At 69.6% G+C, this 55,822-nt stretch carries 56 protein-coding genes and 1 riboswitch (1 of these 57 cut by a window edge); of the genes, 28 read left to right on the top strand and 28 right to left on the bottom strand.

Annotated features, from left to right (window positions below; genetic code table 11):
* The 7 genes from AC5P1C_RS31140 to AC5P1C_RS31110 all read right to left on the bottom strand — a co-directional run.
* Nucleotides 1–87: the start of a GntR family transcriptional regulator gene (locus AC5P1C_RS31140; protein WP_493869284.1), read on the bottom strand. 273 nt of this gene lie to the left of the window's left edge; the window shows 87 of its 360 coding nt (coding positions 1–87); its start codon is at nt 85–87; its stop codon lies beyond the left edge, outside the window.
* A gap of 4 nt (nt 88–91) precedes the next feature.
* Nucleotides 92–1,162: an SdpI family protein gene (locus tag AC5P1C_RS31135; RefSeq protein ID WP_493869283.1), complete on the bottom strand. Its 1,071-nt coding sequence runs from the start codon at nt 1,160–1,162 to the stop codon at nt 92–94.
* Nucleotides 1,163–1,235: 73 nt separating this feature from the next.
* Nucleotides 1,236–1,514, bottom strand: coding sequence for a hypothetical protein (locus AC5P1C_RS31130; protein WP_493869282.1), 279 nt, complete (start codon nt 1,512–1,514; stop codon nt 1,236–1,238).
* Nucleotides 1,515–1,625: 111 nt separating this feature from the next.
* Entirely contained in the window at nt 1,626–2,438 is an 813-nt protein-coding gene (locus tag AC5P1C_RS31125; RefSeq protein ID WP_493869281.1) for an ANTAR domain-containing protein, read from the bottom strand.
* Between the two features lie 64 nt (nt 2,439–2,502).
* Complete coding sequence (locus AC5P1C_RS31120; protein ID WP_493869280.1) at nt 2,503–3,123, bottom strand: GNAT family N-acetyltransferase; 621 nt, start codon at nt 3,121–3,123, stop codon at nt 2,503–2,505.
* Between the two features lie 174 nt (nt 3,124–3,297).
* Complete coding sequence (locus tag AC5P1C_RS31115; RefSeq protein WP_493869337.1) at nt 3,298–4,392, bottom strand: family 2 encapsulin nanocompartment cargo protein polyprenyl transferase; 1,095 nt, start codon at nt 4,390–4,392, stop codon at nt 3,298–3,300.
* A gap of 117 nt (nt 4,393–4,509) precedes the next feature.
* Nucleotides 4,510–5,916: a family 2B encapsulin nanocompartment shell protein gene (locus AC5P1C_RS31110; RefSeq protein ID WP_493869279.1), complete on the bottom strand. Its 1,407-nt coding sequence runs from the start codon at nt 5,914–5,916 to the stop codon at nt 4,510–4,512.
* A 243-nt stretch (nt 5,917–6,159) separates the two neighbouring features.
* Here AC5P1C_RS31110 and AC5P1C_RS31105 point away from each other — a divergent pair, with 243 nt between their 5' ends.
* From AC5P1C_RS31105 to AC5P1C_RS31095, 3 genes are all read left to right on the top strand, one after another.
* Nucleotides 6,160–6,408, top strand: coding sequence for a hypothetical protein (locus AC5P1C_RS31105; protein WP_493869278.1), 249 nt, complete (start codon nt 6,160–6,162; stop codon nt 6,406–6,408).
* 136 nt (nt 6,409–6,544) lie between these two features.
* Complete coding sequence (locus tag AC5P1C_RS31100; RefSeq protein WP_493869277.1) at nt 6,545–7,135, top strand: N-acetylmuramoyl-L-alanine amidase; 591 nt, start codon at nt 6,545–6,547, stop codon at nt 7,133–7,135.
* Nucleotides 7,136–7,215: 80 nt separating this feature from the next.
* Entirely contained in the window at nt 7,216–8,154 is a 939-nt protein-coding gene (locus AC5P1C_RS31095) for a 1-aminocyclopropane-1-carboxylate deaminase/D-cysteine desulfhydrase (RefSeq protein ID WP_493869276.1), read from the top strand.
* Here the strand turns inward: AC5P1C_RS31095 and AC5P1C_RS31090 are convergent.
* A complete protein-coding gene (locus tag AC5P1C_RS31090) occupies nt 8,133–9,731 on the bottom strand; it encodes a Na+/H+ antiporter (protein WP_493869275.1) in 1,599 nt (532 codons plus the stop codon). The genes AC5P1C_RS31095 and AC5P1C_RS31090 overlap by 22 nt on opposite strands.
* A 46-nt stretch (nt 9,732–9,777) precedes the next feature.
* Here AC5P1C_RS31090 and AC5P1C_RS31085 point away from each other — a divergent pair, with 46 nt between their 5' ends.
* From AC5P1C_RS31085 to AC5P1C_RS31075, 3 genes are all read left to right on the top strand, one after another.
* A complete protein-coding gene (locus AC5P1C_RS31085; protein ID WP_493869274.1) occupies nt 9,778–10,038 on the top strand; it encodes a UBP-type zinc finger domain-containing protein in 261 nt (86 codons plus the stop codon).
* Nucleotides 10,039–10,285: 247 nt separating this feature from the next.
* Nucleotides 10,286–10,699 (top strand): ATP-binding protein, encoded by a 414-nt coding sequence (locus AC5P1C_RS31080; protein WP_363308118.1) that lies wholly within the window; start codon nt 10,286–10,288, stop codon nt 10,697–10,699.
* Complete coding sequence (locus AC5P1C_RS31075; protein ID WP_493869273.1) at nt 10,696–11,769, top strand: RNA polymerase sigma factor SigF; 1,074 nt, start codon at nt 10,696–10,698, stop codon at nt 11,767–11,769. Before AC5P1C_RS31080 ends, AC5P1C_RS31075 begins: the two co-directional genes overlap by 4 nt.
* Before the next feature lie 60 nt (nt 11,770–11,829).
* Here AC5P1C_RS31075 and AC5P1C_RS31070 read toward each other — a convergent pair whose 3' ends face one another.
* A complete protein-coding gene (locus AC5P1C_RS31070) occupies nt 11,830–12,282 on the bottom strand; it encodes a hypothetical protein (protein ID WP_493869272.1) in 453 nt (150 codons plus the stop codon).
* A gap of 92 nt (nt 12,283–12,374) precedes the next feature.
* On the opposite strand from AC5P1C_RS31070, the gene AC5P1C_RS31065 reads away from it, so the two are divergent.
* Both AC5P1C_RS31065 and AC5P1C_RS31060 read left to right on the top strand, forming a co-directional pair.
* Nucleotides 12,375–13,343 (top strand): diacylglycerol/lipid kinase family protein, encoded by a 969-nt coding sequence (locus AC5P1C_RS31065; RefSeq protein ID WP_493869271.1) that lies wholly within the window; start codon nt 12,375–12,377, stop codon nt 13,341–13,343.
* A 318-nt stretch (nt 13,344–13,661) separates the two neighbouring features.
* A complete protein-coding gene (locus AC5P1C_RS31060) occupies nt 13,662–13,919 on the top strand; it encodes a WhiB family transcriptional regulator (RefSeq protein WP_016639615.1) in 258 nt (85 codons plus the stop codon).
* A 197-nt stretch (nt 13,920–14,116) separates the two neighbouring features.
* Here AC5P1C_RS31060 and AC5P1C_RS31055 read toward each other — a convergent pair whose 3' ends face one another.
* Together AC5P1C_RS31055 and AC5P1C_RS31050 are read right to left on the bottom strand one after the other, a co-directional pair.
* Entirely contained in the window at nt 14,117–15,583 is a 1,467-nt protein-coding gene (locus AC5P1C_RS31055; RefSeq protein WP_493869336.1) for a sensor histidine kinase, read from the bottom strand.
* A 327-nt stretch (nt 15,584–15,910) separates the two neighbouring features.
* A complete protein-coding gene (locus AC5P1C_RS31050; protein ID WP_493869270.1) occupies nt 15,911–16,507 on the bottom strand; it encodes a TetR/AcrR family transcriptional regulator in 597 nt (198 codons plus the stop codon).
* 93 nt (nt 16,508–16,600) lie between these two features.
* On the opposite strand from AC5P1C_RS31050, the gene AC5P1C_RS31045 reads away from it, so the two are divergent.
* Together AC5P1C_RS31045 and nagB are read left to right on the top strand one after the other, a co-directional pair.
* On the top strand, nt 16,601–17,371 hold the full coding sequence (locus AC5P1C_RS31045; protein ID WP_493869269.1) for an SDR family oxidoreductase: 771 nt from the start codon (nt 16,601–16,603) through the stop codon (nt 17,369–17,371).
* A gap of 223 nt (nt 17,372–17,594) precedes the next feature.
* Nucleotides 17,595–18,380: a glucosamine-6-phosphate deaminase gene (gene nagB, locus AC5P1C_RS31040; RefSeq protein ID WP_493869268.1), complete on the top strand. Its 786-nt coding sequence runs from the start codon at nt 17,595–17,597 to the stop codon at nt 18,378–18,380.
* A 157-nt stretch (nt 18,381–18,537) separates the two neighbouring features.
* On the opposite strand, the gene AC5P1C_RS31035 is transcribed toward nagB, so the two are convergent.
* The 4 genes from AC5P1C_RS31035 to AC5P1C_RS31020 all read right to left on the bottom strand — a co-directional run bounded on the left by AC5P1C_RS31035 (nt 18,538) and on the right by AC5P1C_RS31020 (nt 23,241).
* Nucleotides 18,538–20,031 (bottom strand): glycoside hydrolase family 3 protein, encoded by a 1,494-nt coding sequence (locus AC5P1C_RS31035; RefSeq protein ID WP_493869267.1) that lies wholly within the window; start codon nt 20,029–20,031, stop codon nt 18,538–18,540.
* 8 nt (nt 20,032–20,039) lie between these two features.
* On the bottom strand, nt 20,040–20,846 hold the full coding sequence (locus tag AC5P1C_RS31030; RefSeq protein WP_493869335.1) for a carbohydrate ABC transporter permease: 807 nt from the start codon (nt 20,844–20,846) through the stop codon (nt 20,040–20,042).
* A 32-nt stretch (nt 20,847–20,878) separates the two neighbouring features.
* Nucleotides 20,879–21,859 (bottom strand): carbohydrate ABC transporter permease, encoded by a 981-nt coding sequence (locus AC5P1C_RS31025; RefSeq protein ID WP_493869266.1) that lies wholly within the window; start codon nt 21,857–21,859, stop codon nt 20,879–20,881.
* Between the two features lie 107 nt (nt 21,860–21,966).
* On the bottom strand, nt 21,967–23,241 hold the full coding sequence (locus AC5P1C_RS31020) for an extracellular solute-binding protein (protein ID WP_493869265.1): 1,275 nt from the start codon (nt 23,239–23,241) through the stop codon (nt 21,967–21,969).
* 286 nt (nt 23,242–23,527) lie between these two features.
* On the opposite strand from AC5P1C_RS31020, the gene AC5P1C_RS31015 reads away from it, so the two are divergent.
* The 5 genes from AC5P1C_RS31015 to mctP all read left to right on the top strand — a co-directional run bounded on the left by AC5P1C_RS31015 (nt 23,528) and on the right by mctP (nt 28,852).
* Entirely contained in the window at nt 23,528–24,325 is a 798-nt protein-coding gene (locus AC5P1C_RS31015) for a GntR family transcriptional regulator (protein WP_493869334.1), read from the top strand.
* Nucleotides 24,326–24,427: 102 nt separating this feature from the next.
* Nucleotides 24,428–26,590 (top strand): carbon starvation CstA family protein, encoded by a 2,163-nt coding sequence (locus tag AC5P1C_RS31010; RefSeq protein WP_493869264.1) that lies wholly within the window; start codon nt 24,428–24,430, stop codon nt 26,588–26,590.
* Nucleotides 26,587–26,784: a YbdD/YjiX family protein gene (locus AC5P1C_RS31005; protein ID WP_493869263.1), complete on the top strand. Its 198-nt coding sequence runs from the start codon at nt 26,587–26,589 to the stop codon at nt 26,782–26,784. The genes AC5P1C_RS31010 and AC5P1C_RS31005 overlap by 4 nt, the downstream gene beginning before the upstream one ends.
* Nucleotides 26,785–26,936: 152 nt before the next feature.
* Nucleotides 26,937–27,206: a DUF3311 domain-containing protein gene (locus AC5P1C_RS31000; RefSeq protein WP_493869262.1), complete on the top strand. Its 270-nt coding sequence runs from the start codon at nt 26,937–26,939 to the stop codon at nt 27,204–27,206.
* On the top strand, nt 27,203–28,852 hold the full coding sequence (gene mctP, locus AC5P1C_RS30995) for a monocarboxylate uptake permease MctP (protein ID WP_493869261.1): 1,650 nt from the start codon (nt 27,203–27,205) through the stop codon (nt 28,850–28,852). The genes AC5P1C_RS31000 and mctP overlap by 4 nt, the downstream gene beginning before the upstream one ends.
* A gap of 68 nt (nt 28,853–28,920) precedes the next feature.
* On the opposite strand, the gene AC5P1C_RS30990 is transcribed toward mctP, so the two are convergent.
* A complete protein-coding gene (locus tag AC5P1C_RS30990) occupies nt 28,921–29,652 on the bottom strand; it encodes a hypothetical protein (protein WP_493869260.1) in 732 nt (243 codons plus the stop codon).
* A gap of 100 nt (nt 29,653–29,752) precedes the next feature.
* A riboswitch (cobalamin riboswitch) is annotated at nt 29,753–29,876 on the top strand.
* A 137-nt stretch (nt 29,877–30,013) separates the two neighbouring features.
* On the opposite strand from AC5P1C_RS30990, the gene AC5P1C_RS30985 reads away from it, so the two are divergent.
* The 3 genes from AC5P1C_RS30985 to AC5P1C_RS30975 all read left to right on the top strand — a co-directional run bounded on the left by AC5P1C_RS30985 (nt 30,014) and on the right by AC5P1C_RS30975 (nt 34,727).
* Nucleotides 30,014–32,458, top strand: a complete 2,445-nt coding sequence (locus AC5P1C_RS30985) for a ribonucleoside-diphosphate reductase subunit alpha (protein ID WP_493869259.1) — start codon at nt 30,014–30,016, stop codon at nt 32,456–32,458.
* Nucleotides 32,458–33,480 carry a ribonucleotide-diphosphate reductase subunit beta gene (locus AC5P1C_RS30980; RefSeq protein WP_493869258.1) on the top strand — a complete coding sequence of 341 codons (1,023 nt, stop codon included), beginning with the start codon at nt 32,458–32,460 and terminating at the stop codon, nt 33,478–33,480. Before AC5P1C_RS30985 ends, AC5P1C_RS30980 begins: the two co-directional genes overlap by 1 nt.
* 245 nt (nt 33,481–33,725) lie before the next feature.
* On the top strand, nt 33,726–34,727 hold the full coding sequence (locus AC5P1C_RS30975; RefSeq protein ID WP_493869257.1) for a helix-turn-helix domain-containing protein: 1,002 nt from the start codon (nt 33,726–33,728) through the stop codon (nt 34,725–34,727).
* Here the strand turns inward: AC5P1C_RS30975 and AC5P1C_RS30970 are convergent.
* The 10 genes from AC5P1C_RS30970 to AC5P1C_RS30925 all read right to left on the bottom strand — a co-directional run bounded on the left by AC5P1C_RS30970 (nt 34,681) and on the right by AC5P1C_RS30925 (nt 44,807).
* The gene (locus tag AC5P1C_RS30970) at nt 34,681–36,027 is read right to left on the bottom strand and encodes a bifunctional albaflavenone monooxygenase/terpene synthase (RefSeq protein WP_493869256.1); all 1,347 of its coding nucleotides are present in this window, start codon (nt 36,025–36,027) and stop codon (nt 34,681–34,683) included. The two genes, AC5P1C_RS30975 and AC5P1C_RS30970, sit on opposite strands and share 47 nt — an antisense overlap.
* A complete protein-coding gene (cyc1, locus tag AC5P1C_RS30965; RefSeq protein WP_493869255.1) occupies nt 36,024–37,145 on the bottom strand; it encodes an epi-isozizaene synthase in 1,122 nt (373 codons plus the stop codon). Before cyc1 ends, AC5P1C_RS30970 begins: the two co-directional genes overlap by 4 nt.
* 327 nt (nt 37,146–37,472) lie before the next feature.
* Nucleotides 37,473–38,123, bottom strand: coding sequence for a peptide deformylase (gene def, locus AC5P1C_RS30960; RefSeq protein WP_493869254.1), 651 nt, complete (start codon nt 38,121–38,123; stop codon nt 37,473–37,475).
* Between the two features lie 64 nt (nt 38,124–38,187).
* A complete protein-coding gene (locus AC5P1C_RS30955) occupies nt 38,188–39,168 on the bottom strand; it encodes a tetratricopeptide repeat protein (protein ID WP_493869253.1) in 981 nt (326 codons plus the stop codon).
* Between the two features lie 103 nt (nt 39,169–39,271).
* Nucleotides 39,272–40,537: an HD-GYP domain-containing protein gene (locus AC5P1C_RS30950; RefSeq protein WP_493869333.1), complete on the bottom strand. Its 1,266-nt coding sequence runs from the start codon at nt 40,535–40,537 to the stop codon at nt 39,272–39,274.
* Nucleotides 40,538–40,542: 5 nt separating this feature from the next.
* Nucleotides 40,543–41,898 (bottom strand): HD-GYP domain-containing protein, encoded by a 1,356-nt coding sequence (locus AC5P1C_RS30945; protein WP_493869252.1) that lies wholly within the window; start codon nt 41,896–41,898, stop codon nt 40,543–40,545.
* Nucleotides 41,899–42,081: 183 nt separating this feature from the next.
* Complete coding sequence (gene rsrA / locus AC5P1C_RS30940; protein ID WP_493869251.1) at nt 42,082–42,426, bottom strand: mycothiol system anti-sigma-R factor; 345 nt, start codon at nt 42,424–42,426, stop codon at nt 42,082–42,084.
* Nucleotides 42,423–43,103, bottom strand: a complete 681-nt coding sequence (locus tag AC5P1C_RS30935) for a sigma-70 family RNA polymerase sigma factor (RefSeq protein ID WP_453531782.1) — start codon at nt 43,101–43,103, stop codon at nt 42,423–42,425. Before AC5P1C_RS30935 ends, rsrA begins: the two co-directional genes overlap by 4 nt.
* Nucleotides 43,104–43,324: 221 nt before the next feature.
* Nucleotides 43,325–43,990, bottom strand: a complete 666-nt coding sequence (locus tag AC5P1C_RS30930; protein ID WP_493869250.1) for an alpha/beta hydrolase family protein — start codon at nt 43,988–43,990, stop codon at nt 43,325–43,327.
* Nucleotide 43,991: 1 nt separating this feature from the next.
* Nucleotides 43,992–44,807 (bottom strand): SOS response-associated peptidase, encoded by an 816-nt coding sequence (locus AC5P1C_RS30925; protein ID WP_493869249.1) that lies wholly within the window; start codon nt 44,805–44,807, stop codon nt 43,992–43,994.
* A 61-nt stretch (nt 44,808–44,868) separates the two neighbouring features.
* On the opposite strand from AC5P1C_RS30925, the gene AC5P1C_RS30920 reads away from it, so the two are divergent.
* The 4 genes from AC5P1C_RS30920 (at nt 44,869) to AC5P1C_RS30905 (ending at nt 48,409) form a co-directional block, all read left to right on the top strand.
* Nucleotides 44,869–45,591 carry a M50 family metallopeptidase gene (locus AC5P1C_RS30920; protein WP_493869332.1) on the top strand — a complete coding sequence of 241 codons (723 nt, stop codon included), beginning with the start codon at nt 44,869–44,871 and terminating at the stop codon, nt 45,589–45,591.
* 41 nt (nt 45,592–45,632) lie between these two features.
* Nucleotides 45,633–46,949: a 3-phosphoshikimate 1-carboxyvinyltransferase gene (gene aroA, locus AC5P1C_RS30915; protein ID WP_493869248.1), complete on the top strand. Its 1,317-nt coding sequence runs from the start codon at nt 45,633–45,635 to the stop codon at nt 46,947–46,949.
* 16 nt (nt 46,950–46,965) lie between these two features.
* Complete coding sequence (gene rsgA / locus AC5P1C_RS30910; RefSeq protein WP_493869247.1) at nt 46,966–47,976, top strand: ribosome small subunit-dependent GTPase A; 1,011 nt, start codon at nt 46,966–46,968, stop codon at nt 47,974–47,976.
* 109 nt (nt 47,977–48,085) lie between these two features.
* Nucleotides 48,086–48,409, top strand: a complete 324-nt coding sequence (locus AC5P1C_RS30905; RefSeq protein WP_493869246.1) for a DMT family transporter — start codon at nt 48,086–48,088, stop codon at nt 48,407–48,409.
* 13 nt (nt 48,410–48,422) lie between these two features.
* Here the strand turns inward: AC5P1C_RS30905 and AC5P1C_RS30900 are convergent, their stop codons facing one another.
* Nucleotides 48,423–49,028: a TetR/AcrR family transcriptional regulator gene (locus AC5P1C_RS30900; protein WP_493869245.1), complete on the bottom strand. Its 606-nt coding sequence runs from the start codon at nt 49,026–49,028 to the stop codon at nt 48,423–48,425.
* A 162-nt stretch (nt 49,029–49,190) separates the two neighbouring features.
* On the opposite strand from AC5P1C_RS30900, the gene hisN reads away from it, so the two are divergent.
* Together hisN and AC5P1C_RS30890 are read left to right on the top strand one after the other, a co-directional pair.
* Nucleotides 49,191–49,991, top strand: coding sequence for a histidinol-phosphatase (gene hisN, locus AC5P1C_RS30895; protein ID WP_493869244.1), 801 nt, complete (start codon nt 49,191–49,193; stop codon nt 49,989–49,991).
* A gap of 146 nt (nt 49,992–50,137) precedes the next feature.
* On the top strand, nt 50,138–50,539 hold the full coding sequence (locus AC5P1C_RS30890; RefSeq protein WP_493869243.1) for a CBS domain-containing protein: 402 nt from the start codon (nt 50,138–50,140) through the stop codon (nt 50,537–50,539).
* Between the two features lie 81 nt (nt 50,540–50,620).
* Here the strand turns inward: AC5P1C_RS30890 and AC5P1C_RS30885 are convergent, their stop codons facing one another.
* Nucleotides 50,621–52,090, bottom strand: a complete 1,470-nt coding sequence (locus AC5P1C_RS30885; RefSeq protein ID WP_493869331.1) for a catalase — start codon at nt 52,088–52,090, stop codon at nt 50,621–50,623.
* Between the two features lie 125 nt (nt 52,091–52,215).
* Between AC5P1C_RS30885 and AC5P1C_RS30880 the strand changes: the two genes are divergently transcribed.
* From AC5P1C_RS30880 to AC5P1C_RS30865, 4 genes are all read left to right on the top strand, one after another.
* Nucleotides 52,216–52,632: a Fur family transcriptional regulator gene (locus AC5P1C_RS30880; RefSeq protein WP_493869242.1), complete on the top strand. Its 417-nt coding sequence runs from the start codon at nt 52,216–52,218 to the stop codon at nt 52,630–52,632.
* Nucleotides 52,633–52,847: 215 nt separating this feature from the next.
* Nucleotides 52,848–53,633 carry an ABC transporter ATP-binding protein gene (locus AC5P1C_RS30875; protein WP_493869241.1) on the top strand — a complete coding sequence of 262 codons (786 nt, stop codon included), beginning with the start codon at nt 52,848–52,850 and terminating at the stop codon, nt 53,631–53,633.
* Nucleotides 53,630–54,508 carry an ABC transporter permease gene (locus tag AC5P1C_RS30870; protein WP_493869240.1) on the top strand — a complete coding sequence of 293 codons (879 nt, stop codon included), beginning with the start codon at nt 53,630–53,632 and terminating at the stop codon, nt 54,506–54,508. Before AC5P1C_RS30875 ends, AC5P1C_RS30870 begins: the two co-directional genes overlap by 4 nt.
* Before the next feature lie 26 nt (nt 54,509–54,534).
* Entirely contained in the window at nt 54,535–55,689 is a 1,155-nt protein-coding gene (locus tag AC5P1C_RS30865) for an ABC transporter substrate-binding protein (RefSeq protein WP_493869330.1), read from the top strand.
* Nucleotides 55,690–55,822 lie beyond the last annotated feature (133 nt).

Genomic DNA, 55,822 nt, shown 5'->3' with positions numbered 1-55,822 from the left:
CGAGCCGTCGGCGACGGCGCGGCGCGCGCAGCCGGCGATCTGGTCGGCGAGCGGTACCGACGAAGTCGTGTCGATCCGGAACAGCATGCTGTCAGCGCCGCCCGTCCTGAGGAGCGATACCGCCTGCTTCGCCTGCCTGGTCCAGCCGCTCCACCAGCGTGTTCAGGAGCGCGGCGGCCGTCGCGGAGTCCTCCACGGTGACGGCGAAGTCCTTGCCGTTCGTCCGCCGGACGACCAGCGCATCGCCCGACCGCATGATGACGCCGGAACGTCCGGGCACGATGCGGTAGCCCCAACCCCCGTAGTCCGCGAAGGCGTTGACCCGGCGGCTGTCCGCCCGCTCTATGCGGTCCAGCGGCAACCGGATACGCGGCCAGGACACAAGGCCCGGCGACACCGTGAGCCCACGCCGGTCCACGGTGACGCAGGCCCGCGCGAGCGCGGCGATCAGCACTCCGGGCACGAACAGGGACAGGGGCGTGAGCCAGCTGCCGTCCGTCAGCCCCATGGTGACGACGCCCGCGACCGCAAGGGCGACGCCCATCCCGCTCAGCACCCGGGAGCCTGTCCGCCGCACCCAGCCGGCGACCTCGTCCCGCCCCAAGTCGAGCCTTTCCGCGCCCACTTGACCGCCCGGACCCAGCGGCGGACGCGTGTCGGGCAGCGGTACGAACCGCGCGAGCCCCGCCCCCATGCCCGCCGCGAGCCCGGCGACCCCGACCGCGACAGCGAGCTGCCACAGGGGGAACACCGCCGCCGTACCGTCCGCGGTGCCGCGGTTGGCGACCAGGCTCGCGCCCATCACCCAGGCCAGGAGCCCGGACGTCGCGTACGCACCGGCGAGCAGCCCGCGGAGTCCGCGCCGGTAGGTGGCGAAGTCACTCCTCAGCGCAAGGAAGGCGCTGACCGCGCCGAGCACGACGAACACCGCGACCAGCATCGCGAGGAACCCGCCGTGCCCCACATAGCCGTCCGCCTCCCCATCGCCACCGAAGTGCCGGGCAAGCCGGCCGGGCAGTTGATCACGGACCGTCGCGTACACCGCCAGGTCGGCGGCGAGTCCGAGTACGAAGGGGAGCGCGCCGAGCAGCGCGACGCGAGCGTCACCGAAATGACGGGCGTCACGGGTGTCACGACGGGATGAGCCAGCAACCGATGCCATGAAAACCTCCATTGTTAGCATCCTAGTAGAACAATGGAGACACACGGAAGGGCGAAGGGTCGATCCTCGTGCCTCAGTCGTCGTCGGAGCGCGCCGGCGCGGGCTCCGCCTCGACCGGTTCAGGTTCCGCGAGCATCACGCCCTGCACGCGCTCCTCGCGCTCCTCGCGCTCCTCGCGTTCGTCGACGCACGCGTCACACCGCGGGTTGTGGCACGGACCGGGGCCCCACACAGGGACGAACACACCCATCCGCTTGCGCCGTTTGATGGCCGTACCGACAGGCCGTCCACAGCTCGCGCACACCGGCTCGCCCTGCGGGCGGGGGCCGGACCGGCTCCCATCGCTGCCCATACGCGCAGGATATGGCGGCCGGCCCGGACCGGGAAGCTTCGCGGAACTCTGGGCTCGGATTACTTTCCCTCTCCCCGCAGGGGGAAGAAAGGCAAAGGCTGAACCGTCGCCTCACCCCCGTCGCATTCCATCCGTGTCGAGCTTCCCCTCCACCACCTGCCGCGCGCACTCCGCGAGCCGCAGCCGGTTCGCCCGCGCATACTGCCGCAGCGCCGCGAACGCCTCGTCGACCGTGCACTTCCAGCGCTCGGCGAGCACGCCCTTCGCCTGCTCGATGACGATCCTGCTGGTAAGCGCCTCCTGCAACCGGCCGCGCTCCACCTCGCTCCGCTCCAGGGAACGCCGCTGCAGTACGGCGATCGCGGCGACGTCCGCGAGTGCCTGCGCGAGCCCGAGATTGTCGGGGCCCAGCGCCTGCGGCTTCGCCTGGAACAGGTTCAGCGTGCCGATGACCTGCTCGCCTCGCCGCAGGGGCAGCACCTGCAGCATCTCGTGGCCGGTCTCCAGGGCACACGCCGCGAACTGCGGCCAGGCGGCGAACGCTTCCAGGCTGCCGAGGTCGACGTTCGTGTGCGCCGTGCCGGAGCGGTAGCAGTCCAGACTCGGCCCCGCCTCCTGCTCCAGGGCGAACAGCTCGAGCACCCAGGCGTCCTCGCCGGACGTGGCCACGAGCCCCAACTCGCCCTGGGCATCCGCCAGCAGGACACCCGCGGCCGAGACCCCGAGCAGTTCCACGCAGCGTGCGGCCAGGCTCCGCAGCAACTCGACGACGTCGAAGCCCTCGGTCAAGGAATCGGCCAACTCCACGAATGTCTCCGCCAGAAGTCGTTCGCGGGACGTGGCAGCGGACACTTCACGGGTCATCTCGTCGGACAGTTCACCGGACAGTTCGTCGGCCACTTCGTGGGGCAGTTCGCGGGACATGAGGCTAGCCGCCCTTCGTTGCGCCTCCGGACAACACAGCGGTACTGCAACGACTTTAGGCGAATCAGCTGCTGTGGCGACCACTCACGCCAAAAGGCACAGGCTCCCGCCACATCGGCCACAGCTGCGGCCCTTCCGGCAATTCGACGGCATTTCCAGTGAAATGGAATCCGAGCCGTGTGTACAGTGCGCGGCTGCGGCTGTTGCTCGCCTCCAGATAGGCGTGCAGCCCTTCGCGGTCGCACCGGTCGAGAACGGCGCCGATCAGCGCGGAGCCGAGCCCTTCGCCCTGTCGCTCGGGGCTCACGCCGATCATGTGGAGGTACTGGTGGGCCCGGTCGGTCGGGTGCGCCTCGCCGGTCAGCCTGCCGATCTCCTCGACGCGGGCGTTGTCCGGGTCGACGGCCGCGCGAAGCTGCGCGGGCCCCTCCTCCTCGCCCTCCTGCTCACCCGCGGGGACGGACCACCACAGCGCGGCGGCCGTGCCGTCCTCCGTGACGTCGACGAAGCCCTGGCCCAGCGCGAGGTCGAAGAAGGCTTCCATCAGGCCGGCGTGCCTGCGGCGGCGATGCTCCTCGCCGGGGAAGACCCAGCTGCTCACCGGATCGTCGATGAACGCCTCGTCGAGCAACCGGACCACGTCCGATCTGTCGCTCTCCCCGGCCCTCCGGATCACTACGCCCACAGCCCGCCCCTTATTGCCCCTCGACCACGCTCAACTGCGTGCATCGATCCGCCGGTTGCTTCGGCTGCAGCCTAGGTGATCGCGTCCCGGCACACGGGCGAGCCCCGCACCCCGGCCGGATCCCGGCGGAGTGCGGAGCTCGACGGTCGCGTACGACCGCCCTGTTCGGCCCGTTCAGTGCGTACGCCGCGTCACGAACTCCGCGAGCGCCAGCAGGCCACCCGCCGCCTCCGGGTCGGGCACCGCGCGGGCGAGCTGGTTGATCGCGCGGGACATCCGGTCGCCCGCGTGCAGCAGCGCCCAGTCCCTGCCGCCGGCCGCCTCGACGGCGTGCGCCATGCGTTCCAGGTCGTCGGCCTTCTCGGGGTGACTGTCCTCCTCTGAGTGCTTCGGGGGGCCGGGTGACGGCCGTCCGTACAGCTCTGCCAGTTCGGTGGCGGCCGGGGTGCCCGAAGCCAGCGCCGCGACCACCGGCAGGGACTTCTTGCGGGCCGCGAGATCGGCACGGGCCGGTTTGCCGGTGTGCCCCGGATCGCCCCAGATGCCGATCACGTCGTCGATCAGCTGGAAGGCGAGCCCCGCCTCACGGCCGAATCCGTCGAGCGCGTCCACCGTGCTCCGCCCCGCCCCCGCGTACAGCGCCCCCAGCGCGCAGGCGCAGCCGAGCAGCGCCCCCGTCTTGGCCTCGGCCATGGCGAGGCACTCGTCGAGCGTGACCTCGTCCGGGCCGCGCCGTTCGAGCGCGCCGTCCGCCTGCTGGCCCTCGCAGAGTTCCACCACGCAGGAGGCGAGCCGGGCGGCCGCCGCCGAGGACCCGGGGTGCGGGTCATCGGCGAGCAGCCGCTGCGCCAGCGCCTGGAGCGCGTCACCAGCCAGGACCGCGTCGGATTTACCGAACACGGTCCATGCGGTGGGCCGGTGCCTGCGGGTGGTGTCGTGGTCGATGACGTCGTCGTGCAGCAGCGTGAAGTTGTGGGTCAACTCCACTGCCGCCGCGGCCCGGACGGCCATGGCCTGGTTCCCGCCCAGCGCGCGCACCGCGGCGAGCACGAGCGCGGGCCTGATCGCCTTGCCCGCGTGCCCGGCCGCCGGTGTGCCGTCCGCCAGCTCCCAGCCGAAGTGGTAGAGCGCGATGCGGCGCATCGCCCCGGGCAGCGAGTCGATCGCCCTGCGCAGCTCGGGGTCGACGCGCAGCCGCGCCGCCGTCAGGATCTCCGCCGCTTCGGACGCCTCGTGATCTACGGCGGGTCCCTGCCCCGTCTCCGTCATGTCCGTCGTCGTATCCGTCATGGACTCACCCCGGGGAGGATGCGGACGGTGGCGATTCCTGGGCCTGTGGGCGCGTACGGAAGGGGTCTACCCGGCGGGGCGTCCACAGACACGGCCTCACCGCCAGCGGCCGATCTCGACGTTCTCCAGGACCCCCAGCGCGTCCGGCACGAGGACCGCCGCGGAGTAGTAGGTCGACACGAGGTACGAGATGATCGCCTGCTCGCTGATCCCCATGAAGCGCACGGACAGGCTCGGTTCGATCTCGTCCGGGATACCCGTCTGGTGCAGGCCCACGACGCCCTGCTCCTCCTCGCCCGTACGCATGCAGATGATCGAGGTGGTGCGGGCCTCGGTGACCGGGATCTTGTTGCATGGGAAGATCGGCACCCCGCGCCAGGTGGGGATGCGGTTACCCCCCATGTCGATGGTCTCCGGCACGAGGCCGCGCTTGTTGAGCTCGCGGCCGAACGCGGAAATCGCGCGCGGGTGGGCCAGGAAGAGCTTCGATCCCCGCCTGCGGCTGAGCAGTTCGTCCATGTCGTCCGGGCTCGGTACGCCGTCGTGCGGCTGCAGCCGCTGTTCGTACTCGCAGTTGTTGAGCAGTCCGAACTCTCGGTTGTTGATCAGCTCGTGCTCCTGGCGCTCCTTGAGCGCCTCGACCGTCAGCCGCAGCTGCTGTTCGGTCTGGTTCATCGGCTGGTTGTAGAGGTCGGCCACGCGCGTGTGGATGCGCAGAACGGTCTGGGCGACGCTCAGTTCGTACTCGCGGGGTGCCGCGTCGTAGTCGACGTACGTGCCCGGGAGCACGGCTTCGCCGACGTGTCCCGCGGAGAGGTCGATGGGCGCCTCGCCGAACTTGTTCGTCCGCTGGGCCGGGATGGAGCGCAGCCGGCGCAGATGCTCGCGCAGCGAGTCCGCGCGCTCCGCGACCTGATCCAGGTCCTGACGGGGCAGCGTGAGTACGGTGCACGCGGTCACCGCGCGCGTCGTGTACTCCCAGATGGCCTCCGGGTCGAGCAGGGCCTGCTCGCCGAAGTACGAACCGTCGGCGAGCGATCCGAGGACCGTGTCGTCGCCGTACGGACCGGTGCCGATCTTCTCGACCCTGCCGTGCGCGAGCAGGAACACCTCGTCGGCCTGGCTGCCGAAGGAGGTGATGACGGCGCCCGCGGCGAACTCCCGCTGCTGGCAGCGCTGGGCCAGCTCCCCCAGGACCTCGATGTCCTCGTAGTCCCGCAGGACCGGCAGTTCGCCGAGCTCCGCGGGGATGACCTGCACCCGGTCTCCGGTCTTCACGAACGTCACCCGGCCGTCGCCGACCGAGTAACTCAGCCTTCGGTTCACCCGGTACGTACCGCCCTGCACCTGCACCCATGGCAGTGTCCGCAGGAGCCAGCGTGAGCTGATCTCCTGCATCTGCGGTGCGGACTTGGTGGTGGTGGCCAGATTCCGTGCGGCCGACGTCCCCAAGCTCTGCTGCGGCCCGGACTGTTCCGCGCGAACCTCTTCGCCTACCGACATTGGCAATGCCCTCCCGATCAAGCGCTGATCTGCACCGACAACCCTTCCAGCACGGTGCGTGCGCGCGCCATTACACAAACGAGCGGGAATGGATCACGCGAGACGGGGCACTCACCCGCGTACCAGGAACCGGCGTCCCGACGGCGGGGAACTCCAAGATCCGTGCACCCGTTCAACAGGACACGAGCGATATTCTGTCTGCACCGATATGTACCAATCCGCACCAATCCGTAGGAGACAGCAATGGCAGGCTTCCTGGATCGCGCCAAGGAACAGGCGCAGCGCGGACTCACCCAGGGCAAGCAGAAGATCGACGAGGTCCAGGCGCAGCGCACGGGCGGCGACCTCCTGAAGAAGCTGGGCGCGGCGTATTACGCGCAGCAGCACGGCACGGGCACCCCCGACGCCACCCAGCAGGCCCTGCAGGCGCTCGAAGCGCACATCGCGACGAACGGCGACGCGTTCCTGCACAGTGGCGACCACCGCGGCTGACCGAATCGGCTCGCACGGTGCCCGAACAGCCACGGAATACATCCGAATGGCTGGTCCGGGCACCGTCGTTCCGGTAAAAGCGGACTAACAAGACGTCCGCGACAGGCGGCCGTCGTGCTCCGCAAAGGAACCCGCCATGGCCCCACCCATGTCCGCGGCCCGCTTTCTCGACGTACTCAAGGACGAAGGCGTGACGGTCGTCGAAGTCGGCGACTGGCCTCACCACAACCGCAACCACAAGGGGCCCTGGGGGCCCGTGCACGGCGTGATGATCCACCACACGGTCACGTCCGGAAGTGCGCGGACGGTGGAGATCTGCCGTGACGGGCACGCCTCGCTGCCCGGCCCGCTCTGTCACGGCGTCATCACCAAGGACGGCCGCGTCCACCTCGTCGGGTACGGCCGCGCCAACCACGCGGGCCTGGGCGACGACGACGTCCTGCGCGCGGTCATCGCCGAGAAGGCGCTCCCGCCGGACAACGAGGCGAACACCGACGGAAACCGCCACTTCTACGGCTTCGAGTGCGAGAACCTCGGCGACGGAAAGGATCCCTGGCCCGACGCGCAGCTGGAGGCCATCGAGAAGGTCTCGGCAGCCATCTGCCGCCACCACGGCTGGAACCAGCGTTCGGTGATCGGCCACCTCGAATGGCAGCCGGGCAAGGTGGACCCCCGGGGCTTCACCATGAAGACCATGCGGGAGCGCATCGAGGAGCGCCTCAAGTAAGCCGGGGGGCGACTCCGGCGAGCAGACCGTGCCGTGCCCGTGCCCGTGCCCGCCGGCACGGCGCCGGGCAGAATGGCGGGGTGAGCACCACCCCGCCGACCACCCCGCACCCCCGGCTCCCGTCCCCGCTCCAGGAGCTCCGGGACGACCGATTCACGCGGCACGGCGTCACTCTCACCCTCAAGCGGGACGACCTGATCCACCCGGACCTCCCCGGCAACAAGTACCGCAAGCTCTTCCTGAACCTGGACGCCGCCGTGGCAGCGGGCCACGACGCCCTGCTGACCTTCGGCGGCGCCTACTCCAACCACCTCAGGGCGACCGCCGCGGCGGGCCGCCTCCTCGGCATGGACACCGTCGGCGTCGTCCGCGGCGACGAACTCGCCGGGCGCCCCCTGAACCCGTCGCTGTCGCAATGCGCGGCCGACGGAATGCGCCTGCACTTCATCGACAGATCGACGTACCGCAGGAAGACCCACCCGGAGGTCCTGGCCGCCCTCCTGCGTACGACAGGCGCAAACGCCCCCTACGTCATCCCCGAAGGGGGCAGCAACTCCCTTGCCGTACAAGGCTGCACGGCCCTGGGCGAGGAGCTGCGCGGCCACACCGACACGGCGGCCGTGGCCTGCGGCACCGGCGGCACCCTGGCCGGCATGGCCGCGGGCCTCGCCCCGGACCAGCGCGCGCTGGGCATACCCGTACTCAAGGGCGGCTTCCTCGGCCCGGAGATACGGGCGCTGCAACAGCGGACGTTCGGCTCACCCACCGCCAACTGGCAGTTGGACGAGCGCTTCCACTTCGGCGGCTACGCCCGCACGTCTCCTGAACTCACCGCGTTCGCAAACGACTTCGAGGACCGGCACGGCATTCCGGTGGAGCGCGTCTACGTGGCCAAGCTCCTCTACGCGCTGACAGCCCTCTCCGAAGAGGGCACGTTTCCCCCCGGCAGCAGCGTGACGGCCGTGATCACCGCCACGGACCCGGTGCCGCCCACGGGTCAGTCCTCGACCTCCCGGTAGGCCGCTGCCTCCTCCAGGTCCAGCTTCCGCAGCAGCGTCCGCATCATCTCGTCGTCGATGCGCCGCTCGTCCCGCATGGTCACGAACACCTCCCGCTCCGCGGCGATCGCCTCCCGGGCGAGCCTGCGGTAGGTGTCGTCCGCGGACTCGCCCGTCACGGGGTTGGACTGACCGAGCCGCTCCCAGACGGAGTTGCGGCGCCGCTCGAGGACGGTGCGCAGACGGTCCTGGAGGGGCTGCGGGAGGCGGTTGCGCTCGTCCTCCATGAGTTCGTCCACCCGCCGCTCCGCGGCCTGCGAGGCGGCGTTCTGCGCCTGCGCCTCCGCGAGCGTCTCCGCCTGGGTGTCGCGCCCCGGCAGCTTCAGGACCCGGATCAGCCACGGCAGCGAGAGCCCCTGCACGACCAACGTGCCGATCACCGTGGTGAAGGTCAGGAAGAGCACGAGATTGCGCGCGGGGAACGGCTCCCCGTCGTCCATGACGAGCGGGATCGAGAAGGCGATCGCCAGCGACACCACGCCGCGCATCCCGGCCCAGCTGACGATCAGCGGCCGCCGCCAGTCCATGTCGCTCTCCCGCTCCTTGATGCGCGTCGAAAGGGCCCGCGGCAGATAGGTCGCCGGGTACGACCAGACGAAGCGCGCGAGCACGACGAAGAAGAAGACCCCCAGGGCGTACGAGACGGCCTGGGCCCCGCTGTACTCACCCAGCCCCTCGATCACGAGCGGCAGTTGCAGGCCGATGAGCGCGAAGACCGCCGACTCCAGGATGAACGCGACCACCTTCCAGACGGCGGCCTCCTGGAGCCGCGTCTCGAAGTCGACCTCCCAGGAGCGGTGGCCCAGGAACAGGGCGACGACGACCACGGCGAGCACTCCGGAGGCACCGACCTGCTCGGCGGCCGCGTACGCGACGAAGGGGATCAGCAAGGAGAGGGTGTTCTGCAGCATCGCCTCCTTCATGTGCCGCCGCAGCCAGTGGATCGGCACCATGAGGATCAGTCCGACGCCGACCCCGCCGACCGCGGCCACCAGGAACTCCCAGATCCCGCCCGCCCAGCTCGCGCCCTCGCCGACCGCCGCCGCCAGGGCGACCTTGTAGGCGGTGATCGCGGTCGCGTCGTTCACCAGGGACTCGCCCTGGAGGATCGTGGTGATCCGTGGCGGCAGCCCCACCTTCCGCGCGATGGCCGTGGCCGCCACCGCGTCCGGCGGCGCGATCACCGCGCCGAGCACCAGCGCGGCGGTCAGCGGCAGATCAGGGATGAGCAGATACGCGGCCCAGCCGACGGCGACGGTCGCGAACAGCGTGTACCCGACCGAGAGCAGCGCCACGGGTCTGATGTTGGCGCGCAGATCGAGGTACGAGCTCTCCAGGGCCGCGGTGTGCAGCAGGGGCGGCAGGATCAGCGGCAGCACGATGTGCGGGTCCAGGTGGTAGTCCGGGACCCCGGGCACGTACGCGGCCCCGAGTCCCACCGCGACGAGCAGCAGCGGCGCGGGCACGGGCGTCCAGCGCGCGGCTCCGGCCACCGCCGCGCTCGCCGCGATCAGTGCCACCAGGGGCAATACGTCCATCGGTCCAGCCCTCCGCGATACGCGTTCCCGTCGTAACCTGGCAATCATGAACGAGTGCCCGCACGTCGCAGCGCTGCCGCACCCCGAGCCCGCGCCGCTGAGCGAGACCTGCCCCGAGTGCCTCGCGGTCGGCAGTCACCCGGTGCAACTGCGGTTCTGCCTGGACTGCGGTCATGTGGGCTGCTGCGACTCCTCGCCCTTCCGGCACGCGACGGCCCACTTCGAGGACACCGGGCACGCGGTGATGAGGACCTTCGAACCGGGTGAGAGCTGGCGTTGGTGCTTCGTGGACGGTTCGATCGTCTGAGGCCTGGGTACGTCAACCCGACGCCCGTACTCTCCAATTGGGACCGCGAGACCCCTAGCCACTCTCCGTACCCTTAGGCTTACTATGAGTGACAGCAATGGAGCGGGGTCCCCGGGACACGGAACTGGGGAGCGCGGTAGCGTCACCGCAGAACTACGTGGTGCGTTACCCGTGTGACGCAGTCCGGACCGCCGCTGGACGGCGGACCTGGAGCCCCGAAAGTGCTTGTACCACCTTGGAGGTGAGGGTGTCCCAGATCGCAGGCGAGCCCGGGAATCAGGACTTCGTCGAGGTCCGCCTTCCGGCTGCGGGTGCCTACCTGTCGGTGCTGCGTACGGCCACGGCCGGCCTCGCGGCGCGTTTGGACTTCACTCTCGACGAGATCGAGGACCTCCGCATCGCGGTCGACGAGGCCTGCGCGATCCTGCTCCAGCAGGCCGTGCCCGGTTCGGTGCTCAGCTGCGTCTTCCAGCTCGTCGACGACTCCCTGGAGGTGACCGTCTCGGCGCCGACCACCGACGGCCGGGCCCCGGAACGGGACACCTTCGCCTGGACTGTGCTGTCCGCCCTCGCGGGTCAGGTCGACTCCTCCGTGGCCGAGGACAACACCGTCTCGATCAGCCTCTACAAGAAGCGCGGCGCGGGACCCGGGCCGGCGTGAGGGACGGGGAGGGGCCGGTGCGGGACGAAGAGCGCGACACACAAGGTCTGCCCGGCGGTCGGGGAGGTACGCCGATAAAGCCGCCGCTGGGGCGTGAGGCTCCGATGGAGCCGGCGTTCACGGGCATCCCCGAGCAGCAGGCCAGGCCGCATCCGGAGGACTCGGAGCAGCCGGGTCCATCGACTGTGGCTGACGCGTCGGAGCAGGCAGAGCCGACCGCCCAGGAGGAGCGCGCAAAGCCCTCCCCGCGGGGCGGCGCGCAACGGGCGGGATACATGAGCGAACACGGTGAGCAGCAGCACACCCGGCATAATCCGCAGGACCGCAGCGGTGCACGCGCGATGTTCATCGAGCTGCGCGAGCTGAAGGACGGCAGCCCGGAGTACGCGGAGCTGCGCAACAAGCTGGTCCGTATGCACCTGCCGCTCGTCGAGCACCTGGCCCGCCGGTTCCGCAACCGCGGCGAGCCCCTTGACGACCTGACGCAGGTCGCCACCATCGGCCTGATCAAGTCCGTGGACCGTTTCGACCCGGAGCGCGGCGTGGAGTTCTCCACGTACGCGACGCCCACGGTCGTCGGCGAGATCAAGCGCCACTTCCGCGACAAGGGCTGGGCGGTCCGGGTCCCGCGGCGTCTCCAGGAGCTCAGGCTCTCCCTGACCACGGCGACCGCCGAGCTGTCCCAGCAGCACGGCCGCTCCCCCACGGTGCACGAGCTGGCCCAGAAACTGGCCATCTCCGAAGAGGAGGTCCTGGAGGGCCTTGAGTCGGCCAACGCGTACTCGACGCTGTCCCTGGACGTCCCGGACACGGACGACGAGTCCCCGGCGGTCGCGGACACCCTGGGCGCGGAGGACGAGGCCCTGGAGGGCGTCGAGTACAGGGAGTCCCTCAAGCCGCTCCTGGAAGACCTTCCACCGCGCGAGAAGCGCATCCTGCTGCTGCGGTTCTTCGGCAACATGACGCAGTCGCAGATCGCACAGGAAGTCGGCATCTCCCAGATGCACGTCTCCCGGCTCCTCGCCCGCACACTCGCGCAGCTGCGCGAGAAGCTCCTCGTCGAGGAGTGACGAAGGAGCAGACCGCCCCTCCGGGTCTGCTCCTTCAGGACGTCTCGTGCGGGACGGCGTCTACTTCACGTCGTCCTGTACGTTCCCCGGGCCCTTGATGCCGAGGGCCTCGGTCGTGGCGGGATTGACCAGCAGGACGAGCGCGGCGACCGCGACGGCCGCGAGCGCGATGCCCGCCGGGATCGCCATGCTGTCGGCCTGCAGCAGCTGCCAGGCCACCGGAAGCGCCATGATCTGCGTGATGATGGCGGGCCCCCGGCTCCAGCTGCGGCGCCGCAGGAGACCGCGGGCGGCGAGCAGGGGCAGGAGCGCGAGGACGATCAGCGTGACGCCGCCCGTCGTGGCCTGTTCCGGGTTGTCCGGGTCACCCGCGAGGCCCATCACGAGCATGTAGACACCGGCGGCGATGAGTGCGACGCCCTCCAGCGCGGCGAGGGCCGCGGCGGCCGTCAGGCGTCCGGGACGCGGGCCTGATTCCGGGGCTTCGGGGGTGGGGTTCCGCTCAGTACTCACCCTTGCAGGGTAGCTGTGCGTGTCCGCGCTCCGGCTCCCGGTCCGCACCCTCGGTCTAGGCCGGGTAAAGACGGCTAGGTACGCTGCTTCGCATGCGTGCACTCCTTGTGGTCAACCCAGCGGCAACCACCACCAGCGCGCGCACGCGTGACGTACTGATCCATGCGCTGGCGAGCGAGATGAAGCTCGAGGCGGTCACCACGGAGTACCGCGGCCATGCCCGGGACCTCGGCAGACAGGCCGCGGAGAGCAAGGACATCGAGCTGGTCGTCGCCCTCGGCGGGGACGGCACGGTCAACGAGGTCGTCAACGGCCTGCTGCACAACGGGCCCGCCCCGGACCGCCTGCCCCGCCTCGCCGTCGTCCCCGGCGGCTCCACCAATGTCTTCGCGCGCGCACTCGGTCTGCCGAACGACGCCGTGGAGGCGACCGGCGCCCTTCTCGACGCCCTGCGTGAGGGAAGCGAACGGACAGTGAGCCTGGGCCAGGTGTCGGGCACCCCCGGCACGGAGGACGAAGCGGTCCCCGCTCGCTGGTTCACCTTCGCGGCCGGGTTCGGTTTCGACGCCGGAGTGGTGGGACGGGTCGAACAACAGAGGGAGCGCGGGAAGCGGTCCACCCATGCGCTGTATTTGCGCCAGGTGTTCCGTCAGTTCCTCGACGAGCCGCACCGCAGAAACGGAATGATCACGCTGGAACGGGCCGGCGAGGACCCGGTGACCGACCTCGTGCTCTCCATAGTCTGCAACACCTCTCCCTACACCTACCTGGGCAATCGCCCGATGTACGCGTCCCCGCAGGCCTCCTTCGACACCGGCCTCGACGTGCTCGGTCTGAAGAAGCTCTCCACCTCCGCGGTGGCCCGGTACGGGACGCAGCTCCTGACCTCGACGCCCGATCGCGGACCACACGGCAAGCACGCGGTTACGCTCCATGACCTCACCGACTTCACCTTGCATTCAAAGGTGCCGCTCCCCCTTCAGATGGACGGTGACCACCTGGGGCTGCGCACGAGCGTGACGTTCACAGGCGTACGCCGTGCACTGCGTGTGATTGTGTGAGTGGAAGGGCCCAAAGTCCTTTCACTCGAACGTTTAGGCCAGGGTCCACCCCATGGAAGTACGGCTGTGACCCAGCCGACACTGAGGAATCAAAAAAAACTTGCCAGAAGGGGTTGTATCCGCCGCCGAGGTTTGCGAATCTCTACATGGCGATCGGGACGGCCCGCAACATCGGCCCCACAGAGAGCCAGAACCCCCTCCTCAACGCATAGGACATCGTCGCGTATGTGACGAAAGTCCCTTCCGCTGTCGGGGGATTCGTGAAAGCGTTCACATTCACAAGCAACCTGCATGTAATACCAAGGAGAGGTAGCAGCCATGGACTGGCGTCACAACGCCGTTTGCCGCGAGGAAGACCCCGAGCTCTTCTTCCCCATCGGCAACACCGGTCCTGCGCTGCTGCAGATCGAGGAAGCCAAGGCCGTCTGCCGCCGCTGCCCCGTCATGGAGCAGTGCCTGCAGTGGGCGCTCGAGTCCGGCCAGGACTCCGGCGTCTGGGGTGGCCTCAGCGAGGACGAGCGCCGCGCAATGAAGCGCCGCGCCGCTCGCAACCGTGCACGCCAGGCCAGCGCCTGACGCTCACGCCCCCTACGAGCCTGAGCCCGGCGGCGCGTACAGCGAGTACGCATCTCCCGCCCCCGAGCCGCAGCCGCGCAGTACCCCCGATGCGCAACGCAACGTGAGCAGTGAGCCCCGGACCACTTCGGTCCGGGGCTCACTGCTTTCCGTATGCCGTGCCGCATGCCAAGTGCCGTATGGCGTACCGGCGCGCGCTACTTGTCGCCGCGCACTGGAATGTCGAGGACGACCTGCGTGCCGCGCTCCGGGGCCCGCACCATGTCGAACGTGCCGCCCATCTCGCCCTCGACCAGCGTGCGGACGATCTGCAGGCCGAGATTGCCCGAGCGGTGCGGATCGAAGCCGTCGGGCAGGCCGATGCCGTCGTCCTGGACGGTGATCAGGAGACGGGTGTCCTTGCTGGTGCCGCCGCGTACGGCGGAGACCTCGACCGATCCCGTGTCGCCTTCCTGGAAGCCGTGCTCCAAGGCGTTCTGCAGAACTTCCGTGAGGACCATGGACAGCGGGGTCGCGACCTCGGCGTCCAGGATGCCGAAGCGTCCGGTGCGCCGGCCGGTGACCTTGCCGGGTGAGATCTCCGCCACCATCGCGAGGACGCGGTCGGCGATCTCGTCGAACTCCACGCGCTCGTCCAGGTTCTGGGACAGCGTCTCGTGCACGATGGCGATCGAGCCCACGCGGCGTACGGCCTCTTCGAGGGCTTCGCGGCCGGTGGCGGAGTCGATGCGGCGCGCCTGCAGGCGAAGGAGTGCGGCGACCGTCTGGAGGTTGTTCTTCACCCGGTGGTGGATCTCCCGGATGGTCGCGTCCTTGGTGATCAACTCCCGTTCACGGCGGCGCAGTTCGGTGACGTCGCGGAGCAGGACGAGCGAGCCGATGCGTGGGCCCTTGGGCTTGAGCGGGATCGCGCGGAGCTGGATCACGCCGTCGCCGCCCTCGATCTCGAACTCGCGGGGCGCCCAGCCGCTGGCGACCTTGGCAAGCGCCTCGTCCACCGGGCCGCGGGACGGGGCGAGTTCGGCGGTCGCGGTGCCGAGGTGGTGACCGACGAGGTCGGCGGCGAGGCCGAGGCGGTGGTAGGCGGAGAGCGCGTTCGGCGACGCGTACTGGACGATGCCGTCCGCGTCGAGCCGGAGCAGACCGTCGCCCACGCGCGGGGACGCGTCCATGTCGACCTGCTGGCCGGGGAACGGGAAGGACCCGGCGGCGATCATCTGGGCCAGGTCGGACGCCGACTGAAGGTAGGTCAGCTCCAGGCGCGAGGGCGTACGCACCGTGAGCAGGTTCGTGTTGCGCGCGATGACCCCCAGGACGCGTCCTTCCCTGCGTACGGGGATGGACTCGACCCGCACCGGGACCTCTTCGCGCCACTCGGGGTCGCCCTCGCGCACGATGCGGCCCTCGTCCAGGGCGGCGTCGAGCAGTGGGCGGCGTCCGCGCGGGACGAGGTGGCCGACCATGTCGTCCTGGTAGGAGGTGGGGCCGGTGTTGGGCCGCATCTGCGCCACGGAGACGTAGCGGGTGCCGTCGCGGGTGGGGACCCACAGCACCAGGTCGGCGAAGGAGAGGTCGGAGAGCAGTTGCCACTCCGATACCAGCAGATGCAGCCACTCGAGATCGGAGTCACCGAGAGCGGTGTGCTGGCGTACGAGGTCGTTCATGGAGGGCACGTGTGCGAGCGTACCTGGCACGTCCGGTGGGCCCGCTCCGGGAGATTCCCGACGAGCCGCGGCGCCAGGGCGGGACCCTCAACCCACCCACGGCACCGCAGCCCTTCAGGAACACCGACCACCGGAATGTGCGGTACCGGACGGCCGGTCGGAGGAGCCGACACGGTCAGGGCAGAGAGTGCCGGTTCCTCGGTCCGCTCTCCTGTGCGGGAAGAGCGGATGCTTTACCAACGCATTGTGGACTAGACCATTCACCTGTGTCTACGCGTGGACAGATGTTTGTTGTTGTCTCTTTCTCTCACATGTCGCCCGGCGGATTCATGCGTCCGGCCAGACCCGCATCGCCAGCTCGGCGACCGCTTCCAGCTCCTGCCGGGTCGCGCCGTCCCGGGACTGCTGGGACATGCCCTGGAGCACGGCTCCGGTGTAGCGGGCCAGGGCGGGGGCGTCCGTCCGCGGGGGGAGCTCGCCCGTGGCGACGGCGGCCCTGATGCGGGTCTCGATGGAGCTGATGTTGGCGTTGCGCCGGTCGCGCAGGGCGGCTTCGACCTCCGGCGTCGCGCAGTTCGTCGCGGCGCAGATGACGAGGCAGCCGTGCGGGTGCCCGGCTTCCGTGTACTTGTCCGCGGCCTCGTGCAGCATCCGCGCGACGCCGCCGCGGACGGTCGGCTCCTCGGCGAAGGCGCGCTCGCCGAAGGAGCCGTGCGTCTGGCCGTACAACACCACGACCTCCTCGAACAGTGACTGCTTGTCACCGAAGGCCGCGTACATGCTGGGGGCGCCGATGCCCATGGCACGGGTGAGGTCCGTGACCGACGTCGCCTCGTACCCCTGCTCCCAGAAGGTGCTCAGGGCCTTCTCCAGCGCGGTCTCGCGGTCGAAGGAGCGGGGGCGTCCGCGCTGTTTCGTCGCCATGGAGTGAATTGTATAGCGGGCGCTAGAAAAACGGCTCGGAGTCCGCTACGGTTCTTTCTGTAACGACCACTAGAGAAATAGGGGGCGACTCTCATGGGCGCGCTTGCGGGAAAGCTTGCGGGGAAGACGGCGCTGGTCACAGGCGGCAGCCGAGGCATCGGGCGGGGCATCGCCGAGCGTCTGGGGCGGGACGGCGCACGGGTCGCCGTGCATTACGGCAGCAATGACACGGCGGCGAAGGAGACGGTCACGGCGATCGAGGCCGCGGGCGGCTCCGCCTTCGCCTTCGGAGCGGAGCTGGGCGTCCCGGGGGACGCCGAGGCCCTGTGGGCCGAGTTCGACCGACAGGCCGACGGCCTGGACATCCTGGTGAACAACGCGGGGATCGGCACCTCGCGACCGTTCACGGAGGCCGACGAAGCGGAGTACGACCGGCTGTTCGCGGTCAACGCCAAGGCGCCGTTCTTCATCACCCAGCTCGGCGAGCGGCGGCTGCGCGACGGAGGGCGGATCATCAACATCTCATCAGGCCTCTCACAAGCCGCGGTCATGCCGGAGATCATGACGTACGCCATGACCAAGGGCGCTCTGGACGTGTTCACGCGGAACCTCTCCAAGGTCCTCGGCGCCCGCGGGATCACGGTCAACTCGGTGGCCCCGGGGATCGTGGACACGGACATCAACGCCGCCTGGCTGCGCGGCGAGAAGAACAAGGACGCCTGGGCGGGCGCGGCGGCGATGTCGGCGCTCGGCCGGGTCGGCACCCCGGCGGACATAGCCGACGCCGTCGCGTTCCTCGCTTCGGACGACGGGCGCTGGGTCACCGGCCAGTGGATAGACGTGACGGGAGGCTCGCTGGCGTAGGCGCGAGCGGGGCGTTGCCCGCTCGACGGGCGGGGGCGGGCCGGAGAGTCGAGCATGGAACACGGGTGCGGACCGGACCTGAAGACCCGGACCGAGGGCCGGGAACCGATGCCCGGGAGCCTGGGCTCAGGCGGGCCAGCTCTGCTAGATTGGTCTATACCACATTGCCCATGGGTCCTCTCCTCAGACCCGTGAGTCCCCTCTCCAGATCGGCAGGCCCAGCGTGGAAGTTGTCATCGTCCCGGACGCCAAGGCAGGCGGCGAGCTCATCGCGGAGGCCATGGCCGCCTTGGTGCGCCGTAAGCCTGACGCCCTGCTCGGTGTCGCCACCGGATCCACCCCGCTGCCCATCTACGAAGCCCTGGCCGGCAAGGTCGGCTCCGGTGCCGTCGACGCGTCGCGGGCGCGGATCTGCCAGCTCGACGAGTACGTGGGGCTGCCCGCCGGGCATCCCGAGTCCTACCGCTCCGTGGTGCTGCGCGAGGTCGTCGAGCCACTGGGGCTCAGCGAGAAGTCCTTCATGGGTCCCGACGGCAGCGCGCAGGACGTACAGGCGGCCTGCGAGGCGTATGACCGGGAGCTCGCGGAGGCCGGCGGCGTGGACCTCCAACTGCTCGGCATCGGCACGGACGGGCACATCGGGTTCAACGAACCGTGCTCCTCGCTCGCCTCGCGTACGCGGATCAAGACGCTGACGGAGCAGACGCGGGTGGACAACGCGCGCTTCTTCGACGGGGACATCGAGCAGGTGCCGCACCACGTGATCACTCAGGGGATCGGGACGATCCTGGAGGCCCGGCATCTGGTGCTGCTTGCCACGGGTGAGGGCAAGGCGGATGCGGTGGCCGCGACGGTGGAGGGGCCCGTGGCCGCGGTTGTTCCGGCGTCGGCCCTGCAGTTGCATCGGCATGCGACGGTCGTCGTGGACGAGGCTGCCGCGTCCAAGCTGAAGCTTGGGGAGTATTTCCGGGCCACGTTTGCGGCGAAGCCTGCCTGGCAGGGGCTTTAGTCGGGCCCCTGGGCCTTGTGCGAAGGTGCCGGGGCGCCCCCTACTGGGGGCGGCCCCGGCACCTTTTTGCTTGTGCCCCACCTGCGGGTGCGTGGGGGCTGATCGCGCCCACGCGGCGGAGCCGCATATGTAAGCCCCGCGCCCCTTCGGGGCGCTCCTAACCCCCGGTGATCACCTCAGCCGCCGCCAGGCCGCAGACCCTTGCCGCGCCGTGTGTGGCGATGTGGAGGGAGCCCGTCGGGGATGACTGGGGGACGCCCATTTCGACCACGATCGTGTCGGGGCGGGCCGTCAGGAGCGTGTTCAGGGCCTCCGCCATCCACGCGTGGCGGTGGGCGTCGCGGACGACGGCCACGATCCGCCGCTCCCCCGCCTCGGCCAGCGCGAGCGCACCCGCGTCCGCGCCGGTGAAGCTGCCCGTCTCCGTGCCGGGGAGCAGGCGTTCGAGCTCGGCGGCCACGCCCCACGGGGTCTCGTCACCCACCGCGATGTTGGCCATCGGGGTGAAGGCGGCGACGTACGGGGCTTCGGTGAGCGGGGCCGCGTAGGACTCGCCGCGGGTGACCGTCAGGGCGCGGCGGGCCGCTACCAGGCCAATCTCGTTGCCGGGCGCGCCCCCCGAACGGTCGGGCGCGCCCGGCAACGAGGTCCAGTGGGCCAGCGCACGGACGCGGGCTGCCGCGTCGGCGAGGCGTTCCTCGGAGAGTTCGCCCGTGCGGACGGCGCCGACCAGCGCGTCGCGCAGGCGCAGGACCGTCTCGTCGTCCGCGAGGCCGCCGCCCACGCAGATCGCGTCGGCGCCCGCTGCGATGGCAAGGACGCTGCCGCGCTCGATGCCGTACGTCGCGGAGATGGCCTGCATCTCCATGCCGTCCGTGACGATCAGGCCGTCGTAACCGAGTTCCTCGCGCAGGACGCCTGTCAGGATGCGGCGCGAGAGCGTTGCCGGGTACTCCGCGTCCAGAGACGGGACCAGGATGTGCGCGCTCATCACCGCTCGCGAGCCCGCGGCGATCGCGGCCCGGAACGGCGCGAGGTCACGCGCCCGCACCACCTCGGGGGCCACCCCGATGCGCGGCACGTCATGGTGCGAGTCGACCGCGGTGTCGCCGTGCCCCGGGAAGTGCTTGGTGCAGGCGGCGACGCCCGCCGACTGCAGCCCCTCGACGTACGCGGCGGTGTGCCGGGCCACCAGGAGCGGGTCCGCGCCGAAGGACCGTACGCCGATGACGGGATTGTCCGGGTTGGAGTTGACGTCGGCGGACGGCGCCCAGTTGAGGTTGACCCCGCACGCGGCGAGCCGGCGGCCGAGCTCGGCGGCCACGTCACGGGTGAGCCCCGTGTCGTCGACCGCGCCGAGCGCGTGGTTGCCGGGGAAGGAGGAGCCGGAGCGGACCTCCAGGCGGGTCACGTCACCGCCCTCCTCGTCTATGGCGACCAGGACGTCGTCGCGCTCGGAGCGCAACTGGGCCGTCAGCGCGGCCAGTTGTTCGGGCGAGGCGATGTTGCGGCCGAACAGGCCGACCGAGGCGAGGCCTTCACCGATCCTGCGGAGCAGCCAGTCGGGCGCGCTGGTCCCGACGAAGCCGGGCTGCAGGACGGTCAGGGCGTCGCGGGTCAGGGTGTCGGTGGGGCGGGTGAGTGTCGTCATAAGGCGTGTTATCCCTTCACGGCGCCGTCGGTCAGACCGCTCACGGCCCTGCGCTGCAGGAAGACGAAGAGGATCAGGATCGGGATGGCGAAGAGCGAGGCAGCGGCCATGGTGGCACCCCAGTCGTCGCCGAATGCTGTCTGGAAACCGGAGAGCCACACCGGCAGGGTCTTGGCTTCCGCCTCTTTGTTGAGGACAAGGACGAGCGGGAATTCGTTCCACGCGGTGATGAAGCCGAAGAGCGAGGTGGACATCAGGCCGGGCGCGAGCAGCGGCAGGATCACCCGGCGGAACGCCTGCATCCGTGAACAGCCGTCGACCATCGCCGACTCCTCGAGCTCGCGCGGCACCGCGGCGACGAAGCCGCGCAGCGTCAGGAGCGTGAAGGGCAGGATCATCACCATGTAGAAGAGGGTGAGCGGAACCAGGCTGTTCAGCATGTCGGCGTCGCGCACGATGATGTAGATCGCGATGACCATGACTTCCCAGGGCGCCATCTGGGCCAGCATGAAGCCGATGACGAAGCCCTTGCGGCCCTTGAACCGCATCCGGGCGAGCGCGAACGCCGACGCGAGGCCGATGATCAGCGAGAAGAGCACGGCGAGCACCGTGACGGTGAGGGAGTTGCCGACCATCGTCCAGAAGTGGTCGGCCTTCACGGCCGTCTTGAAGTGCTCGAACGTCGCGTCGGTCGGGAACCACACCGGGTCCTCGCTGATGATGTCGCCGGTCGGCTTGAAGGCCGTGGCGAACATCCAGTAGACCGGGAAGACGAAGCCGACGAAGAGTACGACGGCGACCGCGTTGGGCCAGATGCGGCGGAGCCGCCGAGACGAAGCGTTGCGCGTCACAGCTCGTCCTCCCCTTGCTTGAGCACGATCCGCAGGTAGAACGAGGTCAGGACCAGCAGGATGACGATGGTGAGCAGCGCGATCGCCGCGCCCATGCCGAAGTGCTGGTTGCCCATGCCCTCGATATAGGCGTAGACGGGCAGGATCTCGGTGAGCCGGTCGGGGCCGCCCTCGTTGAGCGCGAAGACCTGTGCGAACGCCTTGAAGACCCAGATGATCTCCAGGAACGTCGTGGCGAAGAGGAAGGGCTTCAGGTACGGCATCGTGACGTTCGTGAACCGCTTCCACGCGCCGGCGCCGTCCAGTGACGCGGCTTCGTAGAGCTCCTTGGGGATCGTCGTCGTGGCGGCGTACAGGTTGATCGCCACGAACGGGATCGACTGCCAGACGATCAGGACGATGACCACGAAGAAGGTGGAGTACTGGCTGCCCATCCAGTCGTAGTCGGCCATCGAGTGCCAACCGGCCTTGTCCAGGACCCAGTTGACGACGCCGAAGCGCGTCGCGAACAGCCACTGGTAGACGGTCGTCGACGCGATGATCGGCATCGCCCAGGCGAGCACGAGTCCGACCAGGAGCAGCACCCGCATGCGCCTGCCGAGCCGTGCGAGCAGCAGGCCCACCAAGGTGCCGAGCAGCATGATCAGTGCGACGTTGATCGCGGTGAACGCGATCGACCGGCCGGTGACGCGCCAGAAGTCCTCGCCGGTGAGGACCTCCTTGAAGTTGGAGATCCCGTTCCACTCGGTGAGGTGCAGGATGAACTGCCGCATGTTGAGGTTCTGGAACGACAGGATCCCGTTGTTGACCAGCGGCCAGCCGAGGAAGACCAGGGTGGCCGCGACCGCGGGAAGCAGTAGCAGGTAGGGCGCGAGCGACCGGGCCCGCTCGCGGGGCTTGCCGGGCTCAGCCGGCCGTCCGTCCGTTTTCACGACGTCCGTCGGGCCGGAGGGCGGCCGTTCGGTCTGCACGGTCATGCTCGCCATCTCTTTCGTGGGCATCGCGGAACGCAGCGCTGCGCCGGGGCACCGGGCCCGGGGTCGATGGCGACCCCGGGCCCGAAGACCCCGGCAGGAGCGCGTCCTTACTGCTTCTGCGACAGGCGCTTGTTGAGCTCGCCCTCGACCTGCTTGGCGGCCTCGTCGTTGGACTTACCGTTCAGCACCGCGGTCATGTAGTTCTTGATCGGGTTCGGCGTGTTCTCCACCGGAGCCCACTCCGGGATCAGCGGGGTCGTGCCGCCGCCGGCGGTGGCGGGCGCCGCGGCCTCGGCGGCCGGGTTGCCCTCGAGCTGGGCCTCCAGGGCCTTCTTGTTCGGGATGACGCCGCCTTCCTTGGCGAGCGCTCCCTCGTGCTTGTCGGACAGCGCGATCTTCAGGAACTCCTTGGCGAGCTCCTGCTTCTCGCTGGTCGCGGCGACGGCGAGGTTCGAGCCGCCGAGGAAGACGCCCTCGGGCTTGTCGGCGGTGGCGCCGGGGATCGTGAAGAAACCGATGTCCTTCTCGATCTTCGGGTTCGCCTTGATGGCGGTGGGCGCTTCCCAGCTCATGCCGATGAAGGCGCCGGTCTTGCCCTTGGCGAAGACCTCGGCCTGCTGCGGGGTGGCCTCGTCCTTGTTCTTGGGGGCCTTGGAGAGGTCCGCGAACTCCTTGTACGTCTTCATGGCCTTGGCGACCTTGGGGTCGGCGAGGTTGGAGACGTACTTGTCGCCGTCCTTCTTGACCAGCTCGGCGCCCTCGCCGATGGTCAGGCCGACGAAGTGGTACCAGTTCTGGCCGGGCAGGTAGATCGGCTCGGCGTCCGTCTTGGACTCGATCGCCTTGAGGTCCTTGAGGAACTCGTCGCGGGTCTTGGGGGTGTCCTTGATGCCGGCGTCGGCCCAGATCTTCTTGTTGTAGACCACGACGCGGTTGAGCACGAACCACGGGGCGGCGTACTGCTTGCCGTCCACGACCGAGGACTTGTTGATCGACTCGGTCCAGTCGGCGCCGACCGTCTTCTTGAGGTCGCTCAGGTCGGCGAGGCCGCCGGTCTTGGCGTACGCGGCGGTCTGGGTGTTGCCGATCTCGAAGACGTCCGGCGGGTTCTCCTCGGAGAGGGCGGTGGTCAGCTTCTGCTGGATGCCGTTCCACTGCTGGACTTCGATGTTCAGCTTGGCGCCGGTCTTCTTCTCGAAGGCGGCCTTGACGTCCTTAGTCCACCCGTCGGGCGTCGAACCATCCATCGCCCAGAGCGTCAGCGTCTCACCCTTGAAGCCGTCACCGCCGCCGGACTTCTTGTCTCCGTCGTCGCCGCCACAGGCCGCGATCGAGACCAACATGCCCGCGACACCGATGGCCGCTATGAGCTTGCGCTTCACGTCACCCTCCTCAAGGGATGCCAGTCAACCCCCCACCCGCAGCGACCAAATGGACCGAGATCTGCCCGTGGGACTGGAACCTGGTCTTTAATGGTGTAGACCAGTACGGGGAGCTTGGCCTAGACCTTTAGGGGTGTCAAGGGTGTATAAGAAGGGCTGTCAGGTCCGTTATCGGACCGACACCTGAGCGGGCACGGCCCCCTCAGCCCGGTACGTGCCACGATGTGAGCCGCGACAGACGGAGGAGCCGGTGACGGCAGCAGCACAGGAGCCGGGAAGGCAGAGCATGGGCACAGAGGCGGGCAGTACGGGAACCGACGCGGGCGCGTCCTCGGCCACGGACACCGGGGCGGCCACGGGCGTCGGCCGCACCGCGCGCGTGCCCAAGTACTACCGCCTGAAGCGGCACTTGCTCGACATGACCGAGACGCTCCCGCCCGGCACCCCGGTCCCGCCCGAGCGCACGCTCGCCGCCGAGTTCGACACCTCGCGCACGACGGTGCGCCAGGCCCTGCAGGAGCTGGTCGTCGAGGGCCGCCTTGAGCGGATCCAGGGCAAGGGCACCTTCGTGGCCAAGCCGAAGGTCTCCCAGGCGCTCCAACTCACGTCGTACACCGAGGACATGAGGGCCCAGGGCCTCGAACCCACCTCGCAGCTCCTGGACATCGGGTACATCACCGCCGATGACACCCTCGCCGAACTGCTCGACATCAGTACGGGCGGCCGGGTCCTGAGGATCGAGCGGCTGCGCCTGGCCAACGGCGAGGCGATGGCCATCGAGACCACGCACCTCTCGGCCAAGCGCTTCCCCGCCCTGCGCCGCTCCCTGGTCAAGTACACCTCGCTCTACACAGCACTCGCCGAGGTGTACGACGTCCATCTCGCGGAGGCCGAGGAGACCATCGAGACCTCGCTCGCGACGCCGCGCGAGGCCGGCCTGCTCGGCACGGACGTGGGGCTGCCGATGCTGCTCCTGTCGCGGCACTCCCTGGACGGCGGCGGTCAGCCGGTGGAGTGGGTCCGTTCGGTCTACCGGGGCGACCGCTACAAATTCGTGGCCCGCCTCAAGCGCCCCACGGAGTGACCCGCCGTCCGGCGGACTGATCCTCTCCCGGGGGTCTGGCGCAGATCACCCCGCTGCTCTACGTTCCTCCCGTCATCGCATGATGAACGGGAGGACGACCCGGTGCGCACAGCGAGTCCCAGAACAGCCGATCCCCGAACCATCGTCATCTGGACCCTCGTCGCGCTGGTGGGCGCAGCGGGCTGGACCGTCATGGCGCTCTCACGCGACGAGGAGGTGTCGGCGGCCTGGATGGTGGCCGCGGCACTCGGCTCGTACGCCATCGCCTATCGCTTCTACTCCAAGTTCATCGTCAACCGCGTTCTGAAGGTCGACAAGAAGCGTGCCACCCCGGCGGAGCGCCTGGACAACGGCATCGACTATCACCCGACCGACCGCCGCGTCCTGCTCGGCCACCACTTCGCGGCCATCGCGGGCGCGGGACCGCTGGTGGGGCCCGTACTGGCCGCGCAGATGGGCTACTTGCCGGGCACGATCTGGATCATCGTCGGCGTGATCTTCGCGGGCGCCGTGCAGGACATGGTCGTCCTCTTCTTCTCCACGCGGCGTGACGGCAAGTCGCTCGGGCAGATGGCGCGCGAGGAGATCGGTCCGTTCGGCGGGGCCGCCGCGCTGCTCGCCGCGTTCGCCATCATGATCGTCCTGCTCGGGGTGCTCGCGCTCGTCGTCGTCAACGCGCTCGCGGACTCGCCGTGGGGCACCTTCTCCATCGCGATGACCATTCCGATCGCCCTGTTCATGGGGTTCTACCTGCGGATCCTGCGTCCGGGCCGGGTCAGCGAGGTCTCCCTCATCGGGATCACGCTGCTGCTCATCGCGCTCGTCGCCGGGCGCTGGGTCGCCGAGTCGTCCCTCGCGGAGACGTTCACGCTCGCGCCGTCGACGCTGGTCATCTGGCTGGTGGCGTACGGATTCATCGCCTCGATCCTGCCGGTGTGGATGCTGCTCGCGCCGCGCGACTACCTCTCCACGTTCATGAAGATCGGCACGATCCTGCTGCTCGCGATCGGCGTCGTCGTCACGCTTCCGACGCTGAAGATGGACCCTGTGACCGACTTCGCCTCGCGCGGCGACGGGCCGGTCTTCGCGGGGTCCCTCTTCCCGTTCGTCTTCATCACCATCGCCTGCGGGGCCCTGTCCGGCTTCCACGCGCTGATCTCCTCGGGCACGACGCCGAAGATGATCCAGAAGGAGACGCAGGTCAGGATGATCGGCTACGGCTCCATGCTGATGGAGTCGTCCGTCGCGGTCATGGCGCTCATCGCGGCGAGCATCATCGACCCCGGGCTCTACTTCGCGATGAACGCGCCCGCGGGCGTCATCGGGGACAACGTCCAGGCCGCGTCCCAGGCGGTCGCCGGCTTCGGGTACTCCATCTCGCCCGAGGATCTCGCGCAGGCCGCCAAGAACGTCGAGGAGTCCTCGCTGCTCTCGCGCACCGGCGGCGCTCCCACGCTCGCGGTCGGTGTCTCCGAGATCTTCTCGAAGGTCACCGGTGGCTCGATGAAGGCCTTCTGGTACCACTTCGCGATCATGTTTGAGGCGTTGTTCATCCTGACCGCGCTCGACGCGGGCACGCGCGTGGGCCGCTTCATGCTGCAGGACATGCTCGGGAACGTCTACAAGCCCTTCAAGAGGGTCAGTTGGAAGCCCGGACTCATCATCACCAGCGCGGTCGTCACCGGCCTGTGGGGCTACTTCCTGTGGGTGGGCGTGCACGAGCCGCTCGGCGGGATCAACCAGCTCTTCCCGATCTTCGGCATCTCCAACCAGCTCCTCGCGGCGGTCGCGCTCGCCGTCTGCACGACGCTCCTGGTGAAGTCGGGTCGCCTCAAGTGGGCCTGGATCACCGGCATTCCGCTCGCCTGGGACGCGACGGTGACCCTGACCGCGAGCTGGCAGAAGGTCTTCTCCAGCGACCCGCGCGTGGGCTTCTTCAAGCAGCGCTCGATCTACCAGGACGCGATCGAGGACGGAAAGGTCCTACCGCCCGCCAAGTCCATGGACGACATGCACACCGTCGTCACCAACTCCACGGTGGACGGCGTCCTTTCGGCCGCGCTCGCCCTGCTCATCGTCGTCGTGATCGCGGACGCGGCCCGGATCTGCGTGAAGCACATCCGCAACCCGCAGTCGTCGAAGCTGAGCGAGGCCGCGTACGTGGAGTCGAAGATCGTCGAGCCCGCCGGACTCATCCCGACCCAGGAGGAGAAGGCGGAGCTCGCGGCGGCGAGGGAGGCCGAGGACGCGAGGACCCCGTCATGACGTGGGTGCTGCGCGGGATGCGCTGGGTGCGCTGGTACGCACGGGAGTTGACCGACGAGTCCGCGTACGACCGATATGTCGCGCACGCACGGAAGGCGCATCCCGAGGCATCCGTCCCCTCCCGGAGGGAGTTCGAGCGGATGCGGACGGACCGGCAGGAGTCGGACCCCAGGCAGGGATTCCGCTGCTGCTGACCGCGCGTCGACCCCTCCGGCCCCTTACGCGACAGGCGCATCGGCCCGCCCGATATCCGTCCGGTATCCGGACGGGGGTTCCATAGATCAATACTCTCGCTTAGATTTCCCGCACATTAAAGGTGGGATAAGCGAGGGAGCGGAGCCGCCAAGTGTCAGATGCGCCTGAAGTGAGCAGACCGGTGATCACGCCGGTCCGCGTGGTCGTTGCCCTCTGTCTCGTCGCGCCGTTCGTGGCGATGCTCTGGGTGGGCTCCTACGCGAAGGTCGAACCGACCTTCATCGGCATCCCGTTCTTCTACTGGTACCAGATGCTGTGGGTGCTCATATCCACTGTTCTGACCATGATCGCGTACAAGCTGTGGCAGCGTGACCAGCGCGCCCGCAAGGCCGAGCAGGCCCAGGGGGGTGCGACCCGATGAACGAGCTCGCAGCGGACACGGGCGGCGTGAACGGCATCGCCCTCGCCGTCTTCATCTTCTTCTTCATTCTTGTCACGGCCATGGGCTTCCTGGCCGCGCGCTGGCGCAAGGCCGAGACCGAGAGCCTGGACGAATGGGGCCTGGGCGGACGCTCGTTCGGCACCTGGGTCACGTGGTTCCTGCTCGGCGGCGACCTCTACACCGCCTATACGTTCGTGGCCGTCCCGGCGGCGATCTACGCGGCGGGCGCGGCCGGCTTCTTCGCGGTGCCGTACACGATCCTCGTCTACCCGCTGATCTTCACCTTCCTGCCGCGCCTGTGGTCCGTCTCGCACAAGCACGGCTACGTGACCACATCGGACTTCGTGCGCGGGCGCTTCGGCTCCAAGGGGCTCTCGCTGGCCGTCGCGGTCACCGGCATCCTCGCCACGATGCCGTACATCGCGCTCCAACTGGTCGGCATCCAGGCCGTGCTCGACGTCATGGGCGTCGGCGGCGGCCCGGACACGAACTGGTTCATCAAGGACCTGCCGCTCCTGATCGCGTTCGCGGTGCTCGCCGCGTACACGTACTCGTCGGGTCTGCGTGCCCCCGCGCTGATCGCGTTCGTGAAGGACGGCCTGATCTACCTCGTCATCGCCGTCGCGATCATCTACATCCCGATCAAGCTCGGCGGCTTCGACGAGATCTTCCAGGCGGCGAACGACAAGTTCTCGTCGGCGAACGAGGCGGCGGGCAAGCCCGTCGCGGGCCTCGCGCCGGGCCACGCGGGGCAGTGGACCTACGCCACGCTCGCCCTCGGCTCCGCGCTCGCGCTGTTCATGTACCCGCACTCGATCACGGCGACCCTCTCCTCCAAGAGCCGCAACGTGATCCGCCGCAACACCACGATCCTGCCGCTCTATTCGCTGATGCTGGGCCTGCTCGCGCTGCTCGGCTTCATGGCGATCGCGGCCGGGGTGAAGGTCGAGAACGGTCAGCTGGCGATTCCGCAGTTGTTCGAGACGATGTTCCCCGACTGGTTCACCGGCGTCGCGTTCGCGGCGATCGGCATCGGAGCGCTCGTGCCGGCCGCCATCATGTCGATCGCGGCGGCGAACCTCTTCACCAGGAACATCTACAAGGACTTCATCAGGCCGGACGCGACACCGGCGCAGGAGACCAAGGTCTCCAAGCTGGTCTCCCTGCTCGTGAAGGTCGGCGCGCTCGCGTTCGTCCTCACCATGGACAAGACGGTCGCGATCAACTTCCAGCTCCTGGGCGGCATCTGGATCCTGCAGACCATGCCCGCGCTCGTCGGCGGCCTGTTCACGCGGTGGTTCCACCGCTGGGCGCTGCTCGCGGGCTGGGCGGTCGGCATGATCTACGGCACGGTCGCCGCGTATGGCGTCGCGTCGCCGACGCAGAAGCACTTCGGCGGCTCGTCCGAAGAGATCCCCGGCATCGGCGAGATCGGCTACATCGGCCTCACGGCGTTCGTCCTGAACGTGGTGGTCACCGTGGTCGCGACCTTCGTCCTGCGCGCCATGAAGGCCCCTGACGGCATCGACGAGACCTCTCCCGGCGACTACACCGCGGACGCGGGCGACCCGGGTGTCGTGGAGGAGCTGCCGCCGGCCACGGCGGGGGCGCCGGGCGGGCACTGACTCTTCCCCGTACACAACGTGAGCGCGGGCCGCCGGAGGAATCCGACGGCCCGCGCTCACGTGCAGCCTCACGTGGCCTTGTAGAGCTCCGTCCGGACCCGCGCCGCGGCCTTGGCCGCAGAGGAGATCGCCAGGTCCTTGTCGGTGCCCGCGTCCACCATCACGAGCACACCGCCGACCCGCACCTCGGCCTGGTAATGCGGCGTGCCGTCGTACTCGTCGCCGCCCGTGGTCCGCGTGGTCTCCAGGAGGGCGTCGTCGCCGAGGTCCGGCAGCTTTTCGGCGACGTGGTGCTCCTCGACGGGGGCCGCCTCGGTGTCGACGGTGACGCGGGGGCACGCCTCGTTGAGCTGCCGACGGAGTTCGATGTGGCGCTCGGCGCGCTCGGAGGGCATCGAGACCAGGCGCTGGAAGACGTAGGGATCACCCTCGGAGACGGCCCCCGGATCCGGCCGCAGCGTCCGCTCGGCGCTGGCGCCCCGCATACGCCGCAGCTCCCCGCGCTCCTTCTCACCGGCCGGGCAGCCGCTCCAATCCCCGCCCCCGTAGCCCTGGTCGAAGAGACCCGTCGAGGTCTCCGAAGCCGTGGCCTTCTTCCCTGCGGCCGTGGGCAAGAGCAGCGCCGCCTTCAACTCGGCGTCCGTGAAGAGCCGGCGGGGATCGGCGTCACCGTCGACGCCGGCCGCCGCAGTCGGCTCCGGGGGCCGCGCAGGCTTCGTCTCCGCCTTCTCGCCGGCGTCCCCACATCCGGTGAGCAGCATCAGCAACCCCACGGCACAGCCCGCGCCAAGACCTCGCACGCCGTCTCCCCCTGTTCGACGTTCAGTTCGGCCGCCACCCTAGGGGACACACGCGCCGACACAAGATATGGGGCTGCCGCCCAGAGCCAGCACAAGATGTATGCTCGTGCTCGCTGTCGCCGCAGGGGAATCCGGTGCAAGTCCGGAACTGTCCCGCAACGGTGTATGAGTACGCATTTGTCGTGCTCGCAAGTCCGATGACCTGTCGACAGCGTGCCCGTTCCGACCGGTCCGGGTGCCAACGACGTCCGGGCCTCGTGGAATGGGCTGGTGGACGCGGAGCGCAGCCCTGCCCTGGGCGCGCCCCCGTGTGTCACTCGCCCCTCCCCAAGGCTCAGAGCCGAGCGAGGGAGTGCTCCACGTGACCATCGCGCCAGCCGAACCTGCGTCAGCGCAGACCACCGACGAGTCGCAGACCGCCGACGGCCCAGGCACCGCGCTGCTGCGTACCCTGACCGAACTCACCGCCGATCTCCCCGACGCCGACCCGGGCCGGGTCGCCGCCGCCGCGCTGCGCGGCCGTTCGGCGCGGGCCGATGTGGCGGAGCTGCGGGAGCTTGCGACCGAGGCGGCCGCCGGGCTCATCTCCGAGGACCCGACCTACTCGCAGCTCGCGGCCAGGCTCCTGAGCCTCAGCATCCGTGACGAGGCCGCGTCGCAGGGCGTGCGCTCCTTCTCCGACTCGGTCGCCGTGGGCCACCGCGAGGGCCTGATCGCGGACCGCACCGCCGCGTTCGTCGCCGACCATGCCGAGCACCTGGACGGTCTCGTCGAGGCGGCCCTGTCGGACGGCGCCGACTTCCGCTTCGGATACTTCGGCCTGCGCACCCTGCACAGCCGCTATCTCCTTCGCCATCCGATCACCCGGCACGTCATCGAGACCCCGCAGCACTTCATGCTGCGCGTCGCGAGCGGCCTCGCCGAGGACGGCTCCCCGCGCTCGGTGGACGAAGTCGCCGCCCTGTACCGCCTGATGAGCCGCCTGGACTACCTGCCGTCCTCGCCGACGCTCTTCAACTCGGGCACCCGCCACCCGCAGATGTCCTCCTGCTACCTCCTCGACTCCCCGCTGGACGAGCTGGACTCCATCTACGACCGCTACCACCAGGTCGCGCGCCTCTCCAAGCACGCGGGCGGCATCGGCCTCTCGTACTCCCGCATCCGCGCCCGCGGTTCGCTGATCCGCGGCACGAACGGCCATTCCAACGGCATCGTGCCGTTCCTGAAGACCCTGGACGCCTCCGTCGCCGCCGTGAACCAGGGCGGCCGCCGCAAGGGCGCCGCCGCGGTCTACCTGGAGACCTGGCACGCCGACATCGAGGAGTTCCTGGAGCTGCGCGACAACACGGGCGAGGACCAGCGGCGCACGCACAACCTCAACCTCGCGCACTGGATCCCGGACGAGTTCATGCGCCGGGTCGCCGCGAGCGAGGACTGGTCACTGTTCTCGCCGGCCGACGTGCCCGAGCTCGTCGACCTGTGGGGCGAGGAGTTCGACGCCGCCTACCGCAAGGCCGAGGCGGACGGGCTCGCCCGCAAGACCATCCCCGCCCGTGACCTCTACGGCCGCATGATGCGCACCCTCGCGCAGACCGGCAACGGCTGGATGACGTTCAAGGACGCCGCCAACCGCACCGCCAACCAGACGGCGGAGCCCGGCCACACGGTGCACTCGTCCAACCTCTGCACGGAGATCCTGGAGGTGACGGACGACGGGGAGACGGCCGTCTGCAACCTGGGTTCGGTGAATCTCGGCGCCTTCGTGGACACCGCCGCGGGCGACATCGACTGGGAGCGGCTCGACGAGACCGTCCGTACCGCCGTCACGTTCCTCGACCGTGTGGTCGACATCAACTTCTACCCGACCGAGCAGGCCGGGCGCTCGAACGCCCGGTGGCGCCCGGTGGGCCTGGGCGCGATGGGTCTGCAGGACGTCTTCTTCCAGCTGAAGCTGCCCTTCGACTCCCCTGCCGCGCGCGCCCTCTCGACGCGCATCGCCGAGCGGATCATGCTCGCCGCGTACGAGGCGTCGGCCGACCTCGCCGAGCGCCCCCAAGCGCCTTCGGCAGGCTCCGGTGCAGAGGGGACCCCCATCGGCCCGCTGCCCGCCTGGGAGAAGACCCGCACCGCGCGCGGCGTCCTGCACCCCGACCACTACGGCGTCGAGCTGACCTGGCCGGAGCGCTGGGCCGCGCTGCGGGAACGTATCGCCGTGACAGGCATGCGCAACTCGCTGCTGCTCGCGATCGCGCCGACCGCCACGATCGCGTCCATCGCGGGCGTGTACGAGTGCATCGAGCCGCAGGTCTCCAACCTCTTCAAGCGCGAGACGCTGAGTGGTGAATTCCTCCAGGTCAACGCCTACCTGGTGCAGGAGCTCAAGCGGCTCGGCGTCTGGGACGCGCAGACCCGTGAGGCGCTGCGCGAGGCCAACGGCTCGGTACAGGGCTTCAGTTGGATCCCGGCCGAGGTACGCGAGCTCTACCGCACCGCGTGGGAGATCCCGCAGCGCGGCCTGATCGACATGGCCGCCGCGCGCACGCCGTTCCTGGACCAGGCGCAGTCCCTGAACCTGTTCCTGGAGACACCGACCATCGGCAAGCTCTCCTCGATGTACGCGTACGCCTGGCAGTCGGGCCTGAAGACCACGTACTACCTGCGTTCGCGCCCGGCGACCCGGATCGCCCGCGCGGCGGCGGGCCGCGCCGAAGCCGCCGAGCCCGCCCCCGTACCCGCCCAGGCATCGGCCGAAGACGCCGTCGCCTGCTCCCTGGAAAACCCCGAGTCCTGCGAGGCCTGCCAGTAATGAGCTCCACCACCAACGCCGAGAAGAACCTCCTCGACCCGGGCTTCGAGCTGACCCTGCGTCCCATGCGCTACCCGGACTTCTACGAGCGCTACCGGGACGCGATCAAGAACACCTGGACCGTGGAGGAGGTCGACCTCCACTCGGACGTCGCCGACCTCGCCAAGCTCTCGCCCGGCGAGCAGCACATGATCGGCCGCCTGGTCGCGTTCTTCGCGACCGGCGACTCGATCGTCTCCAACAACCTGGTCCTGACGCTCTACAAGCACATCAACTCCCCCGAAGCCCGGCTCTACTTGAGCCGTCAGCTCTTCGAGGAGGCCGTGCACGTCCAGTTCTATCTGACGCTGCTCGACACGTATCTGCCCGACCCACAGGACCGCGCGGCGGCCTTCGACGCGGTCGAGGAGATCCCCTCCATCCGCGAGAAGGCCGAGTTCTGCTTCCGGTGGATGGACTCGGTCGAGAAGATGGACCGCCTGGAGAGCAAGGCCGACCGGCGCCGCTTCCTCCTGAACCTGATCTGCTTCGCCGCGTGCATCGAAGGGCTCTTCTTCTACGGTGCGTTCGCGTACGTCTACTGGTTCCGCTCGCGCGGCCTGCTGCACGGCCTCGCCACCGGCACCAACTGGGTGTTCCGCGACGAGACGATGCACATGAGCTTCGCCTTCGACGTCGTCGACACCGTCCGCAAGGAGGAGCCGGAGCTCTTCGACGACGCGCTGCAGACGCAGGTCACGGACATGCTCAAGGAGGCCGTCGAGGCCGAGCTGCAGTTCGCGCGCGACCTGTGCGGCGATGGCCTGCCCGGCATGAACACCGACTCCATGCGCGAGTACCTCCAGTGCGTCGCCGACCAGCGGCTCCAGCGGCTCGGCTTCGCGCCGGTCTACGGCTCCTCAAACCCGTTCTCGTTCATGGAGCTCCAGGGAGTCCAGGAGCTGACCAACTTCTTCGAGCGGCGTCCTTCGGCCTACCAGGTCGCGGTCGAGGGTTCGGTCTCCTTCGACGACGACTTCTAGTCCCACCGGCCCGTGAGGGCTGCGCGAGGCGGCGTCCCCCGCCTCGCGCAGCTCGCGGTCGATCCGGCGGTCGTGGACGTACCCGACGAGCGAGGGTGCGGCCAGCAGGAGGAGGACGGTCAGGACGGTCGCGTAATCGACGAATGCGTTCATGTCCTCACTGTCCTGCGCGCCGGACTCCGGCGGCAGTGGCAGGACTGCCACACACCATCGACTTGCTGCCAACCGTGCGGCACACTGCGGGCATGCTGAAAAACGTGGCCGCCGTGCTGCTCGACGGCGTCAATCCCTTCGAACTCGGCGTCGTCTGCGAGGTGTTCGGCCTCGACCGGAGCGACGAGGGGCTTCCGGTGTACGACTTCGCGGTGGTCGCCGCGGAGAGTGGTCCCCTGAGCAATCACGCCGGGTTCTCGATCACCACTCCGTACGGCCTCGACCGGCTCGAAGAGGCCGATCTCATCGCCGTGCCCGCGGGCCGGTCGTTCGTGGACCGCGCCTACCCCGAGGACCTGCTCGCCGCCCTGCGCCGCGCGGTGGACCGCGGGGCGCGTGTCCTGTCCGTCTGCTCCGGCGTCTTCGTGCTCGGCGCCGCGGGGCTGCTCGACGGCCGCCGCTGCGCGGTGCACTGGCAGCACTCCGCGGAGCTCGCGGTGCGCTATCCGCGCGCCCGGGTCGAGCCCGACGTCCTGTACGTGGACGAGGGCCCCGTCATCACGTCGGCGGGCACCGCCGCCGGGATCGACGCCTGCCTGCACATCGTGCGCCAGGAGCACGGCACGGAGGTCGCCAACGCCATCGCGCGGCGCATGGTCGTGCCGCCCCACCGCGACGGCGGCCAGGCACAGTTCGTGTCGCGCCCACTGCCGCGCACGGCGTGCGACACCGTGGGCGGTGTGCTCGCCTGGATGGAGCGGCATCTGGACACGGACATCACCGTCGAGCGGCTCGCCGAGCGCGCGCACATGTCGCCGCGCACCTTCGCGCGCCGCTTCCAGCAGGAGACTGGCACCACGCCCTACCGCTGGCTCCTGCGCCAACGGGTGCTCCTGGCACAGGAGTTGCTGGAGGGCTCGGACGAGACGGTGGACGCGATCGCCGGGCGTGCCGGTTTCGGCAACGCCGCGGCGATGCGCCACCAGTTCCTGCGGGCGCTCGGCACCACGCCGAACGCCTACCGCCGCACCTTCCGCGGTCCTGGCGTCAGCGCCGCTCGGCGCGCAGAACCAGACGCTTCGGATGCAGCGTGATGCCGATCTTCGTGTCCGTGTCGGTCTCCTCGACGGGCGCGAGGTGCCACTTCGGGGCCACCGTCGCCAGGATGATGGCGAGCTCGGCCAGGCTGAAGTGGTCCCCCGGGCACTTTCGGTTGCCGACACTGAACGGCATCATCGCGAACTCCGGGACGCTACTGGCGCGTTCCGGATTCCAGCGGTCCGGGTCGAACTCGAGATGGTGCTCGAAGGAACGCGGATCGCGTTGCATCGCGTACACGCTGTAGACGATGTCCGCGTCGGCCGGAATGCGGTAGCCACCGAGGTTTGTCTCGGCTACTGACCGGCGGGTGAATATCCAAGCGGCGGGCCGTATGCGCATGGCCTCCGTGACGACATTCCGGGTGTGCGGAAGGTCCCCCAGATCGGCGAATGTGATCTCCCGATCCGGCGCGACGGAATTTACCTCTTCAACCAATCGCCTTTCCTGCTCGGGGTGTTCGGTCAGCAGGTTGAACGTCCATGCCAGGGTCGACGCGACATTCTCGGCACCCGCCACGACAAGAGAGACCACATGGTCGTGGACCTCCTGATCGCTGAGCGGCTGCCCTGTTTCATCGCGGGCCCGCAGCATTTCGGCCAGCAGGTCGTCCTGGCCCAAATCCGTCGCCCTGCGTTCGGCGATGATCTCGTCGACCAGTGCGTGCAGATCGGCGAGCGCGTTCTGGAAGCGGCGGTTGCCCTGGGTCGGCACGCGGTACAGCGGTCCGACGGACAGGACCATCCGACGGTAGAGCCCCTCGAAGACGGTGTGCAGCGAATCCGCGATGCGGTCCGCCTTCTCGCCGATCGAGTCGACCTCAAGGAGCGAGCGGGACACGATGCGCACGGCGGTGCGGAACATCTCCGCACTGACGTCGACCGTGTCGCCCGACCGCCAGCGCGCGGCCGTGGCGCGGGCCTCCTCCTCCATCACCTTGGCGTAGTCGGCGATCCGCTCGGGCCTGAACGCGGGCTGCATCATGCGCCGTTGACGCCGGTGCAGCTTGCCGTTGCTGGTCGCCACGCCCTTGCCGAGGAGCACCTCCAGGGTGTCCCAGAGCGGCCCCCCGACGATGTACTCGGGGCTCTTGAGCATCTGCCCGACGAGCTCCGGGTCGCAGACCGCGTACGCCGTCCTGGGTCCCAGCCTGATCCGTACGAGATCACCATGGTCCCGCAGCGCGGCCAGGAAGCCGAGCGGGTCGCGCACCAGGTTCCAGGCGTGGCCGATGAGCGGTGCGCCACCGCTCACGAGCGGTGGAATCGTCGTGGGTATCGCGGATTCGACGCTCATTCCTCACCTACCAAATCGTTTCCGGCCATGTCGCTCGTCGCCGCGTCGCTCACATAAGGGGGAATGGACCTGTCGTCCCAGCTGTCCACCCGATAGCGACCGGATTCGTGATGGAACCAGTAAACGGATGAGAACCAGTTCCGCATGTTGAAGACGCAGGATTCCACCGCGTCCGAGAGTTCCTTTCCCTTCGTGCTTCCGTCGGCCAATCGCCCGGCGAGACACAGCACTTCCTTTTCCGCCGCGAGGAAATCCGATATGCAGCGGGTAACCCGCCGGTGGACTTCCGAAACGGCCGCTTCGAGGGACAATCCCTCGTGCTGGATCAGACTGATCCCGAGATTGTGCAGTTCATCTCCCGCGAGTTCCTTGGGAAGTGAGCACAGGTCGTTGTACCAGGCGGAGAAATCCTGCGTGGCGAGCGCCGCCCGCCGATATGCCGGATGCTTCCGCACTTCCCGCGGCAGTTCGTACCGCGCCGTGGGTTCGAGCAGGTCGATCCACGTCCAGTGGGCGAACGTCAGCCTCCGCAGCTCGATGTACGCCTCGACCGTCGGGACCGTGCCGGTCCTGCGGTTCCTGAACTCCAGGTCGTACGCCTCGATCACGCTGTGGAAGTGCCGCGCGAACCGGGCGTTCCAGCTGGCCCCGAGGTGCGAGTACAGCCTCAGGACGCAGTCCGCGAACCCCGCGACCAGAGGGTCGCGGTGGTGCAGTTGCTGCCTGGGCGCCCGGAGCGTCTCGTGGAGCCCGCGGCACAACCGGCGCCACTGCGCCGCCCTGCCGTGCACCGAGTCGCGGTCGTGCCGGTCGTCCCACGCGAAGAACCAACTGCTGAGGTCGGCTATCGCGCTGAGCAACTCGTCGGGCGCGCCAATGTAGTAGCCGGCCACCAGGTCGGTGTAGCACAGGCTGTCGGCGTACCTCTCGACCTTGTCCGCGGGCATGAGGCGCATTTCGCGCAGCCATGTCCTGGACTTCTCCTGAAGTGTCGGCCAATACGGATGAAGTCGTCGTGGAAAATCCGCCTCGATCACCGGAAGCGCCAGCGCCGGTGGCACGGATACCGCCGGTGTCTGCGGCTGTGTCGGTGAAGTGCCATATGAATATGCAGGCACGAAGAAGCCCCTCTCAGCAGCCTGAGGACGTGCGCCCCTCCCGCCGTACCGGGCGCGCGCCGTTGCGGATCCCCGCGCTTTCCATTCAGCACCACAACTGACCGTTCAGGGAACAGATTTGCGCCATTCACTACCCCCCAGCGCCGAGAAAATTCCCGTAGGTGACTGATTCTGGATCATCGTGAGCCTGATTTGCTCGCACATCTGACCGGGATCTGCACAGCACATGCGAACGGCCCCCGGCCGGGAGGGAGTTCCCGGCCAGGGGCCGCAGGTGGCTCGCGGTGCGCGCGTGCCTGGAGTCGACTCGGTCGTTCGACGCGACGGTCAGTCGTTCGGCACGACGGGGTAGCGCGGTGTGCCCTCTTCCATCTGCCGCAGCGCGTCCTTGCGGTCGCGCTTGGACAGACGGTCGATGTAGAGGTAGCCGTACAGGTGGTCCGTCTCGTGCTGCAGGCAGCGCGAGAAGTAGCCGGTGCCCCGCACCTTGATGGGGTTGCCCTTCTCGTCCTGCCCGGTCACCTCGGCGTAGTCCGGGCGGGCCAGGTCGGCGTAGGCCGTGGGCACGGAGAGGCAGCCCTCGCCCGCCTCGTCCAGGCGGCGCCGGTCCGCGGGGAGCTCGCGCACGACGGGGTTGCAGACCACGCCGACGTGCCGCTTGCCCTCGTCGTCCATGCAGTCGTAGACGAAGACCTTCCGGTCGACGCCGATCTGGTTGGCGGCCAGGCCCACGCCCTCGGCGGTCCGCTGGCTCGCGAACATGTCGTCGACGAGCTGCGCGAGCTCGTCGTCGAAGGCCGTGACGTCCTTGCACTCCTTGTGCAGCACAGGGTTGCCCACGACCGTGATGGGCCGGGACGTGCCGCGCTCGCGGTAGGCCGTCTCCCGCTCCTCGCAGTCCTCCGTGTCGATGACGAAGCCCTCGTCGTCTACGGGGAGGACCCCGCCCGAGGCCTGCTGCTCAGTGTCCTGCGCCATTGTCCGACGTACGCCTTCCTGGGAACCCACAAGAGATGGTGCCGGTACAGCCTACGGCCAGGAGTCAGCAGACCTCTTCCAGATCCCGCCAGTCACGGGAGTCCGGGCTGTCCGCGACCCAGCCGTCGAGCAGCCCGCGCACCAGTGCGGCGGGCGCGGCGATGCCGCACTCGCGCTCGGGCACCCACAGGGCGCCGGGGCTGCGGTGGCCGAGCGGCCCGGGGTGGCCCGGTTCGCTGTGGTCGTGCGGGTCCAGGTGCTCGCCGTCGCCCTCGTCGCTCGGCATACGGCTCTCGGAGCACATGCGACAGAGCAGCCGCACGGACGACGACCAGTCCTCGGCCGCGAAGCCCGCGTCCGCCGCGAGCTTCTCCAGGGCGTCCCGGTCGTCCTCGGTGGCGGCCTCCAGGAGAACCACCCAGGTCGGGACGGGCGAGGGCGCCCACAGCTCGATCTCGTCGAAGACGGGGTACGAATCCCCGGCCCCCGTCGTCCGCTCGCCGTGCGGGACACCGTCGTGCAGCACGACCTCGCCCCAGCGGCGCCCGGAGGAGGGCAGCGGGATGGAGAGAACCTCGATCCGGGCCGGATCGAGCCTGCGCCCCCACACGACCTCGGCCTCGCCCTCGGGCGAGAGCCGCACGGCGGCGCTGCCCAGGTCCATGCCGGTGGGCTCACCGGAGGCGGCCACACCGCCCGGGACGCGCAGGCCGTACGCCTGCCAGGCCCGCCGGGCAAGGGGCCAGTCCTGCAGCGCGGTGGCGGCGATCCCCACGTTCCACCAGTCGGGGGCGCCCGCCGACCGGTCGAGCAGCGCGACGGCCCGCAGGCCCGCGGCCCGCGCCTGCTCCCAGTCGTGCCGGAACTTGTGGAGCAGCGCGAGGTTGAACCAGGACTCCGAGAGCCACGGCTCGAGATCCGCCGCGCGGGTAAGCAGCGCGCCCGCGTCCTCGTACCGCCCGTCGCCGATCAGCGTGAAGGCGCGGTCGGTGGCCTGCCGCCATGAGGCGGAGGGCCGGTGCCGTCCCTTGCCGAAGATCCTCACGATTCCCGCCTGCCGATACTCAAGTTCCTGCGTTCCGATGTGCCCTGAGGGCCCTCTTCGCATCCAACCACGTACGGTCGGACGGCCGCTCATTACCCATGGGTTACCCAGCCGACGGCAAGCTATGACCGCCCCGCGCAAGCACGCGGGCCAGGGCTTCCACAACTTCGGGCTGGTAGTCGCGGCCGGTGCCGAGGCGCAGCCGCTCCAGGGCGTTGAGCGGGCCCCCGGGGCCTTCTCCCCTGGCCATCTCGTCGTACGCGTTGGCGGCCCGCACGATACGGGCGGTGAGGGGCTGATCGCGGTACGGATCCGCCTGCCGCTCCACGACCACGGCGACGTCGCCGTTCACGCCCGTCTGACGCACGACGGCACCGCCGAGGAGCGCGATGCGCCGCTGTTCCGCGTCCGGCAGGGCGGCGGTGGCGCCCGCGGGCACGGGGTCGACGAGGGAGAGCTGCCCGATGTCGTGCATCAGGGCCGCGTACTCCAGGACGGCGAGGTCCGGCTCGGAGAGCCCGAGCTCACGCCCCACGGCCCTGCTGAGCGCGGCCACGCGGCGGGCGTGGCCCTGCGGGGTGTACCCGGCGATCTCGGTGGACCGGGCGAGCGAGGTGATGGTCTGCCGGTAGGTGGTGCGCACGGCGGCGTAGCGCCCGAACGACAGCTGGGTGAGCAGCAGCGGCAGGCTGAAGACGGGCAGCGCCCAGAGCCCCGCCACGGCCACCGCGAGCGCCATGACGGCCCCCGTCGCGCACACGGCGGACCCGATGCCGAGCATGGCCCGCAGCTCGTCGCGCAGGAGCGGTCCGAAGGGCCATCTGGTCCGGGCGTGCGCCATGGCCGCGGCGAGCACGGCGTCGCAGAGGGCGGTCAGGACGAGCAGCGCGACGATGACGACGGCGAAGGCGGGCCCCTGCCCCACCCACTCCTGCAACTTCCCCGCGTTGTAGAGCGGTTGGAAGCAGGCGGCGGCGAACCCGACGGTGAGCACGCGCCGCGTCACGTGGTCCAGGGCGGGCCCCTTGCCGAGCGCCACGTGCGGCACGGCCCCGACGAGCGTGGCGGCGACGACCACGGCGATCACCTGGAACACACCATGGTGCGTGGGCCGCCCCGCGACCTCCCCGAGCAGCGCGTACGCGAGCGCGCCCGCGGCCCCGAGCGGCGCGGGCTCCCGATCGCTCCCCCCGGCCCGCCACCGGGCCAGCTCCCCCACGGCGACGAGTGCCCCGAAGGTGAGCGCGATCCCCCCTTCGACGACGCCGTGCCAGAGGGTCCAGCCGAGGGCGAGGAGCGTGAGGATTCCGGCGGCACCATAGACGCAGACCGCAACTGTTGTGGGGAGGCGTTCCGCACGGCGGAACATGGCGCTCACCGCGCTCCCGCCCCCGGCACGGGATCGGCGGGAACACCGGACGCTCCCGGCCGCGGGGACGGCACAGACGCGACATCCGCGGTCACCGCAGGGTGCCACCCATGCCGTTCCAGCGCCCGCTGCAGGGCGAGGACCATCGCAGGGTCGAACTGCGACCCCGCGCACCGGGACAGCTCGGCCAAGGCGGCAGCCACCGGCCGCCCCCTCCGGTAGGACCTGGTGGATGTCATCGCGTCGAACGCGTCCGCGACCGCCACCACCCGCGCGAACTCCGGAATCTGCCGCCCCACGAGCCCGTACGGATACCCGCTCCCGTCGATCCGCTCGTGGTGGTGCAGGATCGCCGCCCGCGCCTCCCCGAGGAATCCGATCCCGCGCACCATCTCGTGCCCGTACTCGGGATGCAGCTCGATGACCCGCCGCTCCTGAGGTGTCAGCGGGCCGTCCTTGCGCAGCAGCCGGGTCGGTACGCCGAGCTTGCCGACGTCGTGCAGGATTCCGGCGAACCGCAGGCTCTCCACCCTGTCGTCCGTCATCCCCAGCTCCCGCGCGATCATCACGGAGGCCCGCCCCACGCGCTCGCTGTGGCCGCGGGTGTACCGGTCCTTGATGTCGACGGCCTGGACCAGCGCCCGGATCGTGGCCTGGTGGGCGGCGCGCTCTCGGTGGTACTGCGCGAAGACCCAGCAGGAGACCCCCATCGGAAGCAGCACGAGGAGCGCGGCGAGCGGCCCGTACGGACTGCGCCACAGCACCGCCATCATCAGACCGGCGAGGCCGTGCACCGCGACCGGCGCGAACGACCGCAGGAAGAGCCCACGCCACGCGGTCCGCACCGGCACCCGTTCCGCCGTGGCCAGGATGCCGCCGTCCAGGACGGTCAGTACTAGGGCGAAGGCGAGGACGGCCGCTCCCGCGGGCACGAGCGCGTACGGAAAGTCGGGCGCGGCCACCGCGTCACGCCCGCCGAGCGCTCCGTGCGCCCACGCCGCGGCACAGGCGGCCAGGGCCAGTTGAGCCGCGCGCCAGACCCTGCGCACCCACCGGGGGCTTCGCTCGACGCGGGCGAGCAGCGCCCCCGGCACGGCGACGAGCGCCGCGGCGGCGGGCGGCAGCAGGAAGACGGCGGCGAGGAGCACGGGAAAGAAGGTGCCGAGGCCGTTCGGCGGCGCTCCCGCCCGGCGGCCGATGACCCGGCACCGCGAGATCTGCTCGCACCCGGCGTAGAGCGCGGCGAGCAGCGCGAGGGCGCCCCACGGGGTGCGCGAGGTCAGCGCGGGCGCGGCGCAGACGGCGCCGGCCAGGGCTGCGCACAGGATGTAGGCGCGCGCCCATGGAGCGATGGACCGCATGGCACTGTCTCCTCCCCCGTGACCGTCCCCAGGGACCACGTTCCAAGGTCCGGAGAGTAGAACGGCTGCACCCTGCTCTGAGCCCCCCTCGCGGAAATTGGCACGTACGAGTGACAGAAAACAGAGAAGAGCAGGCCGTGACGGACTCCCGTCACGGCCTGCTCACGCTCAACTCCCGGAAGCTCAGGCTTCCTTGGCCCGCAGGCCCTTGGCCGACGCGCCGCCCTCGGCGGTCACCGTCTCCACCGTCACGTCGTGGTCGGGGACGGCCTCGCCGGAGCGGATCAGGTCGATGCGTCCCATGACCTTGGCGCGCAGGTCGGTGGGGACGTCGTCCTGGCCGCAGCAGCGCTTCACCAGCTTCTTGACGGCCTGCTCAAGGCCGTACTTCTCCAGGCACGGGGAGCACTCCTCGAAGTGCGTCTCGAACTTGGTGCAGTCGCTGTCCGGCATCTCGTGGTCCAGGAACTCATAGAGATGGTCCAGGACTTCACTGCAATCCGTCTCGTGCGGCTCTCCGCAGCTCATGAGCCTGAGCCTTTCGCTTCGTTCGACGACTCTGACGCGGCGCCGGCGGGGACGAGACCGCGGTCGCGGGCGTAGTCCTCGAGCATGCCGCGCAGTTGGCGACGGCCGCGGTGCAACCGGGACATCACCGTACCGATGGGTGTCCCCATAATGTCCGCGATCTCCTTGTACGCAAAGCCCTCTACGTCGGCCAGATAGACGGCGATGCGGAATTCCTCGGGGATCGCCTGCAGCGCGGACTTCACGTCCGAGTCCGGCAGGTGATCGAGCGCCTGCGACTCGGCCGAGCGCAGACCGGTGGACATGTGCGACTCGGCACGCGCGAGCTGCCAGTCCTCGATCTCCTCGGCGGCGCTGCGCTGGGGCTCGCGCTGCTTCTTGCGGTACGAGTTGATGAACGTGTTGGTGAGGATGCGGTAAAGCCAGGCCTTGAGGTTGGTGCCCTCACGGAACTGGTGGAACGACGCGTACGCCTTGGCGTAGGTCTCCTGCACCAGGTCCTCCGCGTCCGCCGGGTTGCGCGTCATGCGCAGCGCGGCCGAGTACATCTGGTCGAGGAAGCCAAGGGCGTCCCGCTCGAAGCGGGCCGTGCGCTCCGCCGACGTCTCAGCACTTCCGTCGGGTCGCTCCGCCTGGCCGTGCTCGGCCCCTGCGTCGGTCCCAGTGACCGGACCCACCTCCTCCGAAGACGTGGTGAGACCGAAAGCAGTCCCACTCGAATCGGAGGATAGACGACGATCCGGTCCCGCCGCCGCCCGAATAGGGGCGGTCTTGGGCGCGCTCAGCACCGTCCATTCCAGGTCAGAGGCGCTGGAGCGGGCCGGGCAGATGGTCGAACCCATGCGGCGGACTTCCTCTCGTACGAACAGCGTTTTCCGTCTGTTCCGCACAACAGAGGTCACGTACCCAACATTCCCGCCCACCGGATGACGCCATCCGTGATGCGCGTCATGGCCTCGGCCTCGGTGATGTCCGCGCGTTTGGGCGTCTTGAAGCTGTGATCGCCGAAGGGCACCTCAAGGAGTTCGTACGTGCCCTCGGGGAACTCCGCCGGCTTCCCGAAGGGGTCGTTCCCGCCCTGCACGACCAGCGTCGGCACTCCGGCGCCGAGCAGTTCCTCCGCGCGCGACTTCTCCGGCTTGCCCGGCGGGTGCAGCGGGAAGCTGAGGGCGAGCACGGCGGCGGCGCCCAGCTCGGTGGCCGTGCGGCACGCGACGCGCGCACCGGCGCTGCGGCCGCCCGCGATCACCGGGAGACCGGGCTTGGCCAAGGCGGGCCACAGGCCGCGCCAGCCCACGTCCAGCGTCTTCGGCGCGGGCGCCAGCTTCTTGCCCGCCACCCGCCAGGGCTGCTCCACGAGGGCGACGGTGACGCCGTGCGCGGGCAGCGCAGCCGCGATGGCCCGCAGGTCGCGTGCCTCGATGCCGCCGCCGGCTCCGTGGCTCACGGCGAGCACGAACCGTGCTGCCGCCTTCGGCGCGGGGTGCCAGGTGATGCGTGCGTCACCTGCGTCGGTCGAAACGATCTCGCTCTTGGGCTCACTCTTGGGCTCACTCTTGGTCACGTCAGAAGAGTGTGCCTTCTTCGGGGCCCTCCAGCTCCTTCAGCAGCTCCGGCCCGTTGTTGCGTACGTTGCTGACCGCCGTCGACACCGGGTAGGCCCGCATCAGGCCGTGCGGCGGCGGTTCCAGGAGTGGGCGCAGGTCGTCGACGTCCGTGCGCGACGGGTCGAGCCAGGCGTCCCAGCGGTCCGGCGTGAGCATCAGGGGCATCCGCGGGTGGATGTCGGCCAGCGCGCGCGGGCCTTCCTCCGGTGCGACCGCCAGGGGCGAGGTCTCGGCCTCCGTGGTGATGACCGTGCACGTCACCCACCAGGCGAGGGGGTGCTCGTCCGGCAGCGTCTTGTCGCGCCAGAATTCGTAGAGCCCCGCCATCGCGAAGACCGAGCCGTCGGCGGGCGTCACGAAGTACGGCTGTTTACGGGGGCGCTTCTTCTTGCCCTCGACCTCGAGATCGCGCTCGCCGGGAGCGGTGACCCACTCGTAGTAGCCGTCGGCCGGGATGACGCAACGGCGGGAGGTGAAGGCCCTGCGGTAGGAGGGCTTCTCGTGCACCGTCTCCGCGCGGGCGTTGATCATCCGGGCGCCGCCCTCGGGCGTCTTCGACCAGGACGGCACGAGGCCCCACTTCAGCGTGCGCAGCTGGCGAACCGGGTTGGGGTCTTCCGCGTCTTTCACAGGACGGTCCAGGACCGCGTAGACCTCCTTCGTCGGAGCCACGTTGAAATCGGGGGCGAGCGCCTCTTCCGGCTCCCACTTCTCGATCTCAAAGATTCCTGCGAGATCCTCGGGCCTACGACTCGATGCATACCGTCCGCACATACGTGCCAGACTGCCAGACCCCGTACGACCAGAGGAGCCGGTCCCGACAATGGCCCACGCAATGCAGAGCACCGCGAACGCCAGCCTGACCGACCTCTGGGACCGGGTCTTCGGCACACAGGCCGCCCCCGACGAGTGGCTGGTGATCGCCACCGGCGTCGTCGCCCTCGCCGTCGTCGTCCCGCACGGGATCTGGCGCGTGGCCCGCAACGCCATCACCATCGCGCACGAGGGCGGCCACGGCCTGGTGGCCCTGCTCACCGGGCGCCGCCTCGACGGCATCCGGCTGCACTCCGACACCAGCGGCCTCACCGTCTCCCGCGGCAAGCCCACCGGCGTCGGCATGATCCTCACCGCCGCGTCCGGATACACCGCGCCGCCCCTGCTCGGCCTCGGCGGCGCCGCGCTGCTCGCCGCCGGCCACATCACCGCGTTCCTGTGGGTCGCGACGGCGCTGCTCATCGTGATGCTCGTCATGATCCGGAACGCGTACGGCGCCCTCACGGTGATCGTCACCGGCGGCACCTTCCTGCTCGTCTCCTGGCTGACCAGCTCGCAGGTGCAGGCGGCCTTCGCGTACGTGGTGGTGTGGTTCCTGCTCCTGGGAGGCGTACGTCCCGCCTTCGAGCTGCAGTCCAAGCGCAGGCGCGGCGGCGCGGGCGACTCGGACGCGGATCAGCTGTCCCGGCTCACGCACGTGCCCGCGGGGATGTGGCTCTTCCTCTTCCACGCCGTCTCGCTGTGCTCGCTGATAGGCGGCGGACGCTGGCTGCTCGGCCTCTGAGCAGCCACGACCCCTCACCTGTCTGCCACTAAAGTGGGGGCATGACCGTTAACCCAGCGCACAGCACCCTCTGGCCAGCCCCGCACGCGAGCGGAGCCGTCGCCGCGACGGTCCATGTGCCCGGGTCCAAATCGGTCACCAACCGCGGCCTCGTCCTCGCCGCCCTCGCCGCGGAGCCCGGCTGGCTGCGCCGGCCGCTGCGTTCGCGCGACACCCTCCTGATGGCGGGCGCCCTGCGCGCGCTGGGCGTCGGCATCGAGGAGGGCGTGGGCCCGGACGGTTCCGGTGAGGCCTGGCGGATCATCCCCTCCGGCCTGCACGGCCCCGCCACGCTCGACGTCGGCAACGCCGGCACGGTCATGCGCTTCCTGCCCCCGGTCGCGGCCCTCGCCGACGGCGCGATCCGCTTCGACGGTGACCCCCGTTCGTACGAGCGTCCGCTGGGCGGCGTGATCGACGCCCTGCGCGTGCTCGGCGCCCGTATCGACGACGACAGCCGCGGCGCGCTGCCGCTGACCGTGCACGGCAGCGGTGCCCTGGACGGCGGCCCGGTCGAGATCGACGCCTCCTCGTCATCGCAGTTCGTCAGCGCCCTGCTGCTCTCGGGCGCGCGCTTCAACCAGGGCGTGGAGGTACGTCACACCGGTTCTGCCCTGCCCTCCATGCCGCACATCCGGATGACCGTCGACATGCTCCGCGCGGTCGGCGCCCAGGTGGACACCCCGGAGTCGGGCGGCGAGCCGAACGTGTGGCGGGTCACCCCCGGCGCCCTGCTCGGCCGTGACCTGACCGTCGAGCCCGACCTCTCCAACGCCCAGCCGTTCCTGGCCGCCGCGCTGGTCACCGGCGGCCGCGTGACCGTCCCCGACTGGCCCGCGCACACCACGCAGCCCGGCGACAAGCTGCGGGAGATCTTCACCGAGATGGGCGGTTCCTGCGAACTGACCGGGCAGGGGCTCGTGTTCACGGGCTCCGGCTCGATCCACGGCATCGACGTGGACCTGAGCGAGGTCGGCGAACTCACCCCCGGCATCGCGGCCGTCGCGGCCCTGGCCGACTCCCCCTCGACCCTGCGCGGCGTCGCCCACCTGCGGCTGCACGAGACGGACCGCCTGGCGGCCCTCACCAAGGAGATCAACGAACTCGGCGGCGACGTCACCGAGACCGCCGACGGACTGCACATCCGTCCGCGCCGCCTGCACGGCGGGATCTTCCACACGTACGACGACCACCGCATGGCCACCGCGGGCGCCATCATCGGCCTGGCGGTGGAGGACGTACAGATCGAGAATGTCGCGACGACGGCGAAGACGCTGCCCGACTTCCCCGACCTCTGGACCGGAATGCTCGGGAACTGACGGGCGGATCCAGGACATGCGCCGCTACGGAAAAAACCCCGACGAGGACGACATCCGCGTCCGCCCCAACCGCAAGGGCAACCGCCCGCGCACGCACATCAGGCCCAAGCACGAGGACGCCTCCGACGGCATGGTCCTCACCGTCGACCGGGGCCGCCTGACCGTCCTGGTCGACGACCGGATCGTGATGGCCATGAAGGCCCGCGAACTGGGCCGCAAGGCCGCTGTCGTGGGCGACCGGGTCTCGCTCGTCGGCGATCTCTCCGGCAAGAAGGACACCCTCGCGCGCATCGTGCGCATCGCGCCGCGTACGTCGGTCCTGCGGCGCACGGCGGACGACGACGACCCGTACGAGCGGGTGGTCGTCGCCAACGCCGACCAGCTGGCCATCGTCACCGCCCTCGCCGATCCCGAGCCGCGCACGCGCCTGATCGACCGCTGCATCGTGGCGGCGTACGACGGCGGCCTCACGCCGCTCCTCGTCCTGACCAAGTCCGACCTGGCATCGGCCGACAAGATCCTGGAGACCTACTCCACGCTCGACATGCCCTATGTCGTCACCAGCCGCGAGGAGTTCACCGACGACGCCGAGCTCGCCCGGGTGCACGAGGTGCTCGACGGCAAGGTCACCGCGTTCGTCGGCCACTCCGGAGTGGGCAAGACGACACTGGTCAACGCGCTGGTTCCGCAGGAGCGCCGGCGCAGCACCGGGCACGTCAACGCCGTCACGGGCCGCGGCAGGCACACCACCACGTCGGCGCTCGCGCTCCCCCTCGCGAACTCCGGCGGGTGGGTCGTCGACACGCCCGGCGTGCGGTCCTTCGGCCTGCACCACGTCGATCCGTCCCGCGTCATCCTCGCCTTCCCCGACCTGGTGCCGGGGACGGAGGACTGTCCGCGCGCGTGCAGTCACGACGAGCCGGACTGCGCGCTCGACGCGTGGGTGGAGCAGGGAAACGCGGACCCCGCGCGTCTTTACTCACTGCGGAGGCTGCTCGCGACCCGTGAGCGACGCGAGGACGACTGACCTCGCGATTGTTTGCGCCCGATGCGCAGCGGCAAGGGCATAATCGCACCAAGCCTGAACCAAGCCAGGCGAAGCGGTCACCGAACGTAGAGTCGCGGGAGGCAGATACATGGCGTGGCTGCTGGTCATCGTCGCGGGGTTCCTGGAGACCGGTTTCGCGGTCTGCCTCAAGCTCTCGCACGGCTTCACCCGACTCTGGCCGACGATCACCTTCGCGGCCTTCGCCCTCGGCAGCTTCGGCCTGCTGACCCTCGCGCTGCGGAAGCTCGACGTGGGTCCCGCGTACGCGGTCTGGACGGGCATCGGCGCCGCGGGCACCGCAATCTACGGAATGATCTTCCTCGGTGACATGGTCTCCACGCTCAAGCTGGTGTCGATCTCGCTGGTGATCGTCGGCGTCATCGGCCTGCAGCTCTCGGGCTCGGCCCACTGAGCGACCGCAGACCTCACGCACTGATCCAGCGCCCGAGGACGCCGCGCACCAGTTCCACCGGATCCTCCCCCGCGGGTGACGGCGCGACGACGTACGACAGCGCCATCCGCACCGCGCTCTCACAGGCCATGGCCAGCTCGTCCGTGTCCTTCGGCCGCGCCCTGCCGTTCAGCGCGTGCACCGCCTTGTCCCGGACGATGGCGAGCAGTTCGGCGGGCGACGGGACGCCCGCGTCCGCGCGCCGCTGTGCCGGTACGGGCGACGCGGAGACCCCGGACCTGCTCGGCGCGGGCAGGCGTTCGCTCCAGCAGCCGGTGAGCATGGCCCGCGTGAGTTCGTTCCCGCGGGCGGCCGCGATGGTCCACGCGCTCACGGCGACGAGCCGGTCCACCGGGCCTCCCTCCACCGCAAGCGCGCGCTCCACACCCCGCAGATACGCGTCGGACTCACGCCGGAGCAGGGCGCGCGCGAGGCCGTCCTTGCTGCCGAACTCGTTGTAGAGGGTCTGCCGGGACACCCCGGCGGTGGCCGCGACGTCGACCATGCGGACGCCCGCCCATGGTCGGCGGGCGAGCGCCGTGCCTGCCGCGTCCAGTAGGGATTCCCGTGCTGCAGGCATCGTCGCCTCCCGGGGCCGCAGCGGCTCTGCGGCCAGAGTTGACGTGCCCGGGGGCGGTGTCAATAGCCCCGGCGCGACCTCGCGCGGTATACGTCATGTCCCGGAATGGCCCGGACATACGGCGCTGTAGCTCAGCCACAACGAGATCGATACTGTTCACTCATGCCCGACTACCACGATGATCTGCGTCTTGCCCACGTCCTCGCGGACGCCGCCGACGCCGCGACGATGGACCGGTTCAAGGCCCTCGACCTCAAGGTCGAGACCAAGCCGGACATGACGCCGGTGAGCGAGGCGGACAAAACGGCCGAGGAGTTGATCCGCTCGAACCTGAAGCGGGGCCGGCCGCGCGACGCGATCCTCGGGGAGGAGTACGGCGTCGAGGGCACGGGCCCCCGCCGCTGGGTGATCGACCCGATCGACGGCACCAAGAACTACGTACGCGGTGTGCCGGTCTGGGCCACGCTGATCTCCCTGATGGAGGCCGGCGAGGGCGGCTTCCAGCCGGTGGTGGGTGTCGTGTCGGCGCCCGCGCTCGGCCGGCGCTGGTGGGCGGCGAAGGGCGGCGGCGCGTACACCGGGCGCAGCCTGACCTCCGCGTCCCGGCTCAGGGCCTCCAAGGTCTCGCGGCTCCAGGACGCGTCCTTCGCGTACTCCTCGCTCTCGGGCTGGGAGGAGCAGGGCCGCCTCGACGGGTTCATGGACCTCACGCGGGCGGTCTGGCGCACCCGTGGGTACGGCGACTTCTGGCCGTACATGATGGTCGCCGAGGGCTCGATCGACATCTGCGCGGAGCCCGAGCTCTCGCTCTGGGACATGGCGGCGACCGCGATCATCGTGACCGAGGCGGGCGGCACCTTCACCGGCCTCGACGGCGCTCCGGGCCCGCACAGCGGCAACGCGGCGGCGTCGAACGGCCTGCTCCACGACGAACTGCTCGGCTATCTCAACCAGCGCTACTGAGGCGCACCTCTCTCGCGCGCACGCCTTGAACTGGCGGCACGCGCCCTCTTGTTGACGGCCCGCATGGCTGCGACTCTGAGAGTCCCCCCACTTGTGAACTTGTGAATCGCTTCTCTTGCGGTCCACTCAGGAGGTGGCTCAAGCCCATGCTCGTCCGCGACGCCATGAGCACGATGGTCCTCACCATCGGCCCCGCCCACACACTGCGCCAGGCGGCCCGGCTGATGTCGACGCGCCGCGTCGGCGCGGCCGTCGTCCTCGACGCCGACAACTCCGGTCTGGGAATCCTGACCGAGCGCGACGTCCTCATCTCACTGGGACTCGGCCAGAACCCCGACACCGAGACCGCCGGCACGCACACCACGACCGATGTCGTCTTCGCAGCACCCTCATGGACCTTGGAGGAGGCGGCCGAGGCCATGACGCACGGCGGCTTCCGGCATCTGATCGTGATGGACGGGAACGAACCGACCGGCATCGTCTCCGTCCGCGACATCATCCGCTGCTGGGCCCCGAGCAAGCGCCGCGCGGGGATCCTCACGGCCTGACCCTCTGATCACCCGGAAACGGCCCGCGGGCCGGACCCCCGAGGGGATCCGGCCCGCAGTTTCTCCCTACGACAAACGGTCTCAGCCGCGCAGGGCCTGGACCGCGGCCTCGAGACGCTTGCCGAAGTCACCGTCCGCCTGACGGAAGTTGTTGATCGCGCGCTCGGCGATGTCGTCGCGCGAGACGCCCGCGATGTTGCCCGCGAGGTTCTCGATCAGACGGGACTTCTCGTCCTCGGACATCTTGCGGTAGAGGTTCCCCGCCTGCACGAAGTTGTTGTCCTCGGCGTGCGCGGGCGCCTCGTGGTTGCCCGTGCCGCCGGTGACCGGAGTGGTCACCCAGAGCGGCCGGTCCGTCTGGAACGGGCCGCCGAAGGAGTTCGGCTCGTAGTTCTTCGCGCCCTTGTGGCGGCCGTCGTACAGCGCGCCGTCACGGGAGTTGGTGCGCGCCTCGGTGGCGTGCGGGCGGTTCACCGGCAGGTGGTCGGCGTTGATGCCGACGCGGTAGCGGTGGGCGTCGCCGTACGCGAAGAGGCGGCCCTGGAGCATCTTGTCCGGGGACGGGCCGATGCCGGGAACGAAGTGCGCGGGCGAGAAGATGCTCTGCTCGACCTCGGCGAAGATGTTCTCCGGGTTGCGGTTGAGCTCCAGCTTGCCGATCTCGATCGGCGGGTAGTCCTCGTGCGGCCACACCTTGGTGAGGTCGAACGGGTTGAAGCGGTACGTCGCCGCCTCGGCCGCCGGCATGATCTGCACCTGCACGGTCCAGGACGGGAAGTCGCCGCGCTCGATGGCTTCGCGCAGGTCGCGCTGGTGGGAGTCGGGGTCCTCGCCCGCGAGCTTCGCCGCGTCGGCCGCCGTCAGGTTCTCGATGCCCTGGTCGGTCTTGAAGTGGTACTTGACCCAGAAGACCTCGCCGGCCTCGTTGTTCCACTGGTACGTGTGCGAGCCGTACCCGTTCATGTGGCGCAGCGTCGCCGGGATGCCGCGGTCACCGAAGAGCCAGGTGACCTGGTGGGTCGACTCGGGGCTCAGGCCCCAGAAGTCCCACACGTTGTCGGCTTCCTGCGAGCCCGTGTACGGGTCGCGCTTCTGCGTGTGGATGAAGTCGGGGAACTTGATGGCGTCCTTGATGAAGAACACGGGGGTGTTGTTCCCGACCAGGTCGTAGTTCCCCTCCTCCGTGTAGAACTTCAGCGCGAAGCCACGGGGGTCACGCACGGCGTCGGCGGAGCCGAGGTTGCCGGCGACGGTGGAGAACCGGAGGAAGGTCTCGGTCTGCTTGCCGACCTCGGAGAGGAACTTCGCACGCGTCCACTGCGAGACGTCATGGGTGAGCGTGAAGGTGCCGTACGCACCGGCGCCGCGGGCGTGGACGATGCGCTCCGGGATGCGCTCGCGGTTGAAGTGCGCGAGCTTCTCGAGCAGCGCCTGGTCCTGGACGAGCACCGGACCGCCGACACCAGCGGTCTCGCTGTTCTGATTGTCGGCGACCGGCGCGCCGGCCTCCGTGGTGAGCGGTCCCTGCGTCACGTGCGCCTCCTGCGTCATTTCCTGCAAGTCCTGTCCTTGGGTTTCGCTGAACCGATCCTACGATGGACTTTGTCTAAGTCAAGTAAACATCCAAAGTCACACCTCGTCGGGAGTTAGGCTCCTCGCCTGTTAGGCTGGTTCACATGAGCGACCTGTTGGAACGACTGCGCGGACGCGGCTGGCGCATGACCGCGCAGCGGCGCGTCGTGGCCGAGGTCCTCGACGGGGACCACGTACACCTGACCGCGGACGAGGTGCACTGCCGCGCCGTGGACAAGCTGCCCGAGATCTCCCGGGCGACCGTCTACAACACGCTGGGCGAACTGGTGTCCCTCGGCGAGATCCTCGAGGTCTCGACGGACCGCAGGGCCAAGCGGTACGACCCGAACGCCCACCGCCCCCACCAGCACCTGGTGTGCGCGCAGTGCGGCACGATCCGCGACGTCCACCCCACGGGCAACCCCCTCAGCAGCCTCCCCGACTCGGAACGCTTCGGCTTCACGATCGAGGGCGCGGACATCACATACCGGGGCACGTGCCCGAACTGCGCGGGAGCGTAGCTCCGGTCCGCTCGGTTTGTGGGCAGGCGTTCCGCAGGGCGATCGGGGCATCCCCTGCTCGAGCGAAGCCGAGAGCTCGGGGAAGGGTGGGCACAAACCACCCACGGTCAGCAGACGGCAGCGAATCTCAGCCAGGACAGGCCTCTTCCGGAATCTGACGGTGCGTCATATGGTCGGCGGCGCCCATATCCGCCTGCCCTCCGCAAGGAGACCCCGTGGGAGATCCGCACCCGAAACTAGAAGCCCACGCAGTAACGAGAACGTTCGGCCGAGGCTCCAGGGCGGTAGAAGCCCTGGGCCCGGTCGACCTCACCATCGCCCCAGGCGAATTCACCTGCATAGTCGGCCCTTCTGGCTGCGGAAAATCAACCCTGCTCCGCATAGCCGCAGGCCTCCTCCGCCCCAGCAGGGGCGAACTACACATCCGCACAGCCGCACAGCGCCCCGCCGCGATGATCTTCCAGGACTACGGCATCTACGACTGGAAGACCGTCCAGGCCAACGTCCGCTTCGGCCTCGACATCCAGAAGGTCCCCCGCAGAGAGGCGGACGCCAGGGCCACGGACTGGCTCACCCGCCTCGGCCTTGCGGACTTCGCCGACGCCTACCCCGCCACCCTCTCCGGCGGCATGCGCCAACGCGTCGCGATCGCCCGCGCCCTGGCCGTGGAGCCCGAAATCCTCCTGATGGACGAGCCGTTCGCGGCCCTGGACGCCCAGCTCCGCACGATCCTCCAGGACGAGCTCCTCGACCTCACCCAGACCACCCGCACCACCACCCTCTTCATCACCCACAGCCTCGAAGAAGCGATCGTCCTCGGCGACCGCGTCCTGGTCATGTCCGCGAGGCCGGGCCGCATCATCGCCGAACACCGCCCGCCGTTCCCGAGGCCTCGCACCGGAGACGTACGCGCGACTCCTGAATTCACCGCCCTCAAGGGCGAGTTGTGGGATCTGCTGCGCGGCGAAGTGGTCCGCAAGGACGAGGCGGTCCCGGCGTGACGACGACCACCTCACCCAAAGCGCCCGAAGAACCCCAGGCCGGCGTACTCGTCCGCAAGCCCGGCCCCCAGGAGCTCCACCCCACCCGCACCCACCGCAGGCGCCGCACGCTGGAGATCGGCCTCGCCGTCGCCGTCCCCCTGGCCCTGATCCTCCTGTGGCAACTGGCCGCCACCCAGGCCTGGATCGACGACCGCGTCTACCCCGCACCCCAGACCATCCTTGAGGACGGCTGGGAACGCGCGGCGGACGGCGACCTGTGGCCCGACGTCTGGGCCACGCTCAAACGCGTCCTCGCCGGCTACGCGATCGGCACGGTCACCGGCTATGCCCTCGGCCTCCTCATGGGCTCACTCTCCCTCGTACGCGCGGCGCTCGAACCGCTCCTGGACGCGCTGTACGTCGTACCGAAGCTGGCCCTGCTGCCCGTCTTCCTGAACATGTTCGGCCTCGGGGAAGGCCCGCAGATCGCGCTCGTGGCGGCCACCGTCTTCTTCTTCGTCTGGATCTCGACGATGGCTGCGGTGCTCGCGGTGCCCTCCGGCCATCGCGACGCGGGACAGGTCTTCGGCGCGTCACCGTGGCAGATGTTCCGCCATGTCCTGCTGCCCGCGTCGCTGCCCGCCGTGCTCGTCGGCGCGCGGATCGCGGCGGGCGTCGCGGTCCTGGTGATCGTCGCGTCGGAGCAGATCGCGGCCTCGAACGGCCTGGGTCACCTGATCTTCGACTCCCGGGCGCTGTTCCAGAACGACGTGATGTTCGTCGGCATCGTCTGCGTCGCCGTACTCGGTGTCGTCTTCTCCGAACTGGTGCGGATCGCGGGCCGGTTCCTCACTCCCTGGGCGCCGCGCGACCGCGGCAGAAGCCAGTCATGAACCATTCGTACGCGTACGGAGGCTCCATGCACACCCGCACCCGACGTCGGATCTCCGCCCTCACGCTGCTCCTGGCGGGCTCGCTGCTCGCCTCAGTGGGCTGCGCGAAGGAGGACGACACCACGGACTCGGCGGCGGCCTCGAAGCCCCGCACCATCAAGACGGTCGCAGGCTGCGGCAAGGGCAGCTGGACCGACCCGGCCGACCTCTCCAAGGACCGCGCGCCCGCCCGCTGCGACAAGGGCGCCCCGGCCCCGCGCCCGCTGCCCAAGGAGCGCAGCCTCACCATCGCGACCGGCACCCTGAGCGCCGAGTACGTCGCGCCCCTCCAAATGGCCGTTCAGAAAGGCGAGTTCAAGAAGGAGGGCCTGGACGTCCACCTCAAGGTGCTCCCCACCCCCGACGCCCTCCCGCTCCTCGCCAAGGGAGACATCGACGCCCAGTGGGCCGCCCCCGAGGCCGCCGTCATGAACGGCATCACCGGTGGCTTCACCATCAAGTGGGCGGCAGGGAACTTCTCGCCCGACCCGAAGTCCAAGAGCGGCCTGTGGGTGAAGCTGAAGAAGGGCGAGAGCGCGGACCACGTCCCGATGGCGGGCCGCAAGCTCGGCACCATGATCGGCAAGGGCTCGGTCATCTCGTACCCCATGGGCAAGACCCTGAAGAAGCACGGCGGCGGCCTCGACAAGATCCAGTTCCAGCAGCTGGGCTCGGCGGACGTCCTGACCGCCCTCCAGAACGGCGGCACCGACTCCGCCTGGCTCCTCGACCCGGTCTGGCGCAAGGTCGACGGCGACAAGCAGTACGCGTTCCTCGGCGGCCAGCCCCAGGGCGAACCGCTCGGGGGCCTCCTGTTCGGCCCCAACCTCCTGACGAAGGAGCCGGACGCGGGCGTCGCGCTGCTGCGCGCGTACGTCAGGACGGTGAACACGTACTTCGCCGGTGACTACAAGGCGGACAAGGCCTTCGTGGCCGAACTCGCGAAGCTCCTGAAGACCGACGAGGCGGTCCTGGAGTCGACTCCGTCGCTGCGCATGGACTGGGAGATCCGGTCCGGCACGACGGACCGCCTCCAGGCCGCGTACGAGACGGCGGGCGTCGCCGAGGGCGACAGAGTCCCGGAGGAGAAGGCGGTGGACCGCAGGCTGTACGAGGAGGCGGTGGGCCACAAGCCGTCTTGATCAACCGCCCCGGACACACCAGAGGCCGGGAAGCTTATTGCTTCCCGGCCTCTGGCCTTTAGTAGCGGGGACAGGATTTGAACCTGCGACCTCTGGGTTATGAGCCCAGCGAGCTACCGAGCTGCTCCACCCC

The organism is Streptomyces sp. A18 (assembly GCF_059026065.1).
Note: the sequence above shows the minus strand (reverse complement) of the source record. Positions and strands in the feature narration are given on the sequence as shown.

Excerpts from the sequence above, each read along its gene's own strand:
- AC5P1C_RS31135 (WP_493869283.1), bottom strand. The coding sequence starts at position 1,162 with ATGGCATCGGTTGCTGGCTCATCCCGTCGTGACACCCGTGACGCCCGT.
- AC5P1C_RS31130 (WP_493869282.1), bottom strand. The coding sequence starts at position 1,514 with ATGGGCAGCGATGGGAGCCGGTCCGGCCCCCGCCCGCAGGGCGAGCCG.
- AC5P1C_RS31125 (WP_493869281.1), bottom strand. The coding sequence starts at position 2,438 with ATGTCCCGCGAACTGCCCCACGAAGTGGCCGACGAACTGTCCGGTGAA.
- AC5P1C_RS31115 (WP_493869337.1), bottom strand. The coding sequence starts at position 4,392 with ATGACGGAGACGGGGCAGGGACCCGCCGTAGATCACGAGGCGTCCGAA.
- AC5P1C_RS31110 (WP_493869279.1), bottom strand. The coding sequence starts at position 5,916 with ATGTCGGTAGGCGAAGAGGTTCGCGCGGAACAGTCCGGGCCGCAGCAG.
- AC5P1C_RS31105 (WP_493869278.1), top strand. The coding sequence starts at position 6,160 with ATGGCAGGCTTCCTGGATCGCGCCAAGGAACAGGCGCAGCGCGGACTC.
- AC5P1C_RS31100 (WP_493869277.1), top strand. The coding sequence starts at position 6,545 with ATGGCCCCACCCATGTCCGCGGCCCGCTTTCTCGACGTACTCAAGGAC.
- AC5P1C_RS31090 (WP_493869275.1), bottom strand. The coding sequence starts at position 9,731 with ATGGACGTATTGCCCCTGGTGGCACTGATCGCGGCGAGCGCGGCGGTG.
- AC5P1C_RS31085 (WP_493869274.1), top strand. The coding sequence starts at position 9,778 with ATGAACGAGTGCCCGCACGTCGCAGCGCTGCCGCACCCCGAGCCCGCG.
- AC5P1C_RS31065 (WP_493869271.1), top strand. The coding sequence starts at position 12,375 with ATGCGTGCACTCCTTGTGGTCAACCCAGCGGCAACCACCACCAGCGCG.
- AC5P1C_RS31060 (WP_016639615.1), top strand. The coding sequence starts at position 13,662 with ATGGACTGGCGTCACAACGCCGTTTGCCGCGAGGAAGACCCCGAGCTC.
- AC5P1C_RS31055 (WP_493869336.1), bottom strand. The coding sequence starts at position 15,583 with ATGAACGACCTCGTACGCCAGCACACCGCTCTCGGTGACTCCGATCTC.
- AC5P1C_RS31050 (WP_493869270.1), bottom strand. The coding sequence starts at position 16,507 with ATGGCGACGAAACAGCGCGGACGCCCCCGCTCCTTCGACCGCGAGACC.
- AC5P1C_RS31045 (WP_493869269.1), top strand. The coding sequence starts at position 16,601 with ATGGGCGCGCTTGCGGGAAAGCTTGCGGGGAAGACGGCGCTGGTCACA.
- AC5P1C_RS31035 (WP_493869267.1), bottom strand. The coding sequence starts at position 20,031 with ATGACGACACTCACCCGCCCCACCGACACCCTGACCCGCGACGCCCTG.
- AC5P1C_RS31025 (WP_493869266.1), bottom strand. The coding sequence starts at position 21,859 with ATGACCGTGCAGACCGAACGGCCGCCCTCCGGCCCGACGGACGTCGTG.
- AC5P1C_RS31015 (WP_493869334.1), top strand. The coding sequence starts at position 23,528 with ATGGGCACAGAGGCGGGCAGTACGGGAACCGACGCGGGCGCGTCCTCG.
- AC5P1C_RS31005 (WP_493869263.1), top strand. The coding sequence starts at position 26,587 with ATGACGTGGGTGCTGCGCGGGATGCGCTGGGTGCGCTGGTACGCACGG.
- mctP (WP_493869261.1), top strand. The coding sequence starts at position 27,203 with ATGAACGAGCTCGCAGCGGACACGGGCGGCGTGAACGGCATCGCCCTC.
- AC5P1C_RS30980 (WP_493869258.1), top strand. The coding sequence starts at position 32,458 with ATGAGCTCCACCACCAACGCCGAGAAGAACCTCCTCGACCCGGGCTTC.
- AC5P1C_RS30975 (WP_493869257.1), top strand. The coding sequence starts at position 33,726 with ATGCTGAAAAACGTGGCCGCCGTGCTGCTCGACGGCGTCAATCCCTTC.
- AC5P1C_RS30970 (WP_493869256.1), bottom strand. The coding sequence starts at position 36,027 with ATGAGCGTCGAATCCGCGATACCCACGACGATTCCACCGCTCGTGAGC.
- def (WP_493869254.1), bottom strand. The coding sequence starts at position 38,123 with ATGGCGCAGGACACTGAGCAGCAGGCCTCGGGCGGGGTCCTCCCCGTA.
- AC5P1C_RS30950 (WP_493869333.1), bottom strand. The coding sequence starts at position 40,537 with ATGTTCCGCCGTGCGGAACGCCTCCCCACAACAGTTGCGGTCTGCGTC.
- AC5P1C_RS30945 (WP_493869252.1), bottom strand. The coding sequence starts at position 41,898 with ATGCGGTCCATCGCTCCATGGGCGCGCGCCTACATCCTGTGCGCAGCC.
- rsrA (WP_493869251.1), bottom strand. The coding sequence starts at position 42,426 with ATGAGCTGCGGAGAGCCGCACGAGACGGATTGCAGTGAAGTCCTGGAC.
- AC5P1C_RS30925 (WP_493869249.1), bottom strand. The coding sequence starts at position 44,807 with ATGTGCGGACGGTATGCATCGAGTCGTAGGCCCGAGGATCTCGCAGGA.
- AC5P1C_RS30920 (WP_493869332.1), top strand. The coding sequence starts at position 44,869 with ATGCAGAGCACCGCGAACGCCAGCCTGACCGACCTCTGGGACCGGGTC.
- aroA (WP_493869248.1), top strand. The coding sequence starts at position 45,633 with ATGACCGTTAACCCAGCGCACAGCACCCTCTGGCCAGCCCCGCACGCG.
- rsgA (WP_493869247.1), top strand. The coding sequence starts at position 46,966 with ATGCGCCGCTACGGAAAAAACCCCGACGAGGACGACATCCGCGTCCGC.
- AC5P1C_RS30905 (WP_493869246.1), top strand. The coding sequence starts at position 48,086 with ATGGCGTGGCTGCTGGTCATCGTCGCGGGGTTCCTGGAGACCGGTTTC.
- AC5P1C_RS30900 (WP_493869245.1), bottom strand. The coding sequence starts at position 49,028 with ATGCCTGCAGCACGGGAATCCCTACTGGACGCGGCAGGCACGGCGCTC.
- hisN (WP_493869244.1), top strand. The coding sequence starts at position 49,191 with ATGCCCGACTACCACGATGATCTGCGTCTTGCCCACGTCCTCGCGGAC.
- AC5P1C_RS30890 (WP_493869243.1), top strand. The coding sequence starts at position 50,138 with ATGCTCGTCCGCGACGCCATGAGCACGATGGTCCTCACCATCGGCCCC.
- AC5P1C_RS30885 (WP_493869331.1), bottom strand. The coding sequence starts at position 52,090 with ATGACGCAGGAGGCGCACGTGACGCAGGGACCGCTCACCACGGAGGCC.
- AC5P1C_RS30880 (WP_493869242.1), top strand. The coding sequence starts at position 52,216 with ATGAGCGACCTGTTGGAACGACTGCGCGGACGCGGCTGGCGCATGACC.
- AC5P1C_RS30865 (WP_493869330.1), top strand. The coding sequence starts at position 54,535 with ATGCACACCCGCACCCGACGTCGGATCTCCGCCCTCACGCTGCTCCTG.